Origin of the sequence: Bradyrhizobium sp. CCBAU 53338, from assembly GCF_015291665.1 — a bacterium.
In the GTDB taxonomy this organism is placed as follows: Bacteria; Pseudomonadota; Alphaproteobacteria; order Rhizobiales; family Xanthobacteraceae; genus Bradyrhizobium.
Genome location: NZ_CP030048.1, coordinates 5,493,840 through 5,551,510 on the forward strand (window position 1 = coordinate 5,493,840; position 57,671 = coordinate 5,551,510).

General features: G+C 63.9%; 47 protein-coding genes, 1 tRNA gene and 1 pseudogene (2 of these 49 cut by a window edge). 25 read left to right on the forward strand and 24 right to left on the reverse strand.

Annotated features, from left to right (window positions below):
* The 4 genes in view from cyoD to XH90_RS25760 are tightly spaced (each overlapping or abutting the next) and all read right to left on the reverse strand, a layout consistent with a single transcriptional unit that may run on beyond the window.
* On the reverse strand, positions 1–331 hold the 5' portion of the coding sequence (gene cyoD / locus XH90_RS25745) for a cytochrome o ubiquinol oxidase subunit IV (RefSeq protein WP_194477109.1). It extends 53 nt beyond the left edge of the window; 331 of the gene's 384 nt are visible here — the first part of the coding sequence; it begins with the start codon at positions 329–331; its stop codon lies off the left edge, out of view.
* On the reverse strand, positions 328–969 hold the full coding sequence (locus tag XH90_RS25750; protein ID WP_194477110.1) for a cytochrome (ubi)quinol oxidase subunit III: 642 nt from the start codon (positions 967–969) through the stop codon (positions 328–330). The genes cyoD and XH90_RS25750 overlap by 4 nt, the downstream gene beginning before the upstream one ends.
* Positions 969–2,969, reverse strand: coding sequence for a cytochrome o ubiquinol oxidase subunit I (cyoB, locus tag XH90_RS25755; RefSeq protein ID WP_194477111.1), 2,001 nt, complete (start codon positions 2,967–2,969; stop codon positions 969–971). The genes XH90_RS25750 and cyoB overlap by 1 nt, the downstream gene beginning before the upstream one ends.
* A complete protein-coding gene (locus XH90_RS25760) occupies positions 2,959–3,765 on the reverse strand; it encodes a cytochrome ubiquinol oxidase subunit II (RefSeq protein WP_246755581.1) in 807 nt (268 codons plus the stop codon). The genes cyoB and XH90_RS25760 overlap by 11 nt, the downstream gene beginning before the upstream one ends.
* 260 nt (positions 3,766–4,025) lie before the next feature.
* Between XH90_RS25760 and XH90_RS25765 the strand changes: the two are divergent.
* From XH90_RS25765 to XH90_RS25775, 3 genes and pseudogenes are all read left to right on the forward strand, one after another.
* Positions 4,026–4,839 (forward strand): annotated as a pseudogene (locus XH90_RS25765) (SDR family NAD(P)-dependent oxidoreductase).
* A 13-nt stretch (positions 4,840–4,852) separates the two neighbouring features.
* Positions 4,853–5,407, forward strand: a complete 555-nt coding sequence (locus XH90_RS25770) for a carboxymuconolactone decarboxylase family protein (protein WP_194477113.1) — start codon at positions 4,853–4,855, stop codon at positions 5,405–5,407.
* A gap of 1 nt (position 5,408) precedes the next feature.
* Complete coding sequence (locus XH90_RS25775; protein WP_194477114.1) at positions 5,409–6,209, forward strand: SDR family NAD(P)-dependent oxidoreductase; 801 nt, start codon at positions 5,409–5,411, stop codon at positions 6,207–6,209.
* A gap of 81 nt (positions 6,210–6,290) precedes the next feature.
* Here XH90_RS25775 and XH90_RS25780 read toward each other — a convergent pair whose 3' ends face one another.
* Entirely contained in the window at positions 6,291–7,592 is a 1,302-nt protein-coding gene (locus tag XH90_RS25780) for a sorbosone dehydrogenase family protein (RefSeq protein ID WP_194482808.1), read from the reverse strand.
* A gap of 206 nt (positions 7,593–7,798) precedes the next feature.
* On the opposite strand from XH90_RS25780, the gene XH90_RS25785 reads away from it, so the two are divergent.
* From XH90_RS25785 to XH90_RS25800, 4 genes are all read left to right on the forward strand, one after another.
* The gene (locus XH90_RS25785; RefSeq protein ID WP_194477115.1) at positions 7,799–8,992 is read left to right on the forward strand and encodes a urate hydroxylase PuuD; all 1,194 of its coding nucleotides are present in this window, start codon (positions 7,799–7,801) and stop codon (positions 8,990–8,992) included.
* A 152-nt stretch (positions 8,993–9,144) separates the two neighbouring features.
* On the forward strand, positions 9,145–10,002 hold the full coding sequence (locus tag XH90_RS25790) for a VOC family protein (protein WP_194477116.1): 858 nt from the start codon (positions 9,145–9,147) through the stop codon (positions 10,000–10,002).
* Positions 10,003–10,075: 73 nt separating this feature from the next.
* The gene (locus XH90_RS25795; protein WP_246755582.1) at positions 10,076–10,360 is read left to right on the forward strand and encodes a hypothetical protein; all 285 of its coding nucleotides are present in this window, start codon (positions 10,076–10,078) and stop codon (positions 10,358–10,360) included.
* A gap of 213 nt (positions 10,361–10,573) precedes the next feature.
* Positions 10,574–11,521 (forward strand): lytic transglycosylase domain-containing protein, encoded by a 948-nt coding sequence (locus XH90_RS25800; RefSeq protein WP_194477117.1) that lies wholly within the window; start codon positions 10,574–10,576, stop codon positions 11,519–11,521.
* Positions 11,522–11,525: 4 nt separating this feature from the next.
* Here XH90_RS25800 and XH90_RS25805 read toward each other — a convergent pair whose 3' ends face one another.
* From XH90_RS25805 to XH90_RS25815, 3 genes are read right to left on the reverse strand one after another with little or no spacing between them, the layout of a single operon-like run.
* Positions 11,526–11,909 carry a cupin domain-containing protein gene (locus XH90_RS25805; protein ID WP_194477118.1) on the reverse strand — a complete coding sequence of 128 codons (384 nt, stop codon included), beginning with the start codon at positions 11,907–11,909 and terminating at the stop codon, positions 11,526–11,528.
* Between the two features lie 11 nt (positions 11,910–11,920).
* Complete coding sequence (locus XH90_RS25810) at positions 11,921–12,625, reverse strand: SDR family oxidoreductase (protein WP_210348701.1); 705 nt, start codon at positions 12,623–12,625, stop codon at positions 11,921–11,923.
* 44 nt (positions 12,626–12,669) lie between these two features.
* Positions 12,670–14,469, reverse strand: a complete 1,800-nt coding sequence (locus XH90_RS25815; protein WP_194477120.1) for a thiamine pyrophosphate-binding protein — start codon at positions 14,467–14,469, stop codon at positions 12,670–12,672.
* Between the two features lie 228 nt (positions 14,470–14,697).
* Here XH90_RS25815 and XH90_RS25820 point away from each other — a divergent pair, with 228 nt between their 5' ends.
* The 7 genes from XH90_RS25820 (at position 14,698) to XH90_RS25850 (ending at position 22,047) form a co-directional block, all read left to right on the forward strand.
* Positions 14,698–15,609, forward strand: a complete 912-nt coding sequence (locus XH90_RS25820; RefSeq protein WP_194477121.1) for an IclR family transcriptional regulator — start codon at positions 14,698–14,700, stop codon at positions 15,607–15,609.
* Between the two features lie 143 nt (positions 15,610–15,752).
* Positions 15,753–16,997 carry an ABC transporter substrate-binding protein gene (locus tag XH90_RS25825; protein WP_194477122.1) on the forward strand — a complete coding sequence of 415 codons (1,245 nt, stop codon included), beginning with the start codon at positions 15,753–15,755 and terminating at the stop codon, positions 16,995–16,997.
* Between the two features lie 27 nt (positions 16,998–17,024).
* Complete coding sequence (locus XH90_RS25830; RefSeq protein WP_194477123.1) at positions 17,025–17,900, forward strand: branched-chain amino acid ABC transporter permease; 876 nt, start codon at positions 17,025–17,027, stop codon at positions 17,898–17,900.
* Complete coding sequence (locus tag XH90_RS25835) at positions 17,897–20,437, forward strand: branched-chain amino acid ABC transporter ATP-binding protein/permease (RefSeq protein ID WP_194477124.1); 2,541 nt, start codon at positions 17,897–17,899, stop codon at positions 20,435–20,437. Before XH90_RS25830 ends, XH90_RS25835 begins: the two co-directional genes overlap by 4 nt.
* Before the next feature lie 290 nt (positions 20,438–20,727).
* Positions 20,728–21,324, forward strand: a complete 597-nt coding sequence (locus XH90_RS25840) for a hypothetical protein (protein ID WP_194477125.1) — start codon at positions 20,728–20,730, stop codon at positions 21,322–21,324.
* Positions 21,321–21,665 (forward strand): HGGxSTG domain-containing protein, encoded by a 345-nt coding sequence (locus tag XH90_RS25845; RefSeq protein WP_246755584.1) that lies wholly within the window; start codon positions 21,321–21,323, stop codon positions 21,663–21,665. The genes XH90_RS25840 and XH90_RS25845 overlap by 4 nt, the downstream gene beginning before the upstream one ends.
* Before the next feature lie 25 nt (positions 21,666–21,690).
* Complete coding sequence (locus XH90_RS25850; RefSeq protein WP_194477126.1) at positions 21,691–22,047, forward strand: response regulator; 357 nt, start codon at positions 21,691–21,693, stop codon at positions 22,045–22,047.
* Positions 22,048–22,243: 196 nt separating this feature from the next.
* On the opposite strand, the gene XH90_RS25855 is transcribed toward XH90_RS25850, so the two are convergent.
* The 10 genes from XH90_RS25855 to XH90_RS25900 form a co-directional block, all read right to left on the reverse strand.
* Positions 22,244–23,224: an ABC transporter substrate-binding protein gene (locus XH90_RS25855; RefSeq protein WP_194477127.1), complete on the reverse strand. Its 981-nt coding sequence runs from the start codon at positions 23,222–23,224 to the stop codon at positions 22,244–22,246.
* A gap of 368 nt (positions 23,225–23,592) precedes the next feature.
* Positions 23,593–23,961, reverse strand: coding sequence for a hypothetical protein (locus XH90_RS25860; RefSeq protein ID WP_194477128.1), 369 nt, complete (start codon positions 23,959–23,961; stop codon positions 23,593–23,595).
* A gap of 844 nt (positions 23,962–24,805) precedes the next feature.
* Positions 24,806–25,810: an ABC transporter substrate-binding protein gene (locus tag XH90_RS25865; RefSeq protein ID WP_194477129.1), complete on the reverse strand. Its 1,005-nt coding sequence runs from the start codon at positions 25,808–25,810 to the stop codon at positions 24,806–24,808.
* 213 nt (positions 25,811–26,023) lie between these two features.
* Positions 26,024–27,352: an adenylate/guanylate cyclase domain-containing protein gene (locus XH90_RS25870; RefSeq protein ID WP_194477130.1), complete on the reverse strand. Its 1,329-nt coding sequence runs from the start codon at positions 27,350–27,352 to the stop codon at positions 26,024–26,026.
* A gap of 136 nt (positions 27,353–27,488) precedes the next feature.
* On the reverse strand, positions 27,489–28,475 hold the full coding sequence (locus XH90_RS25875) for an ABC transporter substrate-binding protein (RefSeq protein WP_194477131.1): 987 nt from the start codon (positions 28,473–28,475) through the stop codon (positions 27,489–27,491).
* A 651-nt stretch (positions 28,476–29,126) separates the two neighbouring features.
* Entirely contained in the window at positions 29,127–29,363 is a 237-nt protein-coding gene (locus tag XH90_RS25880) for a hypothetical protein (RefSeq protein WP_194477132.1), read from the reverse strand.
* Positions 29,364–29,583: 220 nt separating this feature from the next.
* Positions 29,584–30,567: a helix-turn-helix domain-containing protein gene (locus tag XH90_RS25885; RefSeq protein WP_246755586.1), complete on the reverse strand. Its 984-nt coding sequence runs from the start codon at positions 30,565–30,567 to the stop codon at positions 29,584–29,586.
* A gap of 241 nt (positions 30,568–30,808) precedes the next feature.
* Positions 30,809–31,987, reverse strand: a complete 1,179-nt coding sequence (locus XH90_RS25890; protein ID WP_194477133.1) for a Gfo/Idh/MocA family protein — start codon at positions 31,985–31,987, stop codon at positions 30,809–30,811.
* Positions 31,988–31,999: 12 nt separating this feature from the next.
* Positions 32,000–33,055: a sugar phosphate isomerase/epimerase gene (locus XH90_RS25895; RefSeq protein WP_194477134.1), complete on the reverse strand. Its 1,056-nt coding sequence runs from the start codon at positions 33,053–33,055 to the stop codon at positions 32,000–32,002.
* A 54-nt stretch (positions 33,056–33,109) separates the two neighbouring features.
* Positions 33,110–33,607 (reverse strand): GDSL-type esterase/lipase family protein, encoded by a 498-nt coding sequence (locus XH90_RS25900; RefSeq protein ID WP_309493927.1) that lies wholly within the window; start codon positions 33,605–33,607, stop codon positions 33,110–33,112.
* A gap of 245 nt (positions 33,608–33,852) precedes the next feature.
* Between XH90_RS25900 and XH90_RS25905 the strand changes: the two genes are divergently transcribed.
* From XH90_RS25905 to XH90_RS25940, 8 genes are all read left to right on the forward strand, one after another.
* Entirely contained in the window at positions 33,853–35,100 is a 1,248-nt protein-coding gene (locus tag XH90_RS25905; protein WP_194477135.1) for an MFS transporter, read from the forward strand.
* Positions 35,101–35,135: 35 nt separating this feature from the next.
* Positions 35,136–36,341: a M20/M25/M40 family metallo-hydrolase gene (locus tag XH90_RS25910; RefSeq protein WP_194477136.1), complete on the forward strand. Its 1,206-nt coding sequence runs from the start codon at positions 35,136–35,138 to the stop codon at positions 36,339–36,341.
* A gap of 75 nt (positions 36,342–36,416) precedes the next feature.
* Positions 36,417–37,505, forward strand: coding sequence for a mandelate racemase/muconate lactonizing enzyme family protein (locus tag XH90_RS25915; RefSeq protein WP_194477137.1), 1,089 nt, complete (start codon positions 36,417–36,419; stop codon positions 37,503–37,505).
* Between the two features lie 101 nt (positions 37,506–37,606).
* The gene (locus tag XH90_RS25920) at positions 37,607–38,755 is read left to right on the forward strand and encodes an amidohydrolase (protein WP_194477138.1); all 1,149 of its coding nucleotides are present in this window, start codon (positions 37,607–37,609) and stop codon (positions 38,753–38,755) included.
* Between the two features lie 69 nt (positions 38,756–38,824).
* Complete coding sequence (locus tag XH90_RS25925) at positions 38,825–39,958, forward strand: caspase family protein (RefSeq protein ID WP_194477139.1); 1,134 nt, start codon at positions 38,825–38,827, stop codon at positions 39,956–39,958.
* 229 nt (positions 39,959–40,187) lie between these two features.
* Positions 40,188–41,615 (forward strand): sodium:solute symporter family protein, encoded by a 1,428-nt coding sequence (locus XH90_RS25930; RefSeq protein WP_194477140.1) that lies wholly within the window; start codon positions 40,188–40,190, stop codon positions 41,613–41,615.
* Positions 41,612–42,796 carry an exo-alpha-sialidase gene (locus XH90_RS25935; protein ID WP_194477141.1) on the forward strand — a complete coding sequence of 395 codons (1,185 nt, stop codon included), beginning with the start codon at positions 41,612–41,614 and terminating at the stop codon, positions 42,794–42,796. The genes XH90_RS25930 and XH90_RS25935 overlap by 4 nt, the downstream gene beginning before the upstream one ends.
* Before the next feature lie 4 nt (positions 42,797–42,800).
* Complete coding sequence (locus tag XH90_RS25940) at positions 42,801–43,481, forward strand: SDR family NAD(P)-dependent oxidoreductase (RefSeq protein ID WP_194477142.1); 681 nt, start codon at positions 42,801–42,803, stop codon at positions 43,479–43,481.
* Between the two features lie 6 nt (positions 43,482–43,487).
* On the opposite strand, the gene XH90_RS25945 is transcribed toward XH90_RS25940, so the two are convergent.
* Both XH90_RS25945 and XH90_RS25950 read right to left on the reverse strand, forming a co-directional pair.
* Complete coding sequence (locus XH90_RS25945) at positions 43,488–46,595, reverse strand: DEAD/DEAH box helicase (RefSeq protein WP_194482812.1); 3,108 nt, start codon at positions 46,593–46,595, stop codon at positions 43,488–43,490.
* A gap of 398 nt (positions 46,596–46,993) precedes the next feature.
* Positions 46,994–48,181 (reverse strand): CaiB/BaiF CoA-transferase family protein, encoded by a 1,188-nt coding sequence (locus XH90_RS25950; RefSeq protein WP_194477143.1) that lies wholly within the window; start codon positions 48,179–48,181, stop codon positions 46,994–46,996.
* Between the two features lie 175 nt (positions 48,182–48,356).
* Between XH90_RS25950 and XH90_RS25955 the strand changes: the two genes are divergently transcribed.
* Positions 48,357–49,244 carry a VOC family protein gene (locus tag XH90_RS25955; RefSeq protein ID WP_194477144.1) on the forward strand — a complete coding sequence of 296 codons (888 nt, stop codon included), beginning with the start codon at positions 48,357–48,359 and terminating at the stop codon, positions 49,242–49,244.
* 145 nt (positions 49,245–49,389) lie between these two features.
* Here the strand turns inward: XH90_RS25955 and XH90_RS25960 are convergent, their stop codons facing one another.
* The 3 genes from XH90_RS25960 to XH90_RS25970 are packed head-to-tail and all read right to left on the reverse strand — an operon-like array spanning position 49,390 to position 55,698.
* The gene (locus tag XH90_RS25960; RefSeq protein ID WP_194477145.1) at positions 49,390–52,284 is read right to left on the reverse strand and encodes an NHLP bacteriocin export ABC transporter permease/ATPase subunit; all 2,895 of its coding nucleotides are present in this window, start codon (positions 52,282–52,284) and stop codon (positions 49,390–49,392) included.
* Entirely contained in the window at positions 52,281–54,440 is a 2,160-nt protein-coding gene (locus XH90_RS25965; RefSeq protein WP_194477146.1) for an NHLP family bacteriocin export ABC transporter peptidase/permease/ATPase subunit, read from the reverse strand. The genes XH90_RS25960 and XH90_RS25965 overlap by 4 nt, the downstream gene beginning before the upstream one ends.
* Positions 54,433–55,698, reverse strand: coding sequence for an NHLP bacteriocin system secretion protein (locus XH90_RS25970; protein ID WP_194477147.1), 1,266 nt, complete (start codon positions 55,696–55,698; stop codon positions 54,433–54,435). Before XH90_RS25970 ends, XH90_RS25965 begins: the two co-directional genes overlap by 8 nt.
* 143 nt (positions 55,699–55,841) lie before the next feature.
* Between XH90_RS25970 and XH90_RS25975 the strand changes: the two genes are divergently transcribed.
* A complete protein-coding gene (locus tag XH90_RS25975; protein WP_194477148.1) occupies positions 55,842–56,369 on the forward strand; it encodes a hypothetical protein in 528 nt (175 codons plus the stop codon).
* 324 nt (positions 56,370–56,693) lie between these two features.
* On the opposite strand, the gene XH90_RS25980 is transcribed toward XH90_RS25975, so the two are convergent.
* Positions 56,694–56,768: transfer RNA gene (locus tag XH90_RS25980), tRNA-Gln, on the reverse strand.
* Between the two features lie 246 nt (positions 56,769–57,014).
* On the opposite strand from XH90_RS25980, the gene XH90_RS25985 reads away from it, so the two are divergent.
* Positions 57,015–57,671, forward strand: partial view of an acyl-CoA dehydrogenase gene (locus XH90_RS25985; RefSeq protein WP_194477149.1) — the start only. Its footprint extends 1,122 nt past the window's final position; the window shows 657 of its 1,779 coding nt (coding positions 1–657); the start codon lies at positions 57,015–57,017; the stop codon falls past the right edge of the window.

The following is a 57,671-nucleotide window of genomic DNA, read 5'->3' on the forward strand; positions in this document are numbered from 1 at the left end:
GCGCCATGATCCAGACGGTGCCGCCGACGACCAGGAAGACGACCAGCAAACCAAAGGCCAGTGCCAGTACGTTGTTGGTGTTGTCAGGTCCCGTGGTGATGTGCAGGAAGAACACCAGATGCACGCCCATCTGCGCGATCGCCAGCACGATCAGCGCGACGGGAATCGACGGCTGCCAGACCAGATTGGTGCCTGCGATGAAGAACGAGGTCGCAGTGAGCAGCAGCGCCAGGCCAAGGCCAACGACATAGCCGAGGACACGCTCGCCGACGCTGTGTTGCTCTTCTTCGCCCGGCGCGAGATCATGTTCGATGTGCGTCTGATCGGTCATGCGCCACCTCCAAGCAGATAGACGACGGAAAACACCCCGACCCAGATGATGTCGAGCGCGTGCCAGAACAGTGCAAAGCACATCATCCGGCGTAGGACGTCGGCGCGAAAGCCCTTTGCGAAGACCTGGGCCATCATGGTGAGCAGCCAGAGCACGCCGGCTGACACGTGCAAGCCGTGGCATCCGACCAGCGAGAAAAACGCGGTCAGGAACGCGCTGCGCGACGGACCATAGCCGCGGGCGACGAGGTCGGCGAATTCCTTGAACTCGATGGCGAGGAAGATCAGCCCGAGCGCGCACGTTACGCCCATGCCGAGGTAGAACCAGAACCGGTTGCGGACGTCGGCCGCGATACTGGCCATGCCGCAGGTGAAGCTCGACAGCAGCAGGCAGACCGTCTCGATCGCGACGTTACGCTGCTCAAAAATCTCCGAGCCCTTGGGGCCGTCCGCGGTCTGGCCGGCCAGCACCGCATAGGCCGCAAAGAAGCAGGAGAACATCACGATGTCGGAGAGCAGGAACACCCAAAAGCCGTAGGCGGTGACGATCCGCTTCGGCGCGGGCCCGGGATGCTCGACGACAAGGCCAATGTGATGGGGATCGGCATGCGCGTGGCCGACGGTCGCGGTCATCGCCATCAGATTGCCCCCGCCATGCTGACGAGGCTGCGCCGCTCCTCGAGGTTGACACGGTCGATCGCGGCGACCTCAGCGGCCGGGATGACGTACTCGTCATGGTCGCGCCAGGCGAACACGACGAAGGTCGCGAACGCGCCGATGCCGCCCAAAATCACCATCCACCAGATGTGCCAGATCAGTGCGAAGCCCATGATGGTCGCGAAGAACGCGCAGACGAATCCTGTCGGCGAGTTTCTGGGCATCTCGATATCTTGATACTCGGGCGTCTCGTGCTCGAGCGATTGCTGCCGGGCATGGATCTTCATGTCCCAATAAGCATCTTCGCCGCGCACATCAGGATGGAAGGCGAAATTGAACACCGGCGGTGGCGACGAGGTCGCCCATTCCAGTGAGCGTCCATCCCAGGGATCGCCGGTCCGGTCGCGCAGCGCCTCGCGATTGCGGATGCTGACCACGAGCTGCATGATCTGGCAGATGACGCCGACTGACAGCACCGCCATGCCAATCGCCGCCACGATCATCCAGGGTCGCCACTCCGCGACGTCATAGTGCTGCATGCGCCGCGTCATCCCGAGCATGCCGGCGACATAGAGCGGGACGAAAGTGATGTAGAAGCCTGAGAAGGTGAACCAGAAGGCCAGCTTGCCCCACCGCTCGTCGAGACGGAAGCCGAACGCCTTCGGAAACCAGTACTCGAAACCGGCGAAGGCGCCGAACAGCACGCCGCCGATGATGACGTTGTGGAAGTGCGCGACCAGGAACATGCTGTTGTGGAGCATGAAATCCGCGGGCGGCACCGCGACCAGCACGCCGGTCAAGCCTCCGATGATGAAGGTGACCATGAAGCCGACGGCCCACAGCATCGGCGGCGCGAAGCGGATGCGGCCGCCATACATCGTGAACAGCCAGTTGTAGATCTTCACCCCCGTCGGCACCGCGATGATCATGCTGGCGATGCCGAAGATGGCGTTGACATCAGGACCAGCCCCCATCGTGAAGAAGTGGTGCAACCAGACCATGAAGGAGATGACGCAGATCGCCATGGTGGCGAGCACCATGGAGCGGTAGCCGAACAGCGCCTTGCCGGAGAAGGTCGAGACGACCTCTGAGAAGATGCCGAAGGCGGGCAGCACCAGGATGTAGACCTCGGGATGCCCCCAGGCCCAGATCAGATTCATGAACATCATGACGTTGCCGCCAGCCTCGTTGGTGAAGAAATGAAAGCCGAGGTAGCGGTCGAGCAGCAGCATCGCGAGAGTGGCGGTAAGGATTGGGAAGGCTGCGACGATCAGCAGGTTGGAAGCCAGCGTGGTCCAGCAGAACATCGGCATGCGCAGATAGTTCATGCCCTTGGTCCGCAGCTTCAGCACCGTGGTCACAAGATTGATCCCCGCGACCAGCGTGCCGACGCCAGAGATCTGGAGCGACCAGGCGTAATAGTCGACGCCGACGCCGGGCGAATAGGACAGCTCCGACAGCGGCGGAAAGGCGAGCCAGCCAGTACGGGCGAACTCGCCGACCACGAGCGAGAGATTGACCAGCAGCGCGCCGGTCGCCGTGAGCCAGAAGCCGACCGAGTTCAGCGTCGGGAATGCGACGTCGCGCACGCCGAGCTGCAACGGCACGACGAGGTTCATCAGCCCGATCACGAACGGCATCGCCACGAAGAAGATCATGATCGTGCCGTGCGCAGAGAAGATCTGGTTATAATGCTCCGGCGGCAGATAGCCCTGCGACTGGTACGCAATCGCCTGCTGGATCCGCATCATGATGGCGTCGCTGCCGCCACGCAGCAGCATCACCGACGCCAGCAGGATGTACATGACACCGATCCGCTTGTGATCGACGCTCGTGATCCATTCGTGCCAGAGGTAAGGCAGATGGCCCTTCACGACGACCCAGATCAGCACCGCCAAAACCGCAACCAGTACGATCGCACCCGCGATAAGCGGAATGGGTTGATCGAAAGGAATGGCCGACCAGTCGAGCTTACCGAGCATCAACGCCCCCACTGTGAGGACGGCCGGCATCGGAGACGAGCTCCGGTCCCGGCCCCGGCGGAATGTGCTGGGTGGCAATCAGGTCGAACAGGCGCGGGTCGTCCAGCCGATAGGTCGGCCTGCCCTTCTCGACGCCCTGCTGCATCAGCTTCTTGTAGCTGTCCTCGTTCAGCACGGCGTCAGTCTTCGCCGTGGTCGCGACCCAATCCGGAAATGACAGCGGCGAGATCACATTGACGTCGAACATCATGTCCGGAAAGCCATCGCCGGAGAAATGCGCCGACAAGCCCTTGAGCTTGCCCTCATTGTCGGCGCGCAGGTTCAGCCTCGTCACCATTCCGTTCATGGTGTAGATCATGCTGCCGAGCTGCGGGATGAAGAACGTGTTCATCACGCTCGACGACGTCAGCTGGAAATTCAGCTCGGCACCCGCCGGCACCGTCAGCGTATTGACGGTGGCGATGCGCTGGTCCGGATAGATGAAGAGCCACTTCCAGTCGAGCGAGACGGCCTGGATACGCACCGGGCTGCCTGTGCCCGGCACCGGCGCCGCGGGATCGAGCTGGTGCGAGCCGATCCAGGCGACGCCGCCAAGCAGGATGACGGTGAGCGCAGGGATCGCCCACACCACCATCTCGACGCGGCCGGAATAGACGAAGTCAGGCTGATAGCGTGCTTTGGTGTTCGACGCCCGAAACCAGAATGCAAAAGCCAAAATCGCGAAGATGGTCGGCACCACGATCGCGAGCATGATGAAGACGGAATCGACCAAAATGGTGCTGTTGGCCGCAGCCACGGGCCCTTGTGGATCAAGCAGATTCATCGGCAAGCCACTGGCGGTTGGGAGTCCCCGGGACGGAGCCTAACGCGGGAAAGGCTCCGCAGAAAACGCGATCGCGTGAAGTCGGTTCCTCCAGGCGCGCGCCGGTGCGTTCGCAATCTCGTCCGGCGGCATGCAATTCCGTGCGATGTCAATGACATCGGCGCGGGACCGCCGGCCTTCTCACCTCGACACGGCATTGCTAACTTGCACGAAAATATCCGGGATGGAACGACATGCAGGGTCCTGAGGACGATGCCGGCCTCGCCGGCAAGGTGGCGTTGATCAGCGGCGGCGGCGCCGCAGGCGACGGCATCGGCAACGGCCGCGCTGCAGCAATTCTGCTCGCCCGCTCCGGCACGAAAGTGCTGGTCGCCGATCGCGATCTCAAGCTCGCCGAGCGTACTGTCGAGATGATCGCGGCCGAAGGCGGTACGGCCGCGGCCCACGGCGGCGACGTCACCAGCGAAGCCGACTGCAAGATGCTGGTCGAGGCCGCGCTCGACCGATGGGGCCGGCTCGATTTCCTCGACAACAATGTCGGCATCGGCAGTCGCGGCAGCGTCGTCGAGGAGACGCCCGAGCAATATCGCCGCGTCATGCAGGTCAATGTCGAGACCATGTTCCTGCTCTCCAAGCACGCGATCCCCGCGATGATCAGGACGGCCAGGGGCGGCGCGATCGTCAACATCTCCTCGATCTCGGCGCTGCGCCCGCGCGGGCTCACGACCTACACGACCTCGAAAGCCGCGATCATCGGGCTCACCCGCGCGATGGCGGTCGACCACGGCCGCGACAATATCCGTGTCAACTGCATCTGCCCGGGACCGATGTACACGCCGATGGTCTATGCCCGCGGCATGAGCGAGCAGGCCCGCGCCCAGCGCGCCAAGGCGCGCCGTGCTAAAGACCGAAGGCACCGGCTGGGACGTAGGCCACGCCGTCAAGTTTCTGCTGAGCAATTTTGCACGCTACATCACAGGCCAGGTGCTGGTGGTCGACGGCGGCGTAACGCTACAAGCTCCCGAACGCGAGTCACAAGAGCACTAGGGGAAACACATCCATGGCCCGCCTGCCCTACCTCGAGGCCGATCAGGTCGCGCCCGAATATCGCGACATGCTCAAGCGCAACACCAATCTGCACAAGCTGCTGGTCAACTCGCCGGAGATGGCGCGCGCCTTCAACGGCATCGGCAGCTACATCCGCTTCAAGAGCAAGCTCGATCCGCGCCTGCGCGAGCTCGCCATCCTCCAGGTCGGCTGGATGGAGAAATCGGAGTATGAATTCACCCATCACGTCAAGATCGGCAAGGAGTTCGGGGTCACCGACGAGGACATCGCGGGCCTGATGGCAGAGACCGAGGGCAAGCCGTCGAAGCTGGAGCCGCTCGCCAGGGCGATCCTGAAAGGCGCCCGCGAGATGGTGCGGGAGCTAGCGATGTCGGGTGCGACCTTCGCCGAGATCAAGCACCATTTGTCCGATGAGCACATGACCGACCTCGTCCTCACCATCGCCTTCTATTGCGGCGTGGTACGCGTGCTCGCGACCATGAAAATCGACAACGAGCCCACTTACAAAGAGGTACTCCAGCAGTACCCGATCCCGGGAGTGAACTGACATGCGCTTGAAGGACAAGATTGCGATCGTGGTCGGCGCCGGCCAGAGCCCCGGCGAAGGCATGGGCAACGGCCGCGCCACCGCGCTCATCTTTGCGCGCGAAGGTGCCAAGGTGCTGTGCGTCGACCATCATCTGGAGTCGGCGCAGGAGACCGTCGATCTGATCGCGGCGCAGCAAGGCATCGCCGCGGCCTTCAAGGCCGACGTGACCAAGTCCGCCGACATCAAGGCGATGGTTGCCGACGCCAAATCGCGCTGGGGCCGCATCGACGTGCTGCACAACAATGTCGGCGTGAGTCTCGCCGGAGGCGATGCCGAGCTTCTGGCGATCACCGAAGAGGCCTTCGACCGCGTCGTCGCGATCAACCTGAAAAGCTGCATTCTCGCAGCTAAGGAGGTGATCCCGATCATGCGTGCGCAGAAGAGCGGCGCCATCATCAACATCTCCTCGATGGCCGCGATCACGACTTATCCTTACGTCGCCTACAAGGCGACGAAGTCGGCGATGATCGCCTTCACCGAGCAGTTGGCCTACCAGAACGCCGAATACGGCATCCGCGCCAACGTCATCCTACCCGGCCTGATGAATACGCCGATGGCCGTCGACACCCGCGCCCGCGAATGGCACAAGACCCGCGCCGAGGTCGAAGCCGAACGCGACAGCAAGGTGCCGCTGCGCAAGAAGATGGGCACCGGATGGGACGTCGCGAATGCCGCGCTGTTCCTGGCGTCGGATGAAGCGAATTTCATTACGGGCGTGACCCTGCCGGTGGATGGCGGAGCGAGCGTGCGGCGGGGGTAAAGCGAGCCGAACCCGATGCCTCTTCCCTTCTCCCCCTGCAGGGCCCTGCAAGGGGCGAGGGTGCACCGCCACGGCCGCTCGCTAGTGCGTCACCCGCCAGATCGTGCCGCCAGTATCCTCTGAAATCAGCAGTGCGCCATCCTTCGCCACTGCAATGCCGACCGGCCGTCCCCATACCTGGCCGTCGTTCACGACAAAGCCCGTGACAAAATCCTCGTACTCGCCAGTCGGCTTGCCGTCCCTCATCCTGATGCGGATCACCTTGTAGCCGGTGCGCTTCGAGCGGTTCCAGGAGCCGTGCTCGGCGGCGAAGGCATCGCCCTTGTATTCGGATGGAAACTGCGTGCCCTGGTAGAACGTCATGCCGAGGGAGGCGGAATGCGGCTGCACCAGGACGTCAGGCACCGTCACCTTGTCCTTGAGGTCCGGCCGCGCGCCGGCATGACGCGGGTCTTCGTTGTTGCCGATGTAGAACCACGGCCAGCCGTAGAAGGCGCCCTCCTTCACGCTGGTGACGTAGTCGGGCACGAGATCATCGCCGAGCCCGTCGCGCTCGTTGGTCGAGCACCACGGAAGCCCGGTTTGCGGCTGGATCGCGAGGCCGACGCAGTTGCGGATGCCGGTCGCATAGAGCCTGCGGTCCTTGCCCTCGGGGGTGAAGGAGAGTACCGCGGCGCGCTCTGCCTCATAGCCCCAGGACGCGCCGACCGCTTGCGTGCGCGACCAGGCCTCGAGCCCGCCAGGTGGACTCCCCATGCCCTCGGCGACATTGCTGGCGGAGCCGACCGACACCAGCATGCGCTTGCCGTCGGGCGTGAACACAATGTCGCGCGTGGAATGGCCCGACCCTTGCGCGAGGTTCGTCACCACGACGTCAGCCCTGCCCGACGCCTTCAGGTCGCCCGCGTGATAGGGAAAGCGGACGACATTGCCGGTGTTGGCGACATAGACCCATTGCGGATTGTCGCCGTTCGGGAAGAAGGCGATGCCGAACGGGCGGGTGAGCCCGCTGGCAAAGACCTCATTGATCGCAACCTTGCCGCTCTCCCCGAGACGCAGCACGCGGATGCGTCCGGGTCCCGTCTCGGCAACGAAAATGTCGCCGTTCGGCGCGACGCGCAGCACCCGCGCATCGGAGAGGCCGTCGGCCAAAAGCTCGATCTTGAATCCATCGGGCACGAGCGGCATCGCGCTGCCGCGCGTCGTCACGCGCGTGGGATTGGAGACCGAGGGCGAGGCGCCGGGCTTGGCCATATCCTGCGGGCGGATCAGCCTGACTGTGCCGGGCTTGTCGACCTGCCAGCTGCCATAGGCGTCCTTGCCCTGCAACACGGGCTCGCCTTGCGCGCCGCCGCACGCGAGCAGCATCCACACAGGCAGCATGATTTGCGAAACACGAGATATCACGTCGCCTTCCTCCCCGACTTCATCTGCCAAATCCCACGTCAGCTCATGCCCGCACGATGTGCATTTGCTAAGACCCATCGTACTGGAAAACGGCACGGATCGGTGCAACACATTGTGAGGGCGCGACCGGCGGCTGCGGTCATCAAAGCTGCGGCATCGGCGTCGCGATTGATGGGGTGATCATGTGGGGATCGATCATATCGGAATGGGCGAGCCTGCTGCTGCGCTGGCTGCACGTGGTAGCCGCGATCGCCTGGATCGGCAGCTCGTTCTATTTCATCGCCCTCGACCTCAGCCTCAAGCCCAGGAGCGATCTGCCTGATGGTGTGCAGGGTGAGGCCTGGCAGGTTCATGGCGGCGGCTTCTACCGGATCATGAAATATCTGGTGGCCCCTGGCCAAATGCCGGACGAACTCACCTGGTTCAAATGGGAGGCCTATACCACCTGGCTGTCCGGCTTCGCGCTGATGGTGGTGGTGTATTATCTCGACGCCGATCTGTTCCTGGTCGACAAGTCGACCCTCGACCTCACGCCATTCCAGGCCGGACTGTTCAGCTTGTGCAGCCTCGCGCTGGCCTGGTTGCTCTATGAGGCCGCCTGTCGCACCGGGCTCGCGCAGCGAGAGCTGCCGTTTGCGATCGGCGGTTATCTATTCCTGGTCGCGCTGACTTACGCGTTCACCCACGTGCTGAGCGGACGCGGGGCTTTCAACCAAATCGGCGCGCTGATCGGCACCATCATGGTCGCCAACGTCTTCGCGGTGATCATTCCGAACCAGAAGAAGATCGTCGCGGCGTTGATCGCCGGACAGGCGCCCGACCCGAAGCTGGGCAAGACCAGCAAGGAGCGCTCGGTCCACAACAATTATCTGACGCTGCCCGTCGTCGTGCTGATGATCAGCAACCACTATCCCCTGCTCTACGCCACGCGCTTCAACTGGATCATCGTCGCGATCGTGCTGGCGCTGGGGCCGGTGATCCGTCACTTCTTCAACGAAGGTCATGCCGGGCGCAAATCACCGTGGTGGGTGTGGGGCGTCGCAGCCGTGGGCGCGATCGCGATCCTCTTCCTGTCCGCGGCCGGGCCTCGCGAGGTCAAGGCGGGCTCGCTGTCAGCGCAGCCCACGGTCGCCAATGTCGAGGAGATCGTGATGTCCCGCTGCAGCATGTGCCATGCGGCCGAGCCGGTCTGGGCCGGCATCGTCACTGCACCGAAGGGGATCTTGCTCGATGCGCCCGAGCACATCCATCGGAACATCCGCCTGATCGGCCGCGTCGCTGCGTGGTCGACCGCGATGCCGCCGGGTAATATCACCGAAATGACCAGCGAAGAGCGCGCCATCCTCGCCGCCTATATCGGCGAGCAGGATCGCTGAGGCCATCACGTGTCGATACCGCATTTCGCGGAATGAAATTCCTGATCCCCCGCCGATTTGAAAATGACTTGTGCGCCCATCCGGCGTAGACAGGGCAAACGGCCGCCATGGTGGTCTCAAGTCAGTTTGTAATCCTTGCCGGGGAAATCACAGTGGCCCTCAAGAACATCATCGGAATCGACCACGCCGTGGTCATGGTGAAAGACCTCGACAGTGCCGCCGAAAATTACCGAAAGCTGGGCTTCACCCTGTCGCCGCGCGGCACCCACAGCGCGCATATGGGCACCGGCAACTACACCATCATGTTCGATCCTGACTATATGGAGCTGCTCGGAGTGCTGGTGCCGACCGAGCACAACGCGCCGGCGCGCGCCTTCGTCGAACGGCACGGCGAGGGCATCGAGCGCATCGCCTTCACGGCGATCGATTCCGCCGCCGGCGCCGAGGAAATCCGCGCGCGCGGCTTCACGCCGATCGGCCCGACCGACTTCGAGCGGCCTGTGACGCTGCCTGACGGCACGGTCTCGGCCGCCAAGTTTCGCACCTTCATGTGGCCGACGGCGGAGACGCCCGGCGGCGTGCGCATCTTTGCCTGCCAGCACAAGACCCGCGAGACGGTGTGGATCCCCGAACTGATGAGGCACGCCAACGCCGCGAAGCAGATCAGCGAGGTGCTGATCGCGACGCCCGAGCCGGCGAAGGACTCGGCGCATCTGGCCCAGTTGATCGATCGCGAGCCGAAGGCGGAGGCCGATGGCGCGGTGACGGTGACCTCGGGCGGCGACCGTGCCGATTTCGTCTATCTGACGCTGGACCAGCTCGGCAAGCGCTATCCCGGCGTACCGCTGGCCGGTCTCTCCGAGCGCGGCGGCGCGGCGCTGGTGCTCGTCAGCGGCGATCTCGCGGCGACCGAGAAGTCCCTCGGACCGGCAGGCGTCCGCAGCGGAGCGGCGATCGTCGTGCCTCCGGCCAAGGCCAACGGCACCCTGCTCGCCTTCATTGCCGGCTGATTTGAGCCAATTCTTTAACGCGCGTTTACCGGGCGGCTCTAGGATTCGTCGATAGTCCAAGCCGCCCGAGGCCATGCCTATGTTCAAAGAGGGATCGCCGATCGCTTACGATGCGCCGGCCGAGCTGAAGAAATGGCCGTCGCTGAAGGGCGAGCGCCAGAAGGACCGTGGTCCGCCCTATCTCGTCTACAACGGTACACTCGCCGACTGCGTCCGCGAGCTCATGGGCAAGCCCATCAAGGGCGGCATCTCGCTCTACGACATCATGACGCCGCCGCAAGCAGCCTTCGACCAGACCGTGCTGTCGCCCGGTGATGCCGCCGAGATCGCGATGCGCCAGGATTTTCCCAAGGCGTAAACGCCGAAGGCCTCCCGCAATACCGTTTGAGGTCCTGATTTCCCCTCGGTTCCCGTAGAACCGCGGGACAAGAGTCGCGTTCTTGGCGCGGGAACACCGTACTAACACCTGCCGTAGCGCGGAATCGCAGCTTCGCCGCAATTACGGTTAAGAAGTCCTTGTCACCGGCACACCGCTGGTCGTTCCCCCACAGTTCGAGGACTCTGAACCGAGATGCGATTTCTTGTCGCCGCTTGCGCTGCGTTCCTGATTCTGATGTGCGACGTCAGTTCGCCGCCAACCTGGCAAGCGTCAAGCTTCGACGACACAGCTCGCAAGGCTGATCGCGCGCCCTCCCTGGTCCCCCTTGTCGAACTGTTCCTGACAAGCGTGCAGGCCATCGAGCTTGCCAATGCGCGCGCGTCCTACGAACAGACGATCGAGCCGACGCCTTCGGTCGAAACGGCCGTGCAGACTCCGGCGTCTCCGACCGAGCAGTTTTGCCGTGCACTGAAGGAAGCGGCCGAGGAGAGCGGCATTCCCGTGCCGTTCTTCGCTCGCCTGCTCTGGCAAGAGAGCCGCTTCAGGTCCAACGAGGTCAGCCAAGCCGGCGCCCAGGGCGTTGCGCAATTCATGCCGGAGACGGCCGCCGAAGTCGGGCTCGATGATCCCTTCGATCCCATGAAGGCGCTGCCGGCATCGGCAAAGTTCCTGCGCAAGCTCCGCGACGATTTCGGTAATCTTGGCCTGGCCGCAGCCGCCTACAATGCTGGCCCCGGCCGCATCCAGAAATGGCTCGCCAAGGAGAGCGAGTTGCCGCGCGAGACGCGCGACTACGTCCGCATCATCACCGGTACCAAGGCCGAAGATTGGATCGAGCGCACGGAAGCTCTCGCGATCCGGATCGACCTGCCCCGCGAGGCGCCTTGCGAAGGCGTCGCCAGCCTGTCCAAGACCAAGGACGTCGCCTGGGTGCCGGCAAACCTGACGCCATCAACCGCGACCATCATTCGCAAGGCCGAGCAGCTGGCAGTGCGGCTCGCAGCAAACCGCGCCCGCAAGCGACTCGTCGCCCTGCTCCGCAAGAACGGCGCGGCCCATGGCAAGGCGCGCAGCATGATCTCAGCACGCGCGAAAGCAGCGAGGGTCCGCGCCGTCCGCCTCGCATCGAGCGAGCGCTAATCGGTCAGACCGGCTTCTCGTCGTCGGTGACTGGCGACGTCACCACCAAAAAAACGAGATCGGTCAACCCCGAGTTCGAGATCGCGTGTTCGACACCGGGCGGCAGAAAGATCACGTCGTGCTTGCGCACGACATGGTTCTTTCCCGCGATCTCCATCAACCCTTCGCCGTCGAGCACGTGATAGACTTGCTCCTGCACCTTGTGATGATGCCGCGCCACATAGGCCATCGGCTGGTACATCGAGATGCGGTAATCGATGTGGCGTGAGCGCGCGTTCTCCGGCATCACCAGCGGCTTCGACAGCGCGCCGCCGAAATGGTTGGGAAACTCGCGCCAGGGCACTTCCGCAATGTTGCGGATGAAGGCGCCATTGCTTTCCTCGGCCATGCTCCTGCTCCTTAATTCACCAGCGCGCCGCCGTCGACATAGACGATCGAGCCCGTTGCAAATCCGTTGCTCATGAAGCTTCCGATCTGCTGGGCGATGTCCTCGGCCATACCGACGCGCCCGACTGGCAGTGCGGCCGCCGTCTTGGCCAGCATCTCCTTCCGCGCTGCCTCCGGCATCGCAGCCCGGATCGGCGTATCGATCACGCCAGGCGACACCGCATTCACACGCACCGGCGCAAGCTCGAGCGCCAGCGCGCGGGCGAGCGACTCCAGCGCGCCATTGGCAGCACTAATGATCGCCGAATTCGGCCGTGGCCGGACGCTGAGGAAACCGGTGACCAGCGTCAGCGAGCCGCCGGGCCGAATCTCGGCCTCGCGCGCGACGCGCCATGCGCCCCAGAATTTCCCTTCCATCGTGGCCCGCACGTCTTCCATCGCGACCGTCCTGAACGGCCCGGTGCGAAGCTGCGCGGCCGTCAGCACGACGTGATCGACAGGGCCGGTGCGCTTGAACAGCCCGGCCACGCTCTGATCGTTGGTGACGTCGGTTGGAATCGCCATCACTTTCAGCCGCTCAGCGATCGGATCTAGCTTCGATGCGCTGCGCGACGCGATGACGACATCAGCACCTTGGTTCTTCGCGAGTTCCGCCGTAGCGAGGCCGATGCCTGAGGAGCCGCCAATCACGACGACCTTCTTGCCTGCGAGCGTCATTCCCATCTCCCTATTTTTCTTATCTGGTGATTTGCAGGCCGCGATCAGCCCGGCTGGAACCGCGTGCCGATGCCGGCCTTGCTCTGGCCAAGACCCGGCAATTCCCAGACGCCGGCACCGGCCGGGTTGACGTCGGCGGCGATGTCGACGTCGATCAGATAGGGCCTATTGGCCGCAATGCCCTTGCGTATCGCTTCTCCGATATCGCCGGCGCGATCGACCCGCACGCCCTCCACACCGCATGAGCGCGCCATCGCCGCGAAATCCGGATTGTAGCGCTCGCCCGTTTCCGGATGCTTGAAGTCGGTGGCAAGCTCGCGCCCGCCGAGATAGCCGCGCTGCAGTCCGCGGATCGAGGCATAGGCGTAATTGTTCCAGACGACCCAGACCACCGGCAGATTGTATTCGACCGCCGTCCCGAGCACGTTGGCATGCATGAAGAAGGCGCCGTCGCCGCAGACCGACACGCAGGGGCGATCTGGCGCCGCAAACTTCGCGCCCATCACGCCGGCAACGCCAAAGCCCATCGGGCCAAAGCCCATCGACCCAATCAGCGAGTCCGGTCGCTTCGGCTTGCAGAAGCCGAGCAGCCAATTGTGATGCACGCCGATGTCGGAGACGAGGATCGCGTCCTCCGGCAACGCCTTGTCGATCTCGGCGGCCGCGCGCTGCGGGTTGATCGGCACGGTATCGTCGGAAAAGCCGGGCGCGACGAACTTGTCCCACTCCTTGCGATAGCCGTCGATCTGCGCCAGCCATTTCTGGCGGGCATCAGCCTTCTTGGAGAGATTGTCGCGGCGATCGAGCTCGGCATGAACCTGCCGCAGGAAGGTACGGACGTCGGCCATCAATCCGAGCGCGACAGGGTAGTTGCGGCCGATCTCTTCAGGGTCGATGTCGACGTGGATCAATCGCGTCGGCGGGATCGTGAAGGAATAGCCGGGAATCCACGAGCTCGATGTGCGGTCGTCGAAGCGGACGCCGAGCGCGAGCAGCACGTCGGCCTGGCGTGCGGCGTGATTGGCCTGGTAATGCCCGGCGCGCGCGACGAGGCCGAGCGCCAGCGGATGATTGACATCGAGCGCGCCGAGGCCGCTCGCGGATGCCGCCACGGGGATCTGAAGCCGCTCGGCGAGCTTGCGCAGCTCCTCCGCCGCTCCGCCATAGCGCACACCCTGCCCGACCAGTATCACCGGCCGCTCGGCCGCGAGCAGCATGTCGACAGCCCTCTCGACACCATCAGGATCGGCGCCGCAGCGGCTGGAGATGTTGGCACTCCACTCGATCGCTTTTGGCGCCTCTTCGGCTGCTGATTCCATGAACACATCGAAGGGAACGTCGATCACGACAGGCCCCGGCCTCCCCGTAATCATGGTCTTCCAGGCCTGCCGCACCGCGAGCGGCACCATCTCGCCACGGGTCGGCTGGAACACCTTCTTGCACATCGTGCGCACTGTGGAAGGGAAGTCGGCCTGATAGTGCCGGTACATCTCCTGGAACGCGCCGCGATTGAACTGGCTGGTCGGCACATTGCCGGTGATCGCCATGAACGGCACGGAATCGAGAAAGGCGTTCGCAAGCGAGATCGGCAGATTCGCCGAGCCCGGCCCGCAGGAGGTGAAGGTCGCGGTCGGCCGGCCGGAGACGCGGTAATAGACGTCGGCCATGAAGCCGGCGACGCTCTCGTGATGCACGGAGATCGTCTTGATGTCGGACGAACGCTCGTACAGCGCGTCGATGAACTGGATGTTGCCGTGGCCGCAGAGCCCGAACACCTGCGGCACTTTCTCCTGGATCAGATAATCGACAATGACCTGGGCGCCATTGAGCATGTTTCGCGACATCAACCGGTCTCCCTCTCGGCCCGTCGACGTCTTCTGTACCGATGCGGAGAACGCGGCCGGTCATCACAGGGCCGCGCGCAGCCTATTTCTCATAATGCTGTACGTCAATTTATATTGTGATAGGCTTCGCGGCGAAGGAACGTCGAGCTCCGCGCCGACGGCCGCGCCCGTTGCGTGCTACTGTCGCTGACGCAGAGCCGAAACGATTCACCCGAGGGAGCCCAGTCCTTGAGATCGCGTACCAAGCCAACGACCGGCGAGAAGCCTGCAAGCCCGCGCAAGGCCGCGATTGCCAAACTGGTCCCCGCTCCCAAGCCTGATGGCGACGACGAGGCCGACGACAAGCAGCGCGGCGGCGGGGTCCAGTCGCTCGGACGTGCCTTCTCGATCCTCGAAGAGGTGGCGCGCCATCGTGAAGGCATTGGCCTCGCCGAGCTGAGCAAGCTGGTCGGCCTGCATAACTCCACCACGTTTCATCTCGCCAAGACGCTGGTCTCGCTCGGCTACCTCCGCCAGGAGAAGGATAACAAGCGCTACCGCATCGGTCGCCCCTTGTTTGCGCTCGCCGCAAGCGCGCTCGACGAGATCGAGATGGTCAATGTCGCGACGCCCGTGCTGGAGGAGCTATCGCGCCAGACCGGCGAAAGCGGGCATTTTGCCGTGCGAATGGGCGACGCGGTGGTCGTCATCGCGCGCACGAGCGGCCCCGGCGCGTTCCAGCTCACCGATCGTGTCGGCGTGGTGCGGCCCGCCCATTGCACGGCGCTCGGCAAGATCATTCTGGCGTCTCTCCGCCCCGAGCAGCTCAAGCGTTTCATCGATCGCGTCGAACTGAAACCGTCGACGCCAAAATCCATCAGCGATGTCGGCGCACTGATGCGCGAGATTGCCGAGGTGCAACGCACCGGCGTCGCCTTCGACGACGGCGAGTTCAATCCGGAAGTGCGCTGCGTCGCTGTGCCCGTGACCGATTTCACCGGGCAGGTGATCGGTGCGCTCGGCATTTCCGGGCCGATCTGGCGCCTGTCCAACCAGGCGCTGCATGCCGGCGCACAAATCGTGCAGGCCGCCGCCGACCGCCTGTCGGTCGAATTCGGCGCCAAGGACCGGGCGCACAAGGCACTTACAACGAAAGTCTAGGTCGCAACCCGGGCGGTGATTTTGCCGGTTGACACCGGCGATGACGCTCGCGATTATCATCCAGCATTAAAACAAGCTCTCTCACAATACCGGATACCCGGTTTTGAAGGGAGGCACGCGATGCACCCCGGGAGGAGACAGAGATGATCCGCTACCCACGACGGACGTTGTTGCGCGCGGGCGCAGCTTTTGCCGGCGCTGCCGCGCTCGGCTTTCCCGCCATCTTGAGGGCGCAGGCCGATAAGATCCGGATCGGACACCTGACGCCGCTCACCGGCTTTCTCGGCGTGATCGGCGGCTACGCCCAACTCGGCGTGAAGCTCGCAGCGGAAGAGATCAACGCCTCCGGCGGCATTCTTGGCAAGCAGATCGACCTTCTCTCGGAAGATTCGATCAACCCCGCGACCGCCGCGACCAAGGCGCAGCGCATGCTGGAGCAGGACGGCGCGGTGGTGCTGCTCGGTGAAATCTCGTCGGCCTCCGCGCTTACCATCATGCAGGTGGCCGAGCGCAACAAGAAGGTGTTCTTCTCGACCGGCGCCCGCTCGGACGCGCTGCGCGGCAAGAGCTGCAACAAATATTCGTTCCACTGCGACATTCCCAACACCGTGATGGTGAACGCGGTCGGCACCGCGCTATCGCAGCAGGGCATGGTGAAGGGCAAGAAGTTCTTCACGCTGACGGCGGACTACATCTTCGGCCATGACCTGCTGAAGGCCGCAAAGGTGTTCTTCGGCGCGCATGATGCCAACCTGATCGGCGACGAGCTGATCGCGACCGACGTGACCGACTTCAGCCCGTATCTGCTGAAGGTCCGGCAGGCAAAGCCGGACGTGGTCTGCTGCAACCTCGCCGGCAACCAGGTGACCAATCTCGTCAAGCAATATGCCGAGTTCGGCTTCCCCTATCCGCTGGTCGGCTTCAACCTCAACACCGGCGATGCCTGGGCCGCAGGCGCGGGCAATCTCAGCGGCACCTGGCCGACGGTCTGGTATCACACGCTGCAAAACCCGACATCGCAGGCCTTCGTCGCGGCCTTCACCAAGAAATACGGCAAGCCGCCGGAGAACCATGCCTGGATCGACTACATCACCCTGAAGCTGCTGGCGGAGGCGATCAACACCACCAAGTCGACCGACAGCGGCGAGTTGATCGCCTATTTCGAGAAGCAGGCGCAGTTCGACATCGGCAAGGCGCGCAAGGCGTACTTCCGCGCCTGGGATCATCAGCTGGTGCAGGAAGCCTATCCGTTCACGGTCAAACCGAAAGACCAGATGAAGGACCAGTGGGACATGCTGGTGCTGGGCGAGCCGGTGCCGGCGGCGAAGGATCCGCTGGAGACGATCTACCCGACCAAGGAACAGAACCCTTGCGAGATGAAAGCCTGACGCGCTCGCGCGCGGCAAGGACGCAACATGCAGTTCGAGTTCTTGCTGGAACAGGTGGTCAACGGCCTCGTGCTCGGCGGCTATTACCTGCTCATCGCGCTCGGGCTGTCGCTGATCTTCTCCGTCGGCGGCATCGTCAATCTCGCGCATGGCGCATTCTATGCGCTCGGCGCCTATGTCTGCGTCGAACTGACCAGCCGCCTCGGCTTCGGCGCCTCCGTGGTGATCTCGCCGCTGGCTGTGGCACTGCTCGGCATCCTGTTCGAGCGCTTCATCCTGCGCCGCTTCTACACGGCTGATCCGATTCTCAGCCTGCTCGTGACCTTCGGTCTTGCGATGGTCGCGGAGCAGGCGATCCGCATGATCTGGGGCGCCGCCCCCGTCTCGACCGAGATCCCGCAGAGCTTTCGCGGCTCGGTCATCGTCGGCGACTTCCTGTTCTCGCGCTATCGCCTGCTGATCCTCGGCGTGGTCGCGGCGATCCTGCTTGGCGTCTGGTGGCTGCTGCAAAAGACCTCGTTCGGACGCGTGGTGCGCGCCGGCATCCAGCGGCCGGACATGGTGGCGGCACTCGGCATTCGCCTGCAGCCCTACATGACCGCGATCGTGATGCTCGGCGTCGGCCTCGCCGCGCTCGGCGGCGCCTTCTTCGCGCCGATCACGACGGTGCATCCGGCGATGGGCTCGGACATCATGACCATCGCCTTCGTCGTGGTCGTGATCGGCGGGCTCGGCAGTTTCTGGGGCGTCGTCATCGCCGCCCTTCTCGTCGGCGTCGTGCGCGGCATCGCCATCCATTTCGAGCCGGCGGCAGGTGAAGCCTCGATCTACCTCCTGATGTTCCTGGTGCTGCTGGTGCGCCCGCGCGGCCTGCTCGGCGAACGCATCGAGAAGTTCGAATGAGGAATGCCTCGACCATCGAGCGGCTGAGGCCGCTGCTGATCGCGATCGTTGCGATGATCGCACTGCCGTTCCTGTTGCGGGCGCTGGGGCTGTCGCTCAACACCGGCACGTGGATACTCGGCCTTGCCATCGCGGCGATGGGGCTCAACCTCTGCATCGGCTACACCGGCCTGGTCTCGTTCGGCCACAGCACCTGGTTCGGTATCGGTGCCTATGCAGCCGGTTTGATCCAGTTGCATTTCTTCCCGGGTCAGATCTGGCTGCCACTCCTGGGATCGATGGCCGTTGTCGCGATCGCCTCGATCATCACGGGCCTGCTGATCCTGCGCCGGCGCGGCGTCTATTTCTCGCTGCTGACGCTGGCGCTGGCAGCCCTCGTCTATACCACAGCCTTTCGCTGGACGAGCCTCACCGGCGGCGAGGACGGGCTTGGCGGGCTGAAGCGCGGCGGCATCGGCGCCGTCAACTTCGACAGCGCGCTCAACTATTACATCGTGGTCGCGATCGTCGGCCTCGCCGTACTCTACGTGCTGATGCGCCTGGTGCGCTCCCCGTTCGGGCACGTGCTGGTCGCGATCCGCGAGAACCAGCTGCGCGCGAGCTTTCAGGGCTATCCGGTCGAGCGCTACAAGCTCGCGGTGTTCGTGATCTCCGCCGTCGTCACGGGACTCGCCGGCGCGCTGATCGCGTTCCTGAACTATCTCGTCTCGGCCGAAGCCGTCTCGGTGCCGTTCGCCGGCGAGCTACTGGCGATGGTGGTGATCGGCGGCATGCGCAGCCTGCTCGGGCCCGCGCTCGGCGCGGTGTTCTTCATCCTGTTCCGGGAGCTGTTCTCGATCTGGACGTCGGACTGGCTGTTCTGGTTCGGCCTCATTTTCGTGGCCTTCGTGATGTATTCGCCCGGCGGCCTCGTCGGGATCGGTTCGCTGATCATGCGGCGCCTCCGTCCACCGCCGGAAGAGACGGCGGCGATGAGCCGGCGCAAGATCTATGACGGCCTGCCGCTGCCCGACTTCCTGCGGCCGGAGGCGTTGACGGGCACCGTGCTCGAGGTCAGCGGGGTCTCGCGAAAGTTCGGCGGCATCCGCGCAGTCGAGAACGCCAGCCTCGAGGTCGCCGCCGGCGAAATCCACGCGCTGATCGGCCCGAACGGCGCCGGCAAGACCACGCTGTTCAATCTGGTCTCCGGCCTCTACGCGCCCGACCGGGGCACGATCCGCCTGCATGGGCGCGACATCGCCGGCGTGCCGGCGAACCTGATCTGCCACCAGGGGCTGGCGCGCTCGTTCCAGATCACCAACCTGTTTCGCGGGCTCTCGATCTACGAGAATTTGCGCCTGTCGCTGCAGGCGCGGCGCGCCATGCGCTTCAACATCTGGAACGACATCGACGCGTACGAGGACATCCACGCCGAGACCGCCGCACTGACGAAGTTTCTCGGGCTCGAGGGCATCGAGGAGATCGAGGGCGGCGAGCTCTCCTATGGCGGGCAGCGGCTGGTCGATCTCGGCATCGCGCTCGGCTCCAAGCCCCAGGTGCTGCTGCTCGACGAGCCGCTCGCGGGCCTCGCCGCGGCCGAGCGCGAGCGCGTGTCCAACCTCGTCAGGAACATCGCCGCGAACATTCCCGTGCTGATCGTCGAGCACGACATCGACCGCGTGCTGGGATTCTCGCAAGTGGTCACCGTGATGAACCAGGGCGAGGTGCTGATGTCCGACTGCCCCAAGGCGGTGCGAGCCGACCTGCGGGTGCAGGAGATCTATACCGGCAAGGGGATTCCTCCTGTCGAGCATCGGCGCAGCGACGAGACAGCCGGCACGCGCGAGACCGTGCTGCGGCTCGACGGCGTCAACACGTTCTACGGCAAGAGCCACATCCTCAACGACGCCGCGCTCGACGTGCGCGAGGGCGAGATCGTCGCGCTGCTCGGACGCAACGGTGCCGGCAAGTCGACGCTGCTGAAAACCATCGCCGGTCTCGTGCCGGCGGCGTCGGGCAGCATCGCCTATCGCGGCGATGACATTGCAAGCCTCCCCGCCCCCGACATCGCCCGCCGCGGCATCGGCTATGTGCCGCAGGGGCGCGGGCTGTTCGCCGGCATGACCGTGCGCGAGAACCTCGCGCTCGGGCGCCTCGCGCGCAAGACCGACGGCGGCGACGGCGTGGTCTGGCACGAGGAGCAGATCCTGCAATACTTCCCCCGGCTGAAGGAGCGCATGAACATCGCGGCGGACTATCTGTCCGGCGGCGAGCAGCAGATGGTCGCGGTCGCCCGCGCGATGTCGGGCAATGTACGCCTGCTGCTGCTCGACGAGCCGTTCGAGGGTCTCGCGCCGGCCGTGACGCTCGAGCTGTTCAGGGTGTTCGACCAGCTCCGCAGCCACATGTCGATCGTGATCGTCGAGCACAATCTCGATCTCGTGCTGGCGCTGGCCGACCGCGTCTTCGCGCTGGAGCGCGGCGCCGTGTTCCACCAGGGACCCGCGGCTCCGCTGCTCAACGACCTCGGCTATCGCAAGCAGATCCTGTGGCTGTGAGCGGGCCCGGACAAAACGCCAAAACAACCCCATGCACCGTAGCCGGCCCCGTGACGTCATCTGCTGAATCTCCGAAATCCCGTTTGACTCGTCGGGCAAAACAGGAGCATGATGGCATCATCGCGATATCGGCCATTCTCCGCGCTACGCCCGGTGACGGGAGCGCCGCAGGCCTTGCTGCGCGAAAACGCCTCATCGACGTCCGAAACTCACAACCGCCGTACAGCAGGGGTGCGACCGGCTTTGCCGGCCGCGAGCCCTTGCGCCTGCACGGCCAAAGGACACACCGCATGACGACATCCCTGACCCGTACCAAGACCATCCCCGTCACGATCAACGATCGTGCCGCGGCGATCGCAAGCCCGAAGGTAAGGCTTCGCCGCAACCGCATCGTGATCGACCACGCCGACCCAGGCGCCGGCGAACAGCTCCTGGCCGAGGCGCTCGGCGCCGCCGACCGCGACGCGTTGCATGGCCTCCTGAGCCAGCTCGTGAAAGCCAGCGCGGTTGCGCGAAAGCCCGACCAAAGCAACCTCTCCTTCATGGTCTCGATGCTGAAAAGCATTGCGCCGAAGGATTCGCTCGAGGCCATGCTGGCGGCGCAGATGGTGGGCATTCAGGTCGCGGCGATGCGCTGCGCCTGCCGCCTCGCCTGCACGGACGACGTGCCGCAGCAGGAGAGCCTGACGCGCGCCCTCACCCGGCTGTCGCGCACCTTCGCGAGCATGATGGAGGCCCTGAACCGGCATCGCAGCAACGGCGCGTGCGCGATCACGGTGCAGAATCTGTCGGTGCAGGATGGCGGCAAGGCCGTCGTCGGCCATTTCACGCAACATGCGAGCCTGATCGCCGCGCAGCCGGGCCTGGCGGATGCCGTTCCCGCATGAGCCACGTCCGCAACACCGGCGCGATGCAGGCGAGCCCGCGCTGCGGCGCGCAATCACGTCGCGGTGAACCGTGCCGCGCGCCCGCGCTGCGCGGCAAGGCGCGCTGCCGCATGCACGGAGGGGCCGCAGGCTCCGGGGCGCCGTTTGGGAACAGCAATGCCGTCACGCACGGCTACTTCACGAGCGAGGCGATCGAGGAGCGGAGGTTCGTTCGCGCCGTACTGATCGAAGCGGAGAGTCTTCTGCGCCGACTGCCCGCAGGCTCGGAAACAATCGGCAACCCAAGCGAGAGCGAAATCGAGCGCACCACGCTGGGAACATATTCCGCCCTTCGCGCTTAACAAATGATAGGAATGAGGTGCAATCATGGGCCAGTCAAAGCCGATCCGGCCGACCGCAATCGTCGTCGAAGATGACGACATTCAGCGAGAGATGCTCGCGCTGCTGCTCGAAGAGAGCAATTTTGACGTGCTCCAGTGCGAGGACGCAGAGACCGCCGCCCTGGCGCTGAAAGTCCGCCACCCCTCCCTGATGGTCACCGACATCAATCTGGTCGGGAAGATGGACGGCGTGGATCTGGCGCACTTCGCCAAGCAGCACAATGCCGACATGCGGATCATCGTGATCTCCGGCCGGCCGCTGCCCCGGCCGCTGCCGCCCGGCGCGAAGTTCTTCACCAAGCCGGTCTACCCGACGATGCTGCTCGCGGAAGCAGGACAATAGAAGCAATTTGCCGGCGTCGGACGCAGGCGTCACCCTCGAACCCGTAGCGCCGCCGGCCATCAGCATCGCTGCGCGACGGGAGGAGCGCGTGAACGAATGCGATGCCGGATAGCAGCTCAGCCCCAATGGGCGGACATCTCCAGCGTTCGTCGCGCGGTCTCACACGGGCCGGAGGAAAGCTCCGGAGACGGCACTTTCACTCGATTACCCGTGTTGCCCGTGCCAGCATGATTGGTGGGACTTGAAGGCCGAGCACCTGCGCCGTCTTGAGATTGAACACCAGATCGAATGCCGTCGGCTCCTGAACCGGAATGTTTTCGGGCTTTTCACCTTCGAGAATTTTCTTCACCAGCGGAGCCGCGTCTCGGGCGACTGTCGTCCAATTTGCTCCATAGGACATCAAAAGCCCGGCTTCAGGATAAGGATCAGCCTGACCGATCACCGGCAGCTTTGCTGCAACGGCTAGTTCCGCTATTCGCCGCAATACGAAGACGTGCCACCCACTGGCGCCGAGTATCGCCGCGCCAAACCGACTCGCCTTCGAAAACGCATCTTCAAGACCTTCCGGGCCGCTGCATTCGAACGACCCGAATGACAGTCCGAGCTGTTTTGCGGCTTTGCCCGTATCCTCGAGCTCTGGCTGGGTGGCAAAATGAAATGCAGGACTCGGGTCCCAGATCATTGCAACGCTCGACAGCGAGGGAATGGTATCCTTGAGCAGTTCCACGCGCTTCGCGGCAAGATACGCCGTGACATGCGCGATTCCCGTGACATTTCCTCCTGGACGATTGAGGCTCGACACAAGGCCGGATCCCACCGGATTTGGGTTGTATACAAAGACAATGGGAATGCTGCTCGTTGCCCGCTGAAGCGCCAGGGCCGGCGGAATGGTGATTCCCATCAAAACGTCGCACTTCAACTCAACCAATTGCCTTGCCAACAAATCGAGGTTCTCCGAATTTTTGTCGAAGAACCGATCCTCGAAGATTATGCTGTCCTCGCCATATCCAATGGCCTTGAAGCCATCTCGCAGCGGCTTGAAGTATGGATGGGTCTCGGCATTTGCTCCCTGCCAGAGGACACCAACCCTGGGAATTTTTTTCGACTGCTGCGCTCGCACGACCGCGGGCCACGTCACGGCACCCCCGATCAGTCCGACGAATTCGCGCCGCTTCATTCGTCCTCCCGCCGTGTAACGCCCATGGCGATCATATGACCACACACAACGGTCGCAGGGCTAGAGGCCAAAAGAGCGCCTTGGGTCCACAAGCCGACCACGCCTTCCGCAGCCTTGCTTCGGAGGTGATGGCAACGCCGAGGAATGATGATCGACGATGAGCCAACGGCCACCGTCCTTGACGTAAGTGAGGCTGTAGCGCGCGACCGATGCAGAGCTGGCCGCTGTTCATCTGAAATTGGTAAATTCCAAGAACTTCAGACGGGAAGGAGGCGGCCCGTCTAGACGACCTCGTTTCCGCTCAGGGGTCACTAGCGAACTTCGCCGCTCCCCGCCGTAAGTCGGCTACGAGCCATGTGTGGACGGCTCTACGGGGGACGTCCGCTGACGTGACGTAAAAGCAGAACGATCACGCACATCGCTGCTACCGAAATGGCGAAAGATAGCGACACTACTGGAAATCCGCGCGACGAAGTTCCGCTTACAAACAGGTATTGCAGTGTGATTGCTATCAACTTCCAAACAAAGAACCAAAGTATCCCGATGCCAGCAGCAGCGATCAACGTGAAGCCCGCGCCACCGGCCTTGTGAGCGGTTGGGTTTTCTTCGATCGGCTCTAATGTTTGCGCGCCGATCGAGCGTTCGGCAGTTATCGGTGCTCGCAGCAGCAAGAACGCCAATGCGGTGAAGAAAACTATAATCCCGACCGCAAGGGGGAATATGAGCCCCAAACGCAATTGCCATCCTCCCTCGCGATCAGATGCCCAGCCCGAACTTACTTTTGGTTGTGCATGTCCGGCGCGTCAATCAATCGCGCCACAGATGCTCAATTTTCCATAAACACGGATTAGTCTGCTTCGGATCAAAAGCAGGCGCCGCTCGCGACCTCGACATGTCTGCCACGGGCCAAGCAGCCGACATATCCTCGGTCGTAGGATGCGGCAGCGATCGGCCACACGCGGGCATCCCTCGATCACACCGTTGGTACGCCATAACGGCTTATAGCAGTTTTGCTGGACTGCCGCCGCAGACGCCGGGAGGATCGGCAGCGCGGCCCGCCTAGAAGCTGGCCCGGACCTACCACGGCCCGGGCCGCTGTGGCGCGATCAGTGTAAGACAGTAGGCCAATCGACCCAGCTGTGGCTTCCGTCCGGGGTGCACGAAATTTCCATCCCGATGTTAGGTAGCCAGATTCTCATAATATCATTTGGCCGCCCGCCGGAAACTGAATCCAATTCGCTATCGCAAAGCGTATCGATTTCTCGCTCAGCAGCGTTCGTCTTCATTGCAATCTCCTGTTTTACGAAGGGATACTTCTCCTCGTAGTTGCGGGATACGGCAACTACTAGCGACGATCAGTGATTCAGATCACACGCCTACTTGCATCGGTCGTTCCGTTTACAGGCGCGCCCCTAGAGGACGTCGATTAGCCCAAATTGATGCGGCTGAAGCTGGCGCTTCAGAGCGGCAGATCACGGATGATCTTGCGCCAGTGACGCGGATCAAAAGAAAACCTTGCCTGCCCGAGCGCATGTCGGCGTTGGGTCAACAGCGCCGTTCTGCCGAAAGTAGCTTTGCGAGCTATTCAATCATCTCGTCAGCGAGCGCCATTAGCCTTGCTGGGATTTCGAGACCGAGCGCTTTCGCCGTCCTTGCGTTGATACTTAAAACCAACTTTGTGGGCGCTTGCACCGGCATTTCGGCTGGCTTCTCTCCTGTAAGGATACGATTGACGTACCCCGCCACTTCTCTGAGGAATTCGTCCGTGTACCCCGCATCGGGACCGTAAGATATGAGCCCACCGGCGACGACAAAATCGCGCCAAGGGTAGATTGCCGGAAGGCGCTGCCTTGCTATCAATTGGACGAGTTCATTTCGACGCGCATACGTGACGGCATCCGGGAGAAAAACCAAACCGCGGCGTGACGTGTTTCCGAGGTCGACGATGGTGCGTTCGATGTCCGCGCTGTTTGCATGGGGAGTGACGATCCTCTTGATAGCGAAAGATGGTGCGGCACTTTCGATGGCCCGCAAGAAACCCATGGAGTTGTTGCCCGGCTCAGGATTGAAGATGACGCCCAAGCCTTCAATCGAGGGCGCCAGCTCCTTCAAGGAAGACAACCACTTGCTGCCCATCGACGGTTCGAACGGCGTGGCGCCGGTGACACTGCCTCCTGGGTGCGACAGGCTTTCAACATATCCCATTCCTACTGGATCGCTGACGTTTACAAATACAACCGGAATAGTCGTAGCTTCGTGATGCAAAGCCGCCATTGACGTATTCGTCACGGCAACAATGACAGACGGTCGCATCTCTATTAGTTCTTTGGCGCAAGCCCGCGTTGCATCGGTGTCTCCACCTGAAAAACGATACTGGATTACTGCTTTAGCGCCGGACGCCGGACTGCGCTGGTCTTCAAGCCGCTGGGGAAACGCAGCCGTGAACAATTTGGCGAAAGGGCTTTCGGCACTGTCGGCGAACAAGACGCCAATCAGGGGAGGACCCGCCGACTGGCCTGCCCGGATCGATAGCGGCCAGCCTGCCACGGAAACCGCAATCATCGTGATGAGATCGCGCCGTTTCATTTTCTCTACTCAAATGCTCCCAATGGGTGACAGCATGTTGAACAAAGGCCGACATTAAAGGGCGAACATTAAATGAGTTCGACGATGGACGATACCGTACGAAAGTTCGATGACCGCTCTGGGTCCATCAGCGGACTTCAGCCGTTCCCCGCCTTGGGTCAGCCACGGGCCACAAGGAGACATGAGCTGAATGTGTCGTCTACGCCGTCTGAGCTATTGAACGGCCGCGAACAAATCCCAATGCCCCGGCAGTCCCTTCAGATCAAACGAGCCTCGGTTTGTGAACGTTAATCCGGCACCAGCAACCAAATCGGTAACGACGCGCGACACAAATACTTCGTTCTCGCCCGACTGCCCCATAATCCGGGCAGCGACATGAACCGCAATTCCACCTACGTCGTCGCCACGCATCTCGACCTCACCCGTGTGCAGCCCCGCGCGTATAGGCAAACCAATCTGCTGGGCGGCTTCACCGAGCGCCAAAGCGCAACGAACACCGCGTCCGGGGCCATCGAACATGGCTAAAATCCCATCGCCTGTGTTCTTGACTATCTTTCCCCGATGCTTCTCGACGACTTGAGCGGCCAAGCGATCATGAGTGTCCAAAAGAGCGCGCCAACGACGATCCCCGAGCTCTATCGCTCGTGTCGTTGAGTTGACTATGTCGGTAAACAATACGGTCGCCAGGACGCGGCCAACGTCATCCGAAATGTCAGGTCGGTGCCCTGTGACAAACTCCTCGATGTCGTCCATCACCTCTTCGCATCCCGGAGTAAGTAGAAGACCGTGCGGAAGATTGTCATATTCGACGTACTTTGCTCCAACAATCGCATGCGCCAGCTTCCGTCCCTCAGCGACGGGAACAACAGCATCCATCTTGCTGTGAAGTAGAAGAGTTGGCACCCGCACACTTTGCAAAATAGGTTCGACATCTATGCGTCGATTCATCACCATCACTGCTTTGAACGCACCTGGGCTACAGCTCATCCGCTCGAATTTTCCTAGGGCCGCGAGCTGCTCCTTTGTACCCTCCGTTATCCCGACGACGCGTTTCATCATTTGCCCCGAGCCCCAGCCAGCAACGATCTGGTCCGCAATTGCCTCAAACTGAGCTTCAGGGACGGAGTAACCGGCTCGAATGAACCCGCCCGCTAGAACCAAGTGGGAAACACGGTCTGGATAAGTCGCGGAAAAAAGAAGGCTCATGGCACTGCCCTCTGAGAAACCCAACAGAGCCGTTTTGCGGGACCCCACCGCATCCAGCACCGCACGAATGTCGTCTACGCGCTCTTCAAGTGACGGCACCCCCGGTACTCGGTCCGACAGGCCCACGCCACGCTTGTCGAAAGTTATGATCCGAGCGAAGCGAGCTAGCCGGAGCACGTTGTCGATTACGCCCGGCAGCTCGAGAATGAGCTCAATATGCGAGATCGCGCCAGGGATGATCATAAGATCGATCGGTCCGTCGCCAATGACGTGGTACGCAATGTTTATGTCGCCGCTGCGCGCGTATTGAGTTTGCGGCATAATAAAATGGGCCATATCTGGCTCCAACGTCCCGGGACGTTCTACGCTTAGAATGAAGTCTCAAGAACAAATTTTAGAGTTTCACCACCAACGCCTATCATATTAGCCGAGCTGCGTCTTCGTGCTCATGCAGCGCCGCAAAATCCACGCACTATTCGATCACCTCGTCGGCGCTTGCGAGCAAGGTTGGTGGGATAGTAATCCCAATCTCTCGCGCCGCTTTGGTGCTGATCGAGAACTTGAAGGAGGTAGGTTGACGAAATGGCATTTCTGCAGGATTTCCACCATCGAGTATCTGAGCCGCCTGATCGGCGACTTGGCGGAACGCATCAAACAAGTCACGGTAATAGGCCATAAGGCCCCCTGCGACCACGAGATCGCGAAACGGATACATGGCCGGGATTTGCGCGTTCGTTGCGATACCGACCAACACCTTACTGTTCGGCAGGTGTTGAGGTTCGTCCGAAACCAGCAAGAGTTCGGCACCCACCTTCACGACCGAGTCGTAGGCGGCCTTGTAGGCTCGCTCATTTAGACTGTTACCGAGGTCGACGTGCAGAAAGGAAAGCTTTAGTTCTTCCGCCGCTTGTTTCGCCATCGCTGCTTGAGGTTGCTGCATCGCCTGGGATGACGAGAGGTAGGCGAGCCGGGTTGCATCGGGTCGAGTTTCCCGCAAGAGCGACAGCCGCTTACCACTAAGCTCAGCACCCGCATCGACCGTTATGCCTGTGACGTTTCCGCCCGGTCGCGCTAGACTGGACACGAGCCCCAATGCCACTGGATCGCCGATGACGGTAACGATTGGAATCGTCTGAGTTGCAGCTTTCAGGGCTAAGGTCATCGGAGGCGCGCCTGTCACGATAACCTCCGGGTGATTGCCAACTACCGTTGCTGCCAAATCAGCGAAACGATCCATGCTGCCCATGGCCGCATAACGGTCCACGATCAGATTGCGCCCTTCCACGTAACCGTGACGAACCAACCCGTCTAGAAATTCGGCCTCAACGGGATTGATCTTGGTACCGTCCCAGCCAGGAAGAACGATTCCTATCCGCCTCTGCCGAGCGGACTGTTGCGCGTGCGCGGAGCAGGCAAGTGCGCTCGCCGAAGCTAGTGCAAGAAAATCCCGTCTCCTCATTCGATTGAACCATCAGAGTTGGAGCGGACAGGCGCGTCGTCACCATAGGTATTGAAGCCGACAAAGCGCGCGGAGACAAGGCTCCCAGGCCGGAGTTGGGTCAATCGCGACGGTATGGCCCGGGTTAAGTTGGGCCCGCTCTACCCCTGACAGCCGACATATCCTCGGTCGTAGGATGCGGCAGCGATGGGCCAAAGGCGGACGCTGCGCCCGCCCAAGATCCTTCGTGTTTGAAAATAGTTGGCCCCGGAGTGCCTAGGAGTCCGGGGCCATAGCCTAAACGGCAGGGTTGGGTTGGCGTGCCGCTCGACTATTGTTCGAGCCTAGCCAAATTGTCCCCCATCACGTTGATCTGCAGCAAATCGAGCCACTAAGAAAGTACGTGGACCTTGGCTCTGTTGAGTTGCTGAATTTCGACAGACTTCGGTATTTCACCGGAGGTGTGAAACGTACGACCCGAAACTACGGTGCGGCGCACGTGAGCGAGCGTAGGTATGACGGGCCGTCGCAACAAACAAAATCCACCTGTTTTGATCTGCCAAGAGTGCCGTCGCGCAATGGATTATCTCGCGACACTGCCAAAGATTGCAAATCTGCCGGCAGTGCACGCTTACAGGTGCTTGCCATGTTGCAGAGTGGATACCATCGATCTCAAATAAGACCGCCAGCTTTTGTGCGCGCCTGGTCCAAAAGGCCCAATATTGCGGAGCGCTGAGCGATCAAGGCGTCCTTCCGCTCTCCATCAGCACACCGTTCGATGACTGCGGTGGTCTTTCGCATATATTCCTCGAGCCGCTCCAAAAGTTCCGGAATGTGCTCGCTGGCGACCTCTCCGAAGAAACGCGCAAGCTGGCTCGGGACATTCGGCAGCACGACAACTTTTGGCATGGCGATCTCGCAGTTATTGGCGAGCAGCTTGATACCGTCGATGTCTTACTTAAGCCGGCAATTCTTCTATCGAAAATCAGAAGCGCGCAGAAATTGGGCTCCGCTGAAACATCGTTAGGAGCAACAGGGTCACCAAGTATGGTTTTGATCAGAGGTAGCCGTCTGTTCGGTGCAACGGACTTTTGTCGTCGGATCGCGGTTGGGCTATGCCCTCCTCTGCTTACCCGGAGCTTCGTGCGCGAGTCAGAGTTTCGGACGGAAGTTCTCCGAAATGGATTTTGTAGGCGCGCGAAAAGTCGCCCATGTGCCAGAACCCGTTTGCCAGTGCGATATCTTTGACCGTCGCCATCGGAGCGCCTGCTTTGAGTTTGCGGCGAACAGCCCAAAGTCGCTTTCCAGCGAGGTATCGATGCGGACTCATTCCATGAACTGCATGAACGGCCGCCTGAAGCGTCCGCTGGCTGACGCTAAGTTCTCTTGCTATCTGGTCGCAGTGGAGCAAACTCATTGAGTTAGATTGAGTTAGCTCGTCCAAGTCACGGACCAATTTTTGATACCTATCGAAGCTGCGCCCGCGTTCGCGATGCGTCGCTTCGGATAGCAAGATGTAATCGAGTGCGGCGACGAGAGTTTCGTGCATCGGCTCTCGCACGTTGTCCAAGTGCTTTGCCTTTGCGGCGAAGTGAAACATCTCCAAGATGATGGCGCCCAACTTCTCTACGCGGTCCAGCGTCGTGGTGGCGGGCACGATTCCTGTGTCGAAGTCGGCCCAACCCCGGTTCCTCATGTCAGAATTAAAGCGGAGCATGAGGTAAGTATTCGGCTGCTCTTCAACCGCTATCGTAGGCGTTTTGCCTCGCATGACGGCTACAGTTGAATTATCGAACACACGACCGTTGATCGTTGCATTGAAGGACAAGGGGACAACCATTCCTAACCCATATTCAGCGCCCATGTTGGTCTCCAGGCGGCGCGCGAAAGACCGTTGAAGGACGAGGAGACTGTTTGGGAAAGGTAGAATGGCGCGAACGGCCGATGAGTTCTTCGGGTCCAGTGGCACGCTGACGCCACCGCCGACCACCTCATTGGGACGATATTCTTCGGCAGTCGCAAATCGCTCGATGCCGAGCACAGGCGATGGCGAAAGGCTACGGACAGCCATGGCAAGATGATCCGGTTCATCAAACGTGAAACGATAGCCCAACGTTGGTTAGAACGTTCTTAAGGATTATTCGGAGTCGCCCAATTTGCGGGAAGGCCGATGGTCGCTCCGCGAAGAAGTAAGGTCTGCGTCAGGATTGCCGTGGCGGATAATGCGCTTTGTTCCAGCGCTCGCATTGTTTAGCTCCCTAGGTCTGCCCCGGGTCAAAAGCCGGCCTCGGCTCCCGCGCGCGGGAACGTCTGCTTAGGAATGAGCGCAGACTCGGATTGCCTGCAGTTGGCGTTCATCGATCGACGCGAACCCAGGCGCCATTCGCCGCGGATGATCGCACCGCCGCGTCGATGAACTTCATGCCGGCGAGCCCATCATGCACCGTCGGGTAGATCACCGCCGGATCGGGCTTGACGCCTGATGTGGCGGCGCGAATGGCGCGCGCGGCTTCGGCATAGATCGTCGCGAATCCTTCGAGGTAACCTTCGGGGTGACCGGACGGCACGCGGGTGACGCGGCCGGCCTCCGGCAACGCGCCGGCGCCGCCGCGGGTCAGCAATCGTTTCGGCTGGCCGTAGGGCGTGAACCAGAGATAGTTCGGATCGGACTGCGCCCATTCGAGGCCGCCCTTGGTGCCGTGGACGCGCAGCTTCAATCCATTCTCGTTGCCGACAGCGACCTGGCTGGCCCACAGCATGCCCTTGGCGCCACCCTTCCACCTCAGAAGGATCTGGACGTCGTCGTCGAGCAGCCGGCCCGGCACGAAGGTCGAGAGCTGGGCGAGCAGCTCGTCGAGCTCGAGCCCGCTGACGAAGCAGGCGAGATGATAGGCATGCGTTCCGATGTCGCCGATGCAGCCGCCGGCGCCGGAGCGGGCCGGATCGGTCCGCCACGCCGCCTGTTTCTGGCCCGTGGCCTCCAGCCACTCCGTCAGCCAGTCCTGCAGATACTCGGCCTGGACCAGCCTGATCTCGCCGAGATCGCCTGATGCCACCATGGCGCGGGCCTGGCGGATCATCGGATAGCCCGCATAATTGTGCGTGACGACGAAGACCTTGCCGGTCTTCTTCACCAGCGCCGCCAATTCCTCGGCCTCCGTGACACCAGTCGTCAGCGGCTTGTCGCAGATCACATGGATGCCGGCTGCGAGGAAAGCCTTTGCCACCGGACCATGCATGTGATTGGGGGTGACGATCGAGACCGCCTCGATGCCATCAGGCCGGGCGGCTTCCGCTCGTGCCATCTCCTCATAGCCGCCATAGGCGCGGTCCGCCGCGATCCCGAGCTCCCTTGCCGAAGCCATGGCGCGCGCAGGGTCCGAGGCGAGCGCACCCGCCACGAGCTCGAACTGGTCATCGATCCTGAAAGCGATGCGATGCACCGCGCCGATGAAAGCCCCCTGCCCGCCGCCGACCATGCCGAGCCGGATGCGGCGGTGGCCGCCGGTCTCGTTGCCTGCCTCGATTGCCATCTGTTGCCTCGCTCAGGTGATGCCGAGCATCGTGCGGACCATCTCGACGTCGGTGCCGGCGCCGGCGAAATCGTCGAAGGCCTTTTCGGTGACCCGGATGATGTGGTTCCTGATGAACTCGGCGCCCTCGCGCGCACCGTCCTCGGGATGCTTCAGCGCGCATTCCCATTCGAGCACCGCCCAGCTGCCGTAGTCATACTGCGTCAGCTTCGAGAACACCGCGCCGAAATCGATCTGTCCGTCCCCCGGCGAGCGGAAGCGGCCGGCCCTGTTCACCCAGCCCTGGAATCCGCCATAGACGCCCTGCCGGCCGGTCGGGTTGAACTCGGCGTCCTTGACGTGAAACGCCTTGATGCGCTCGTGGTAGATGTCGATGTAGTCGAGATAGTCGAGCTGCTGCAGCACGAAGTGCGAGGGGTCGTAGAGCAGGTTCGCGCGCCGATGGTTGTTCACCCTGTCGAGGAACATCTCGTAGGAGACGCCGTCGTGAAGATCTTCGCCGGGGTGGATCTCATAGGCGAGATCGACGCCGTGCGCGTCGGCCTCGTCGAGGATCGGCCGCCATCGCCTCGCAAGCTCGTCGAAGGCCTCATCGACCAGACCAGGCGGACGTTGCGGCCACGGATAGATGTAGGGCCAGGCGAGTGCGCCCGAGAAGGTCGCGTGCGCCGTGAGGCCGAGGCGCTTCGAGGCGCGGATCGCCGACTTGACCTGGTCGACGGCCCATTCGGTACGTGCCTTCGGATTGCCCCGCACTTCGGGCGCGGCGAAGCCGTCGAACACGGAATCATAGGCCGGATGAACGGCGACGAGCTGGCCCTGGAGATGGGTCGAAAGCTCCGTGATCGCGAGACCGTGACTGGCGGCGACGCCCTTCACCTCGTCAGCGTAGCCTTGCGACTCCGCCGCCTTCTTCAGATCGAACAGCCGCGCATCCCAGCTCGGGATCTGCACGCCGATGTAGCCGAGCGAGGCGGCCCATCTGCAGATCGCATCGAAGGAATTGAACGGCGCCGCGTCGGCTGCGAACTGAGCGAGGAAGATTGCAGGTCCCTTGATCATCTTCATCGCATGACTCCTTCCGACCTGGTTGCGCGTGGCGGCCCAACAGACGGTACGACGCTATTTGCCCAGGGCGGCGGCGACTTCGCCGACCAGCTGCTCTGCCAGCATGTGATAGCCCTCCGGCGTGAGATGCTGCCCATCGGGTTGATGCGGCAGGCCGCGCAGCATCCCGTTCGGAAGCATGACGACCTTGATGCCCATCGCGCCCAGCCGGCTCTGGATGGCAGGCGTGTTGTCGGCGGCGAGCTTCCTCCGGTCGTTTCCGCCGGGTTGAAGGATCACGACGCTCGTTCCCTTCGGAACCACGCGATCGAGGCGCGCCAGCATGCCTCCCGTGGTGTCACCGTTGATGCCGGCATTGACGACGCGGACGCTCAGACCCCTTGCGCGGAGAAGCGCTTCGAGCTGTGCGGGATAGGCCTGGCTGCGCGACACACCCTTGCCAAAAGTGTTGCTGGCGCCAAGGGCCACGACGGTTGCCGCGTGAGCCGCGCCAGGCGCGGAGAACATCGCAAATGCACCAAGAAGAATGATCCGGCCAAGCTTTGCGGTCACTTTTGCGCTCCCCGACAGGCTTGATGGTCCCGCCCCATGCTTATCACCGATTACGCGATCGCGGACCAGAGGCGCTTTCACCTCTCCATCCACCGGCCCAAATCTGTCTGAGCTTGCTACGGGCCAATGCCGCCACGGCTGGCGGGCCATGCGATAAGCCGCCCCCTCGCAGCATTGGCATGCCCTCGCCAATCATGTAACCCGGCCAAAACGCTTGCGAATACCCTTGCCGGGACGGGACGCTGATGAGTGCGGTTGCCGATGACGAAGCGGGACATGGCACCCGCGCGCTGATCCTTGCGCTGGTGGCCTTGGCCTGCGGGCACATGCTGTCGACCCTGCTGCGCACCATCCCGGCGCTCAGCCTGGATCTGATGGCGGCGGATTTCCATGTGCAGCCGCAGGCGCTGGCGAGCCTCACCTCGGTTTATCATTTCGCCTTTGCGGCCTCGCAGATCCCGGTCGGCGCGGCGATGGACCGCTTCGGCGTGCGGCCGGTGTCGCTCAGCCTGCTCGCGGGAACCATCGTCGGCGCCATCGCGTCGGGCTTTGCGACGGGGCCCTCGAGCTTTGCCTTCGGCCAGTTGCTGCTGGGCATCGCGACATCGGGCATGCTGATGTGTCCGATGACGCTGGCCGCCAAGCAATTGTCGGCGGCGCGCTTCGGGCTGTGGTCGGGCGCGATCCTGTCGATCGGCAATATCGGCATGCTGCTGTCGTCGAGCCCGCTCGCCTTCGTGGTCGATCAATATGGCTGGCGCGCCGGATTCTGGATCGCGGCGCTCGGGGGCGTCGTGGTGGCGCTCGCCGTGTTCGCGCTGGTGCCGAACCAGCCGGCCGAGCACAAGGACGATTCCTCGCCGCTGTCGCAGATGATCGAAGTGCTCAGGCTCGGCTTATCTCGCCCGCTTCGTGGGTTGATCGCGCTGGCGATGGTGTCGCTGGCGACCTCGCTGGTGCTGCGCGGCTTGTGGGGCGGGCCATGGCTGATGGAGATCAAGGGCCTGTCGCGGGTCGAGGCCGGCAATCAGCTCGGCGCCTACACGCTGGCGATGATCGCGGGGCCCCTGTGCATCGGGATGATCGACCGCAGGATCGGCCGCCGCCGCGAGCTCGTCGCCGGCACGCACACGCTGGCGGCGCTGCTGGTGGTGCTGATGGCGCTCGGCGCGCCGCATTATGCGGTTGCATGGCTGTTCGGCGTGCCGGTCATGCCGCCGCAATATGATCTCGTGCTGTTCGTGCTGATCGGCCTAGCAACCTCCGCGCAACCACTGCTGTTCGGCATGTGCCGGCAACTGGTGGACGCGCAAGTGGCGGGCAAGGCATTGGCCGCAGTGAACCTCGCCTTCTTCCTCGGCACCGCACTGATGCAGTCGATGTCAGGTGCGGTCGCGGCCTTCGCGGGGCTGCCGGCGGTGCTGCTGTTCATGGCGGCGATGCTGCTCGTGGGGGTGATGATCTTTTTGACTTACACCTCGTCGCATTCGTAGGATGCGTGGTTCGAGCATCAAAGGGAATCCAGTTCATGCCTGTCGACACCAAAGCCGCCACCGACCGCCTCATGCGCTTCCTCGCCGTGGAAGGCGTCACCGGACAGGAGGCGGCGATCGGGCGTGAGCTCACCGCCGCGCTGAAGGAGAGCGGCGTGCCTGAAAAGGCGATCCGCCTCGACGACGCCAATAGCCGCATTCCCGTGCCGACCGAAACCGGCAACCTCATCGTCGACCTGCCCGGCCGCGGCGCGCTGCACAACCAGCCGCGCATCATGTTCATGACGCACATGGACACCGTGCCGCTCTGCGCCGGCGCCAAGCCGAAGAAATCCGGCCGCAAGATCGTCAACGAGGCCAGGACCGCGCTCGGCGGCGACAACCGATGCGGCTGCGGCGTGCTGGTGACGCTGGCGGCCGAGCTGGAAAAGCAGAAGCTCGACCATCCGCCGATCACGCTGCTGTTCTGCGTGCGCGAGGAGAGCGGGCTGTACGGCGCGCGTCACGTCAAGCTGGACGAGCTGGGATCCCCGGTGATGGCCTTCAACTACGACGGCGGCTCGGCCTCCAACGTCGTGATCGGCGCGGTCGGCGCCGACCGCTGGACCGTCGAGATCTTCGGCCGCGCCTCGCATGCCGGCGTTGCGCCGGAGCGCGGCATCTCCTCGACCATGATCATGGCGCTGGCGCTCGCCGACGTGAAGGCCGGCGGCTGGTTCGGCAAGGTGGTGAAGGGCAAGGGCACGAGCGCGCGGATGGGCACCAGCAATGTCGGCCCCGTCACCGGCGGCGAAGGCCGTCCCGCGGGCGATGCCACCAACGTCGTCACCGACTACGTGCATGTGCGCGGCGAATGCCGCAGCCATGACGGAAAGTTCTTCAAGGAGATCACGAAAGCCTACAAGGCCGCGTTCGAGAAGGCGGCCAAGAAGGTCACCAATGCGCAAGGCAAGTCCGGCAAGGTCAAGTTCAAGGCCGAGACCGACTATTATCCGTTCCGCATGAAGGAGAACCTGCCCGTCGTGAAACGTGCGATCGAGGCGGTGTCCGCCGTCGGCGGCACGCCGAACGTCCGCGCCGCCAATGGCGGCCTCGATGCCAACTGGATGGTCCGCCACGGCGTCCCGACCGTGACCTTCGGCGCGGGGCAGAACGAGGCGCACACGATCGACGAGTGGATCAACCTGGACGAATACGACCGCGCCTGCGCACTGGCGCTGCAGCTCGCGACGATGCGCTGAGGTGCCCTGCGCTGCCCGCGCTTGCCGGGCAGCGCACATCGGCCTAGCCTGCAAAGAAAAACGCAGGGAGGCCACATGCCACGCATCGCTGACATCGAGACCGGATTCTACCGGATCCCCCTCCCCGTCACGCTGTCCGATTCCACCCATGGCGAGATCGCGGCGTTCGAGCTGATCACCTGCCGCATCCGCGATGCCGATGGCGCCGAAGGCGTCGGCTACACCTACACGGTCGGGCGCAACGGCGGCGCCGTCGCCGATATATTGAAGCGCGAGATCCCGCCGCTGGTCGAGGGCCGCGAGGCCGACGACACCGAAGCGATCTGGCATCACGTGTGGTGGGGCCTGCATTATGGCGGCCGCGGCGGGCCGGCGGTGCTGGCACTCTCCGCGCTCGACATCGCGTTGTGGGATTTGAAGGCGCGGCGCGCCAAGCTGCCGCTGTTCCGCCTGCTCGGCGGCTTCGACGCGCGCGTGCCCTGTTACGCCGGCGGCATCGACCTCGATCTCTCGGTCGAAGCGCTGCTCAAGCAGACCGTCGGCAATCTCGCCAAGGGTTTTCGCGCCATCAAGATGAAGGTCGGCCGGCCCGATCTCAAATCCGACGTCGCGCGCGTCGCGGCGATGCGACAGCATCTCGGCGACGGCTTTCCCCTGATGGCGGATGCCAACATGAAATGGACGGTGGAAGAAGCGATCCGCGCCGCCCGCGCCTTCGTGCCGTACGATCTCACCTGGCTGGAAGAGCCTGTCATCCCCGACGATGTCGCGGGCCATGCCCGCATCATGCAGGCCGGCGGCGTGCCGATCGCGGCCGGCGAAAATCTGCGCTCGCTGTGGGAGTTCAAGAACTACATCGTTTCAGGCGCGGTGTCCTACCCCGAGCCCGACGTCACCAATTGCGGCGGCGTTTCCGCCTTCATGAAGATCGCGCGGCTGGCGGAGGCCTTCAACCTGCCCGTCACCAGCCACGGCGCCCACGACATCACCGTTCATCTGCTCGCGGCCTGCCCGAACCGGTCGTATCTCGAGGCGCACGGCTTTGGCCTCGACAAATACATCGAGCATCCGCTGGTGCTCGAGGACGGCAGGGCAGTGGCTCCGAACCGTCCAGGCCACGGCATCAGCTTCGACTGGAAGGGGCTGGCGAAGCTTTCGCCGTAGGAACGCATTGCTGCACGAGAGGCATTCCAAGGGGCTTGATGCGGGGCGCGGATAATCGGCTAGAGTGGTGACAGCCGTCATCATCAAAAAGAGCTGCGCCTTTGACCCCCGAACTGCACGAGAAACTGACTGCGTGGCGCCAGCATCTGCATGCCCACCCCGAGCTGTCCCTGCAGGAGAAGGCCACCGCCGCCTTCGTGCAGGAGCGGCTGACCGAGCTCGGGATTCCCTTCGAAGCCGGCATCGGCGGGCACGGGGTGGTCGCGACGCTGACGCGCGGATCTGCCGAGGGGCGCATCGGCCTGCGCGCCGACATGGACGCGCTGCCGATCACGGAGGATACGGGCCTCGCCTACGCCTCGAAAACTCGAGGCGTGATGCACGCCTGCGGACATGACGGGCATACGGTTTCGCTGCTCGGCGCCGCCGCGCTGCTGGCGGCGGACACGAGCTGGAGCGGCACCGTCGATTTCATCTTCCAGCCGGCCGAGGAAGGTTTTGGCGGCTCGCGCGCGATGGTCGCGGCCGGGCTGTTCGAGCGCTTCCCGATGGACCGGGTGTTCGGATTCCACAACTGGCCGGGCCTCGAGGCCGGCACCATCGCGGTCCATGATGGGGCGGTCATGGCCTCCGGCGGACGCGTCACCATCACCATCGAGGGCCATGCGGGCCACGCCGGCATGCCGCATCTGACCCGCGATCCCGTGATGGCGGCCGGCCACCTGATCGTGGCGATGCAAGGAATCGTGTCGCGCAGCGTCGATCCGCTCGACACCGCGGTGCTCTCGCTGTCGACGATCGAGGGCGGCACCGCGCCCAACCAGATCGCCGGCAAGGTCACAATCCGCGGCACGCTGCGGCATCACCGCAACGAGGTGAAGGACATCATCCTCGCGCGGATCGGCGAGATCTGCGCCGGCATCGCCACGAGCTTCGACGTCAAGGTCACTCCCGACATCGTCATGGGCGTCGGCGTGACCATCAACTCGCCGGAGGAAGCCGGCCTCGCGCGCATGGCCGCGGACAAGGTGCGGGCAAAAGTGCGGCGCGACCTCGCGCCCAGCATGGCCGGCGAGGATTTCGCCTTCTATCTCCAGAAGCGCCCCGGGGCGTTCGTGTGGATCGGCAACGGACCCCTGCGCGATGGCGCCGAGCTGCACGGCCCGCGCTACGATTTCAACGACGCGATCCTGCCGGTGGCATCGGGCTGGATGGCCGAAGTCGCCAAGACGGCGCTGTCGGCGAACTAGAGGCGGCCCCGTGGCTCCGCCGGATCGGTTGCGCTAGAATAGACGCTGGTTCAAGGCAGCGAGATCCGGATGAACCGGCGCGAATTCGTTTCGGGGTTGACGGCGGCAATTGCGTTCGCGGGTGTGGCCTCGACGGCTGAAGCCGCGGAAGGCAAGCGGGTCGCACTCGTCATCGGCAACGGCGCCTACGGGAACGTGCCCGCGCTGCTCAATCCGCCGAACGATGCGAGCGATATCGCCGCGGCGCTGAAACGGCTTGGCTTCACGGTCTCCCTGGCGACCAATGCAAACTTCGATGAGATGCGCCGCAGCCTGATCGCCTTGGGGCGCGACGCCGCCGGCGCCGACATGGCGGCGGTGTATTTCGCCGGCCACGGCATGGAGATCAACGGCGAGAACTGGCTGATCCCTGTTGACGCGGACCTGAAGCGGGACACCGACGCGGCGAACGAAGCCATCAATTTGCAAAGCGTGATGCAGCAGGTATCCAACACCACGAGCCTCGGCCTCGTCATCCTGGACGCCTGCCGCAACAATCCCTTTGCCGCCAAGATGAACAGGTCGATCGCCACGCGCGCGGCCCCCGTGAGCGGGCTCGGCCGCATCGAGCCTGTCGGCAACGTTCTCGTCGCCTATGCCGCACGCGACGGCACGACCGCGCTCGACGGCGACGCGCGCAACAGCCCGTTTGCAGCAGCACTCCTGCGCAACATCGAAGCACCCGGTGTCGAGGTCACCTTCATGTTCCGCAATGTCCGCGACGACGTGATGGAGGCGACGCGCAACGAGCAGCAGCCCTTCGTCTACGGTTCGCTGTCGCGCAAGGCGATCTACCTCGCGGGCCGGCCGGCGGCTGGTGGTGAGCAAGCACTTCCGGCTGCTGTCTCCCCTGCTCCGCCGCGGACGCCGACGATCGATCCCGCGCTGGTCGGCACCTGGGAGATCATGGTGCCGAGCGGCCGCGGCCAGTCGCGCTGGATCTGGCAGATCATGGGCGACGGCACCTACAAATTCCACGCCGAGCCGCAGCGCTCGGCGCATCCGCACGAAGGCACGATCACTGCCGCGAACGGCCGCTGGACCCTGCACGCCATCAGGGGCCTGGCAGGCTATAGCGACGCCGGCGTCTACGAAATCCACGATGCACTGGCTGTGATCACCGGCAAGCTCGGCACCGGCGCCTGGAAGCGCAGCGCCGAGTAGATGCGCTTGCACGCGATGATGCCGTCTCGATAGCGTCCGCGTCATAGCTCCACCTTGCTCTCAGGAACCCGGATTTCCCCGCTGCCTCAACGCCGCGCGCCTTGACGCACCGCGCCCGGACGGGTTTAATGGATTTCAACAACAATTGTTCGCATTCCGAACACTTTGCCGCCGGGTAAAAGCGGGCTCACAACGCCGCATCCCTGCGCCACCAGAGGAAACGTCAGAGATGCAAGCCCTGCTCAACGGCGAAAGCACGCTCATCGTCACGATGATCATCGCCTATATCGCCTTCACCTCCTGGCTCACGCTGAAGCTGCGCAGCCGCACCAGCGATCAGTTCATGACCGCGTCGCGCGCGATGCCGGCCGTGGTCGTCGGCGTGCTGATGATGAGCGAATTCGTCGGCGCCAAATCGACCGTCGGCACGGCGCAGGAAGCGTTCCAGTCAGGCATGGCCGCCGGCTGGGCCGTGCTCGGCGCCTCGATCGGCTTCCTGCTGTTCGGCATGCTGATGGTGAAGAAGCTCTACAATTCCGGCGAGTACACCATCTCGGCGGCGATCGCGCAGAAATACGGCAAGTCGACCATGCTCACCGTGTCGGTGATCATGATCTACGCGCTGCTGCTGGTGAATGTCGGCAATTACGTCAGTGGCGCGGCTGCGATCGCCACCGCGCTGCATGTCAGCCTGCCGGTTGCAATGTGCATCATCGCGGTGGTCTCGACCTTCTACTACGTGTTCGGCGGATTGAAGGGCGTCGCCTGGGTGACGATCCTGCACAGCGCCTTCAAGGTCGTCGGCATCATCATCATCTTCGCGGTCGCGATGTCGCTGACCGGCGGCATCGCGCCGATCCAGGCCAAGCTGCCGGCCTATTATTTCAGCTGGGACGGCAAGATCGGCTTTGCGACCATCTTCGCCTGGACCTTCGGCACGGTCGGCGCGATCTTCTCGACGCAGTTCATCGTGCAGGCGATCGCCTCGACGCCGAGCGCCGACGAGGCCCGCAAGGCGACCTACTACGCCGCAGCGTTCTGCCTTCCGCTCGGCTTCCTGCTCGCGCTGATCGGCGTTGCCGCGAAGTATCTCTACCCCGACATGAACAGCCTCTACGCGCTGCCGGTGTTCCTGGAGAAGATGCCGCCGCTGGCCTCCGCCTTCGTGACGACCTCGCTGGTCGCCTCGATCTTCGTCAGCGTCTGCACCGTCGCGCTCGCGATCGCTTCGCTCGTGGTGCGCGACTTCTACGTGCCCTACTGGAAGCCGTCGCCGGAGCGCGAGCTGAAGATGACGCGCGTGTTCTCGATCGTGATCGCGATCGTGCCGCTGGTGTTCGTGTTCTTCATTCCGGAGATCCTGAAACTGTCGTTCTTCACCCGCGCACTGCGCCTGTCGATCACGATGGTGGCGATGCTCGGCTTCTACCTGCCGCTGTTCGCCAGCAACCGCGGCGCCACCGCCGGCCTGATCGGCGCCGCCGTCTCGACCACGGTCTGGTACGTGCTCGGCAATCCCTTCGGCATCGACAACATGTACATCGCCGCGGTGACACCGTTGCTGGTGATGGCGATCGAGCGCCTGGTGATGGGCCAGGCGCCTGCCGCGCCGCAGGCCGCGCAACCAAATGCATTCGCTGAAAGGACTTCGACGTGACCGCCGAACTCGAGATCACGGCCGACGGCGCCGTTCGCGTGGCGGCCGGCGACCCTGATAGGTTCAACGCCTTCATCCCCTCAACGTGCGTGCAGAACCACGCCGCCAACCTGATGCCGCTCGCCAATGGCGATCTCGCCTGCGTCTGGTTCGGCGGCACGCAGGAGGGCATGTCCGACATTTCGGTGTATTTCTCGCGGCTTTCCCGCGGCGCGGCGGAGTGGTCGCGCGCGGAGAAGCTCTCCGACGATTCCGGTCGCTCCGAGCAGAACCCGGTGCTGTTCCCCGCCCCCGATGGCACATTGTGGCTGATGTGGACGGCGCAGCTCGCCGGCAACCAGGACACCGCCATCATCCGCCGCCGTCTCTCGCGCGACAACGGCAAGAGCTGGGGTCCGATCGAGACGCTGTTCCCCGAGCATCGCGGCCGCGGCACCTTCATCCGCCAGCCGATCGTCGTGCTCGACAACGGCGACTGGCTGCTGCCTGTGTTCTATTGCCACAGCACGCCGGGCCGGAAATGGAATGGCGACGAGGACACCAGCGCGGTGAAGATCTCCTCCGATGCCGGCAAGACCTGGCGGGATGTTGACGTCCCCGGCAGCCGCGGCTGCGTGCATATGAGCATCGCGCGCCTCGACGACGGTTCGCTGGTTGCGATGTATCGCAGCCGCTGGGCCGACAACATCTATCAGAGCCGCTCGACCGATCACGGCCGCAGCTGGTCGGCGCCTGAAGCGACGTCGCTGCCCAACAACAATTCCTCGATCCAGCTGACGCGGCTTGACAACGGTCACCTCGCATTGGTCTTCAACGATTCCAGCGCCAGGGACGCGACCGGGCGCCGCCTCTCGCTCTATGACGAGATCGAGGACGACCTTCCGCCCGTGCTCGCCGGCGACGGCAGCAACGCAGACGGACGCACCGCGTTCTGGGGCGCGCCGCGGGCGCCGGTGACGCTGGCGATCTCGGCCGACGACGGAAAGAGCTGGCGCAAGCGCAACGTGGAAGTTGGCGACGGTTATTGCATGACCAACAATTCGCGCGACCAGACCAATCGCGAGCTGTCCTACCCCTCGGTCAAGCAGACCGCCGACGGCGCGATTCACATGGCCTTTACCTTCCATCGCCGCGCCATCAAATATGTCCGCGTGACCGAGGCGTGGGTGAAGCAGGGCTGAATTGATGGACAAGCGGCCGCACGCGCTCGTCACGGGCGCCAGCTCGGGGATTGGTGCTGCGATCATCGAGCGCCTGCTGCGCGACGGCTGGCGCGTCACCGGGATCAGTCGGCGTGCTGGGACGTTCGATCATCCGGCGTTCACGCATTTGGCACTCGATCTCAACGATGTCGACACCATCGCGAGCGCTGTTGCTGACATCGCGCCGACCGCGCTGGTTCACGCCGCAGGCCTGCTCAAGGTGGGTCCGCTCGGATCATTGGACCACGACGACGGCGCTGCGATGTGGCGGCTGCATGTCGATGTTGCCGGGCGTCTCGCCGACGCGCTGGCGCCGCGCCTGCCGAAAGGCGGCCGCATCGTCTTCATCGGTAGCCGTACCGCTTCGGGCGCAGCCGGTCGCGGTCAATATGCCGCGACGAAGGCGGCGCTGGTGGCGCTGGCGCGGTCCTGGGCGAGCGAGCTCGCACCGCGCGGAATCACCGTCAACGTGGTGGCGCCCGCCGCGACCGAAACGCCGATGCTGAAGGATCCGACGCGCGCCAACGTCGCACCAAAACTGCCGCCGATCGGCCGCTTCATTCAGCCGGAGGAAGTCGCAGCCGCCGTGGCGTTCCTGCTCTCAGGCGAAGCCGCTGCCATCACGGGCCAGCAGCTCGTGATCTGCGGCGGGAGCTCGCTCTGAGCTGGCTCACGACTCGTCGAGAAGCTCGAGCAATTCCTCGACCCGCTCGAACGGAGCATCTCGCATCGGGCTGTGATAGACGACCCGGTCGCCGTCGCGTTGCAGGGACTTCCCCTTGGACTTCCGCAATCGCCCCGGCAGGAACGTCGCGGCCACCGCGCTCTGGCCGACGTCGAGCCGGATGATACCTCTGCGCTTGCAATCCAGCCGCAGCCGCGCCGCCGCAAAGAAATCGCGCCCGCCCTGCGGCAAGGGTCCGAAGCGGCGCGAGGTCTCCTCCTCGAGATCGTCGAGATCGTCCTCATCGGCGCAGCGCGCGGCGCGGGCATAGAGCTCGAGCCGCACCGGCGCCGATTGCACGTAGCTCGCGGGCAGCATGTCCGCGACCGGCAGATTGAGGTCGGGCACCCACACCACGGACATGCCGTCATCGACCTTCTCCGAGGCCATCTTCAGGAGATGGCTGTAGAGGATCGGCCCGAAGACATGAACGTGACCGGATTGCTGCTCCGTGAACAGATCGCCAGCGCCGCGCAGATCGAGATCGCGCTCGCTGATGGCAAAGCCCGCGCCCGGCCGGCTGAACTCTTCCAGCACGGCAAGCCGCTTCTCGGACTGGCTCGAGGCCGACTCGGTCAGGAGATACGCGAAGGCGCGGATGCCGCCGCGCCCCACACGCCCGCGCAGCTGATGCAGCTGGGCCAGGCCGAAATTTTCCGGCCAACACACCACGATGGTGTTGGCGCGCGGGATATCGAGGCCGCTCTCGACGATGTTGGTGGCAAGCAGCACGTCGGCCTTGCCCTCGACGAAGGTCATCATGCGCTCGTCGATCTCGTCCGCCGGCAATTTGCCGTGCAGGCAGACGATCTTGAGATCGGGCGCGACTGCCTGCACCCGCGCCAGCATCGGCTCGAGATCCTGGATGCGCGGGCAGATCAGAAAGCTCTGCCCGTGCCGCCGCTGTTCGCGCAGCAGGGCCGAGGCGATCGCGGCGTCCGAGAGCGGCGCGATCTTGGTTGCGACCGGCAACCGATGAACCGGCGGAGATGCGATGACGCTGAGATCCCGGAAGCCGGCAAGGCCGGCGGCCAACGTGCGCGGGATCGGCGTGGCGCTCATCCAGAGCGTATGGGCATTCTTCGCAAGACCGGACAGCTTCGCCTTCTCGGCGGCGCCGAAATGCTGCTCCTCGTCGATGATGACGAGGCCGAGATCGTCGAACTTCACGTCCTTCGAGGTCAGCGCCTGGGTGCCGACCACGATCTGGATCCGGCCGCTGCGCAAGCCTTCCTTGGTCTCCCGCACCTCCGCGCCAGAGGTGGCGCGCGACAGGCTGCCGACCTCGATGCCGAGTGGCGCAAAACGTTTGCGGAAGGTTGCGACGTGCTGCCGGGCGAGCACGGTCGTCGGCACCGCAATCGCGACCTGCTTGCCCGAGAGCACCACGGCCGCGGCCGCGCGCAGCGCCACCTCGGTCTTGCCGAACCCGACGTCGCCGCAGATCACCCGGTCCATGGGATGGCCGGAGGCGAGATCGTCCAGCACGTCGTGGATCGCCTTGGCCTGGTCGATGGTCGTGAAATAGGGAAAGCGCGCGACGAATTTTTCGTAAGGCGCTCCCGGCGGGACCAGCTTGGCCGCCTTGCGCCGCTTGCGCTGGCTGATGTGCTTGGCGAGCACCTTGCCGGCGGCCTGGATCTCCTGCTCGGCCTCGCCGCGGCGGGCCCACCATGTGCTGCCATCCGCCTTGTCGAGCGCGAGCTTGCCGCGCTCGGTCGAGTAGGGCCACATCTGCGCCAGATCGGGCGGCGGCACCAGGACCGCGTTGTCGCCGGCGAAGGACAGCCGGACCATCTCGCGCATCGCACCGCCGCCGGTGTTGACGGTCTGCAAGCCATCGAGCACGCCGATGCCGCGCTGGAGATGCACGACCACCGTCCCCTGCTCCGGCACGTCGGCATGATCGAAGGCCGCGCTCCAGCTTCGCGCCATCGGCTGCGGATGATGCGCGCGGCTGCCGAGCACGTCGGTCGCGGTCAGGACGACGGCGGGCTTCTTGCCCGGGATGACGAAGCCGCCATCGAGATCGGCGAGCAGTGCCACGTCACGTTGGCGCGCGGCCTCAGCCTCCGCCCAATCCGCGACGCGCTCCGTGCGCACGCCGCTCAGCCGCTCCATCGCGCGCAGGTCTTCCTCCTGCGCCGCGACGAAGATGAAACGCGAGCCGTCGTGCCTGACGTCCTCGACGAAGGCGCGAAGAGCCTTCCTTGCGGACGACAGTTTTGAGAATTCCGGTGTCGCCTGGAACGGAGCGGTCCGCTGCAGCACCTTCATGCCGCGGGTCGCCTGCTTCCAGTCGCTGCGTCCGAGATACTCGCGCTCCCGGTCGGCACGGCCCGCGGCCTCCTCGATCGTGCTCAACCAGGCGTCGGCATGTACGGCAACGCCGGCATCCGCGATACACTTGGCCTTGCCGCAATAGTCGAACAGCGTCGCGCGCCTGGCCCGCGCGCCGGTGATCGCAAGCCGCTCCGACATGGGATCGACGAGAAGCTCTTTCGTTTCGAAGATGATGTCGTGCTCTTGCGGATCGAACGCCACGATCCGCTTGATCGCGCGCCCGGAATGCTCCACCCGGAACGGTCCCAAGGCACCGGCGGGAAAGATTTCAAAGGTCTGGCCGTGAAACAGCGCGCCGCCCGGATAATCCGGCTCGTCGTCGAGGTCATAGCCCAGCTCTTCGAGGCGAACGCGAAGCTCGCTCTCGGAGTAGGTGCCGCCGACCTTCAAGGACGTGTTCAGGCGCAACAGGCTCGCCGGCGGCGGCAGGCGCTCCATCACGGCTTCAGCCGTCGAGACCAGAAAGATCGGCTGCCTCGATTTGGCGAGGCGCCGCAGCACCGAGGCTCGACGGCCGGCGATCTCGCGCGATGGTTCCAACTGGTCGAACGGCAGCGTGTTCAGCCGCGGAAACACCAGCACTTCACACGACGGATCGAACGCGTGAATGACGCTGCCGAGCCGCTCCGCCCTGTTCTCGCTTTCCGCGAGGAACACGAGACCGCTGCGGCCGGACTCTTTCCATTGCGCCAAGAGATGCAGCGCCATCATGCCGAGCGGCGACGACGAGGAGATCGAGGCGCGCTGCGCGCCCTTGCTTGGCTTCGGCGAAGCCTTGCCTGGCGAGCGTCTGCTGGTCGGGCTCTTTGCGAGCGCGCGCTTCTTGGGCGAACTCTTGACCGCCGCTTTCTTGGCCGGTCGCAATGTCTTGGAATGACGCACGTGAATCCGTTTCTCGTCGTGAACAGTCATCAATGCCATGCGCCGCCGAACTCATGCCTGGTCGGTCGCGGATGGTCATGCAGATAGGACGGGGCGCGCGGGGGCGCGCCTCCCCAGAACCTCATGCGACGCAGAGGTCGCCGGCCAACGCAGAAAAGCGCGAGGATGAGCCGCCAGTCGTCTAGCAGACGAGCCGGCCCATTTCCACTCTTGTCTCGATGCAGCGGCTAAATGATGCCGCCCTGCCGCAGCGCTGCAATCGCAGCCTTGTCGTAGCCGAGTTCCGCGAGCACCGAATCAGTATGCTCGCCAAGCGTCGGTGGACGCGCCGCGATCTCGCCGGGCGTTTCCGACAATCGCACTGCCGCGCGGGCCACCGGCGCCTGCTTCGGCAGGCCGGGATAGTCGACGTCCTGAAGAAAGCCTGCGGCGCGAATGTGCGGATGGTCGAGCGCCTGCTGCGGGCTCAAGACCGGCCCGGTTGGAATCATCGCCTTGCCGAGGGTATCCACAGCCTCCTGCGTGGTGCGCATCGCGCACCAGCGCGCCATCCGCTCGCTGATAACAGGGCCGTTGTTGCCGCGGCTGATGTCGTCGGCAAAGCGCGGATCGTTCAGCCAAAACTCCTCCTCGCCCATCAGCCTGGCCCAGCGCTTGAACAGCGGGTGGCCCGTGACCTGGCACAGCACCCAGCCATCCCTGGTGCGGTAGATATCCGCAGGCGCTGCGGTCTGGCCGAGATTGCCTGTCGGAACACGGTTCACATTGATGACCGCCTGCTCGATCAGCGTCGCATTGGTGAAGGACAAAGCAGTCGCGAGCAGTGCGCCCTCGACGATCTGCCCGCGCCCGGATTTGCCGCGCTCGATCAGCGCCGCGAGCGTGCCGAACGCGCAATGGAGCGCAGTGCCGAAATCGACCCAGTTCACGGCCGCGCGGTAAGGCGGATCGCCGGCGCCGGTCATGTAGACCGATCCCGACATCACCTGCCCGACGCCGTCGAAGCCGACGCGGTCGGACCACGGTCCCGGCCCGCCGAATGCGGTGGCCGTCGTCAGGATGATATCGGGCTTGATCGCCTTCAACTGCTCGTAGTCGAGCTTCATCGCGCGCAAGGTCTGCGGCGGCAGATTGGCGACGACGACGTCCGCGGTCGCGATCAGCCGGCGCATCACCTCCTGCCCCTGCTCCGTCATCGGATCGAGCGTGATGCACTTCTTGTTGCGGTTGACCTGGAGGAACAGCGCGCCCTCGCCGCTTTCGCCGACAGGTGCGACGAAGCGGTCCTCGCTGCCGTCGCGCTTTTCGACCCTGATGACCTCGGCACCGAACTCGGCCAGCAACGTCGCGCAATACGGCCCCGCGATATAGCGCCCGAAATCGAGGACGCGCACGCCTTCCAGAACTCCCCCCATCGACCTCATTCCTTGTCTCTTTCAGGTCAGATTACAGCGAATGCCTGCCGCGGCAAGGCCGCAGCGCACATGGTGCCCTGCACGCAAGATGTGATCCGCCAAATGTTTCGGCCGGCGGAAATTCTGCTCTAGTATGGCGCCAGCAGTCAGTCCCTCCAGCGAGAAGCGCACAGCCATGCCGCAACAATTCGACAGGTCCGCAGAAGATCTCGGCAACGCCATCCATTTCGAGCACGTCAACATCACGGTTCCGGACCAGCGCCTCGCCACGCTGTTCTACGTCACCGGCCTCGGGCTGACCCGCGATCCCTATCTGATGGTGTCCGATACCAACATGTGGATCAATGCCGGACGGAGCCAGTTTCATCTTCCAAGCGGCAAGGCGCAGGTGCTGCGCGGCCATACCGGGCTCGTCATCGAGGGACGCGAGGCGCTGCTGGCGCGGCTGGCTTCGGTCAAAGGCAAGCTCGAAGATACGGCGTTCAAATACGCCGAGCACAATGATTACGTCGAAGCGACCTGCCCGTGGGGCAACCGCATCCGCATCCATGAGCCGGATGCCGCGCGCTTCGGGCGCATCACGCTCGGCATTCCCTATGTCGAGTTCGACGTGCCGGCCGGTTCGGCAGAGGCGATCTGCGCCTTCTATCCTGACATCATGGGCATGCCCGCGAGTCTCCGCAACGGCGACGGCAAGGTTGCGGCGGTGAAGACCGGTCGCGACCAGCATCTGCTATTCCGCGAGACCGACCGGCCGCAGCCCGGCTACGACGGCCACCATGTGCAGATGTACATCACCGACTTCTCCGGCCCCTACCGCAAGCTGCTGGCGCGCAACCTGATCTCGCGCGAAGACAATCAGTACCAGTACCGCTTCTGCGACATCGTCGATCTCGACAGCGGCAAGCCTCTCTTCACCGTGGAGCACGAGGTGCGCAGCGCGACGCATCCGATGTTCATGCGGCCGATGGTCAATCGCAATCCCGTCGTCAACAATCGCAACTACGCCTACGGCCACGATCAGGCGTCGTGGGCGATGGGCCCGGATCAATACGAGGGATAGGAGCCCGGCGACAAGATTGGCGGCGGCAATCCGATGAAGCTGCCCGCCAACGGCGGCCTCTCGGCGGCCGGGTTAGCTGCTCCACCACGAAACTCCCGGACACGTCCGGAAGCTTCGTTTTGGGATGACCAGACCGGCGCGCCGCTCAGAGCATCTGGCGCCGCGCGAACGAGGCGAACATGCCGGATGCGGCATTCAGCTCGGCGAACGTTCCGGCCTCGACGATCTTGCCGTCGACCAGCACGATGATCCGGTCCGCCCGCTGCACGGTGCTGAGCCGGTGCGCGATCACGACGCGGGTGACGTTGAGATTCTCCAGAGCGTCGCTGACGATGGCCTGGGACTGGTTGTCCAGCGAGCTCGTGGCTTCGTCGAACAGCAGGATGCGCGGCCGCCGCGCGATCGCCCGCGCGATCATGATGCGCTGGCGCTGGCCGCCGGACAGCGTGCTGACGCCCTCGGACACCTGGGTGAGCATGCCCATCGGCATCGCCTTGATGTCGTCTGCGATGCCGGCGAGACGCGCGGCCTCCCAGGCCTGGTCGAGCGGCAGCCGGACGCCGCCGCAGATATTGTCGTAGAGGTTTCCGTTGGCGAGCTTGGCGTTTTGAAGGACCACGCCGAGCTGGCGCCGCAGCGCGCTCGCATCCAGCGTCTCGATCGACTTGCCGTCGTAGAACACCGCGCCGGATTCCGCCCGCTCGAAGCCGAGCAGCAGCCGGAACAAGGACGATTTCCCGCTGCCTGACGGGCCCACCACCGCGACATATTCGCCCGGCGTGATCTTCAAGGTGACGTTGTCGAGCACAAGGGGGCCGTTGGCGAGATAACGGAACGACACGCGCGCGAGCTCGACCGATCCGGACAGTTCGCCCGGCGACTTCCGGTCGTCGGGAACTTCCGTCGGGCTCGCAATCAGCGGCCGCAGCCGAAGCAGCGGCGGGATGGCAATCAGCGCCTCGCTGACGCCGGCCGCCCAGGAGCCGACCGATCCCATCGACTGGCCGAAGGCGGAAAAGAACGCGAAGAACGTGCCGATGTCGGTGAGCAGGCCGCTGCTCGAATAGGACGCATAGGCATAGATGATCAGCGTTGCGATGGTCGGAAACGCGGTCTCGAACGCGCCGAGGCCGTTGCCCGCCACCTGCGACGACACGAAGTACTGCTTCTGTGTCGCGAACTGCTTCGACCAGATCGCGAGCGCGCGCGACGTCGCCGCAGAGACGCGCAGCTTGCCGACGCCGGTGAGGAGCTGGAGGACGAAGCCGCTGACCTTGCCCTGCTGGTTGAAATGCCTGCTCTCGAAATGCAGCCGCACCAGATTGGTGCCGATGATGGCCGCGGCCCGGACGAATGTCAGCGCGATCGCCAGCAGCGCCAGCTTGAGGCTGTAGTAGAGCATCAGGCCGAGGCTGAACAGACAGAACAGGCCGGCGATCATGCCGCGCAAGGCGTGCCCCGTCAGCGCTCGTCGCGCGGCATCGATGCCCATGGCGCGGTCGACCAGTTCGCCCGCGGTGTACTCGCGGAAGATGGCGGTCGGCAGCCGCAGCAGGCGGTCGATCATCGCCGCCTGGAGACGCCAGTCGATCGTGGCTTCCATCCGCAGCATGACAAAACCCTGCATGACCTGGACGCCGGCCACCGAGAGCCCCGCCAGAATCAGCGCGAGCGCGCAGAAGGCGAGTTGGTCCAGCTCCGACCGCGGGATGATCGAGCTGATCAGCAGATTGGTGATGAACGGCGTCACCAGCGACAGCAGCCCGATCATCACGACCGACACCGCTATGCGCGGTCCGCTGCCGCGGATGTGACGCAGGGAGAATTGCAGAAGGTCCTTGAATTTCAGGGCGCGCGACGGCAGTGGCGGATAGAACGTGGCCGCTTCCGGGGCGATCTGCGCCGCGATGGCCCGATCGACCGGCCGCCGCGCCTTGGTCAGCGGGTCGACCACGATGTATCCGCGGCCCGGCTCGTAGACGAGCGCGACCGGGACGCGCGCCTCGCCGTACCAACCGACCATCGGGCCTGCATCCAGTCGCCACCAACCGTGCCGGAGCAGGACTTCGCGCAGCCTCAGGCGTGCCGCCTGCGCGATCTGGGCGAGGCCGGAAAAATCCTGCGCGCTGCCATCGCCGCGACCGGAGACCGAGATCGGCGCGCGCATCGCGTTGCCGACGATCTGGCAGGCGCCGACCAGGCGGTCGGACCAGGAGGCATCGACCGCATCATGATCGAAGCGCCGCACGATGATGCCGGACAGGCGGTCGAAGGCCTCCACCGCCTGCGTCGCGGCAAGCCCGGTCCGGCTTGCCAGCCGCGCGCTCTCGTTTTGCGCCTCGCGGGCCAGAATGCCCCGGATGCATTCGACGAAGTTCTGGTGGAACAGATCGACCGCCGGCCAGATCAGGTCGCCCGCCGGGGCGTGGCCGGCAACGCTCGCGGTGCATCCGTCTGTACCCGTCTCGATCCACAGACCCGATGTCAGCGGCAACGGAGGACTTCCGGCCGTGTAAGCCGTGCCTCGCCCGATCAGACGGAGTGCACCGTGCTGCACGGTGAGCCAGAGCAAGCCGCGCATCGGTCCGCGACGCGGCTCGCCCGCGGCCAGCGTCACCTCGCCCTCGGGCAATTCAGCCACTTGCCACTGCGGCGCCGGTCCCGCGACGAAGCGTGCAAGTCGGTCGATCCAGCGCAGCACCCGTTCCGACGCCGGACCGCTCCTGGGCACGACGGCGACAAGCGTGTCCTGCGCGCCGACCGCGATGAAGCGCAGGCCGTCTGGAGACGAGGCCGGGAAGGCCGGAAGATCAGGAATGACGTCGCCGCGCTCGACGCGGAACAGATGATACCGGCTGCCGGATTTTCCCCCATTCACATCGATGGCGAAGATGTCGGCGTGACCCGCGACGATTTCGAGCAGATGACCGCGGTGATCGAGCAGGATGGGCCGACGACCGTCGAGCGCGATTTCGCCAGGCGATTCCAGCGCCGCGACGAGGTCCGCACCGGACATGATATGGTCGATCCGGCCGCTCATTCCTGCGACACCAGGCGGGCATATTCGCCGTTCGTGGCAAGAAGGGTCTCGTGCGTGCCGCGCTCGGCGACCTTGCCCTGCCGCAACACGACGATCTCGTCGCAATCCCTGATCGTGCTCAGGCGATGCGCGATGATGATGCAGGTGCAGCCACAACGCCGGAGATTGTCGTCGATGGCCTTCTCGGTGACGGGGTCGAGCGCCGCGGTCGCCTCGTCGAGCACGACGATGGACGGACGGCCGACCAGTGCGCGGGCGATCTCGATGCGCTGGCGCTGGCCGCCGCTGAAATTGGTGCCGCCCTCGCTGACATAGGAATCGTAATTGCCGGCGCGGATGGCGATATCGTCCTGGATCTCGCCGTCCTTGAGCGCGCGGGTGAGGTCGATGTCCGGAGTGGTCCGGTCCCAGAGCGTGAGATTGTCGCGGACCGTTCCCTCGAACAGAAAAATGTCCTGGTCGACATAGGCGATCGAGTTGGCACGAATGTCGGGCGGGATATCCTGGAGCAGCGTTCCGTCGATCAGGATCTCTCCTGCCCAGGGCTTGTAGAGCCCGCAGACGAGGCGGCCGAGCGTGGATTTTCCACTGCCGGAAGCGCCAACCAGCGCGACGCGCGATCCCGGAGCCACGGTGATCGACAGATCGGAAATCAGCGGCGGCTCGAGCAGAGAATAGCCGAACTGCACGTCCCGAAATTCGATGCGTCCGTCCAGCCTCGCAGGGAAGGTCTTGTCCGATGCGCGCGGGGGATCGCCGAGCGGATAGTTGTAGACGTCCTCGAGGCGGTCGAGCGCGCCCTTGATCAGCTGAAAGCTGCCGGCCTGATTGACCAGCGTTGCCACCGGCTCGGAGAAGCTCGCCATCAGCGACTGGAAGGCGACGAGGCTGCCGAGCGTGAGCGAGCCTTCGATCACCCTGAGGCCGCCGAGGATCAGGATCGCAGTCATGGTCATGCCGGCGATCAGGGTCGGGATCATGTCGAGCACGATCGACGACGAGGCAAGATCGCGCTCGGCGTTCAACACCTTGGCCTGGACGCCCGACCACTGGCCGAAGGCCTCGTCCTCGAGCCCGCTCGCCTTGATCGTCTCGATCGACCTGACGATGCTGACGACGGCGCCGAGGAGCTTGCCGCGCTCGAGCGAGAGCCCGCGGCTGAGATCCTCCCGACGCCGCATCGACAGCCGCAAGGTGAGGACGTTGAGCAGCGACAAAGCGATACACACCGCGGCCAGCCGGGGATCGTAGACGATCATCGCGAAGGCGAAGAATGCCACCGAGGTGAGGCTGAGCGCGTTGGCCGCAATGCCGCCCGCCAGCAGGCGCGCAATCTGGTCATTGGCCCCGACCCGCGCCGCGATGTCGCCGGCGTGGCGCTGGGTGAAGAACTCGATCGGCAAGGCCATCACCCGCCAGAGAAAGCGGCTGATCATCACCACCGAGAGTTTTGTCTGCAGACGCAGCAGCAGGGATTGCTGCAACAGCGTCAGGATGGTGCGGATCAGCGCGGTCGCCGCCATGCCGAGCAGCAGCGGGCGCAGCCATCCGTTCAGGTGCTGAATCAGGATGTCGTCGATGAATATCTTGGAGAAGCTCGCGGCCACGAGACCGGGAACGACCATGACGAAGCTGAGCAGGATCAGCAGGCCGACCGCGGCTTTCGATCCGCGCAACTCCCGCAGCAGCAGCCGCAGTCCGGCCGGCTTGGCGCCGCTCGGCGCGAATCCGGGCCCCGGCTCCATGGTGAGGACGACGCCGGTAAAGCTCCGGTCGAGCTCGTCGATGCCGACCTGCCGCCGTCCAAACGCGGGATCGTTGATGGAGGCGGACTTGCCCTTGATCCCTTCAAGGACGACGAAATGGTTGAAGTTCCAGTGGATGATGCACGGCGTCGGCGCCGAACCGAGCGCCGCAAGGTCCAGCCGAAATCCCTTCGCCGACAGTCCGAAGCGCTTTGCCGCCCGGACCACGTTGCTCGCCTTGCTGCCGTCGCGCGAGACGCCGCATTCGACGCGAAGCCGTTCGAGCGGCACCCACGCCCCGTAATGCGCCAGCACCATGGCAAGGCAGGCGGCGCCGCACTCGGCCGCTTCCATTTGCAGAATGGTCGGCGTGCGCCTGACATGTCCGGTGGATGAAGCGGGACTATCCATCGATCCCCGTCCACTTCCGCAACAGGGGAACGACGAGATCGATCGGGCGCCGGCTTCGCGTGGTGATCTCGGCCTGCGCGAGCGTGCCGCTGGTGAGATGGACTTGCGGTCCCTTGCCCACGGCCCAGCGATATCCGCTCGCGGTCGATGAATCCTTGTCCAGCGACACCGACACCGCATAAGGCGCGCCGTCATGGGAGAACACCTTGACGAGCTGATCGTTGTGCAGAACGGCGGTCATGCCCTGCGGCGTCACCGGAAATTCCGAGATGCTCGAGACCACACCGATCATGGTGCCGAATTCCTCGCGCTTCACGGTGCTGGGCGCAACGCGCACCTGGTAGCCCGGCTTGACGCTCTTGCCTTGCTCGGCGGGAATGTAGATCACGGCTTCCAGCCGCGCGCCCTCGTCCTCGATGAGAACGACCGGCGTGCCCACGGCGAGAACCGAGCCCGAGGATGTCTTGATCTCCAGCACGCGTCCGGCAATGGGGCTGAGGACCTGCGAATTGCGTCCCAGCGTCCCGGCCAGCGCCTGCATCTCGCGGCGCGCGTTGTTCGCGGCGAACTCGGCCTGCTGCAATTCGCGCTCGCGCTGGGTTTCGAGATCGGTCTTCTGCGCGTGAAGCTTGAGGATCTCGTTTTGCGAATCCGTCCGGCGCTGCTGCGCCTCGGTCAGTTCGAGACGGCGGTCCTCGAGCGTCTTCCGCGTCGTCAGGCCCTTCGCCATCAGCTGCTCGAGATTCTTCACGTCGACATCGAGGGACTGCACGCGCTGGCCGGTTGCCTCGATGACCTTGTTGAAGGCCGCTTCGAGCTTGTCGAAGTTGGAGGCCTTGACGGAAAGCTCCGCTGCGACTTTCGCCGCCATGTCGTCATGCTCGCGCTGGCGCTCCTTGTAGGTTTCGACGGCGTTGCTGTATTTCTGCTCGATCTCGGTCTGCGAGATCTGGGCGATCACCTGCCCGCGCTCGACATGGTCGCCGACGGAGACACTGAGCGAGGCGAGCCGTCCTTCGGCGGCGGAGACCGCGTCGACGACGCGACCACTGCCGACCAGAATCCCCTGCCCCGACACGCGCGACGGGATCCGGCCGTAAACGCCCCAGACCAGCGCGGCAACCAGCGCGATCGTCACGATCGCCGCCAGGATCCAGTCCGCGGGCTTGGTGATCGCCACGAGATGATCGAGCTCCTCCGGCGAGGCCGCACGCTGCAGCGCGCTGGCGCGGAAGATTTTGTCAGTGCCCTCAGTCACACTGTACTCCGTCGCAAGACATTTCGGTGTGATCGTCCGCGCGGACGACGCCGAGAATGGGATTGAGCGAAATTGTGAGCGGAGCTAAGCTCGCAACGAAATCGAATTGAACCTGTCGAGGCCGGGAGCATCGGACACATCAGATGAATTGGCAAGCGGATCGCATCACGCCGGTTGCAGCGGCCCGCGCCTTGGCCGCTCGCCTGGCATGGCCGGTCCTCGGATTGCTGGTCGCGACGAATGCGTGCTTCGCCGGCGTGCTGAGCCAGGCCGATCTGAAGAGGGTCGAAGATCTCAGACCGATGTTCGCGGGGCTGATGGGCGATCTCGTACAGACCTCGAAGAGACCCGACATCTCCGCCGCCGACGCAGATTGCGTCAAGTCCACGATCCAGAATCTCGTCGAGATTTCTCAAGAGCTGTCCAGTTTCGAATATCTGATCACGATCGAGAAGGAGCTGACCAACGTCAGCGAGAATGACCCGACCCGCGACGTGGTGAAGTTTGCCGTCGAGCAGTCGACGAATATCCTGACCAGCCAGCGCAAGAAGATCGCGCAGTTGCCCGATCAGTGCGCAAGGTCGCCTCTCGCCTTGGCCAAGGCCCAGCAGGCGCTGCAAGTCGTCGATGCGACGACTGGAATCTTGAGTTCCATTCGCTCTCGACTTTGAGTGAGTCGATCGGAAGGTGGATCGAAAGAGATCATCCGATCGGATGGCCTCTTCGCACGGATCGTCTCGCGGCGGGCGGCCCGGCCGAGTTCGGGATCATCGCGGGTCGTCGGGCAGAATTGCAGATCGTTCGTTCTCGGATGTGCCAGGCTTGGTCACTGCCTTCTCCTCTTTGTCTTAGGAGGGACCGCCCCTCTCGATCAGTGACCGCAGATATAGGACTCTGGGGGGCGTGGAGGCTGTGAGGCCAGTCACACAGATCGTCGCACTCGTCCGGGATGCAACCACGGGAAGCGCGGCGGTTTCTGAATATGCGGGGAGTCCTGGCTGGGGCGGGAGGGATCGAACCTCCGAATGGCGGAATCAAAATCCGCTGCCTTACCGCTTGGCTACGCCCCATCAGGCGACAAAGAGAACGACGGACGACCTGGCACCCGCAGATTCCCTTCGGTCGCAGCCGGTCTATAGGGTGCGGCGCGGCATTTCAACCGCCTGGAGCGGCAAAATACCACCATGCGGACCGCAGTCGCGCCACACCTTATTATAGGCGGGGCAAAGGCCCGATGCGGTCCCGTATCGCGCCCATTGAGGCCCCAGCCAATTCATGGGAATACGACGGCCAAACCTGTCCACGGGGAGTGAGCCATGACCTACCGCGCGCCGATTTCCGACATGCTGCTGTCGCTCAACCACGGCGCCGGCCTGAAGGCGGCCGTGGACGCCGGCCATTACGGCGATTTCGACGGCGATATCGTCGCGGCCGTGCTGGAAGAGGCTGGCAAGTTCGCAACCGACGTGCTGGCGCCGCTCAACAAGATCGGCGACGAGCACGGCATCAAGCTTGACGACGGCAAGGTCACGACCGCGCCGGGCTGGCCGGATGCCTACAAGCGCTGGACCGAGGGCGGCTGGAACGCAGTCTCGGGCCCGGAGGATTTCGGCGGCCAGGGCTTGCCGATCGCGATCAACGCCGCCTGCACCGAGATCTGGAGCGCCTCCAATGTCGCCTTCGGTCTCTGCCCGCTGCTGACGGCCTCGGCGATCGAGGCGCTCGATGCGCATGGCAGCGACACGCTGAAAAAGATCTATCTCGAGAAGCTCGTCTCCGGCGAATGGACCGGCACGATGCAACTGACCGAGTCGCAGGCCGGCTCCGACGTCGGCGCACTGCGCACCCGTGCCGAGAAGCAGGCCGACGGCACCTATCGCATCAAGGGGACGAAGATCTTCATCACCTATGGCGAGCACGACATGACCGACAACATCGTGCATTTCGTGCTGGCACGCCTGCCCGACGCGCCC

Coding starts and splice junctions, on each gene's coding strand:
- XH90_RS25750 (WP_194477110.1), bottom strand. CDS start 969: ATGGCGATGACCGCGACCGTCGGCCACGCGCATGCCGATCCCCATCAC.
- cyoB (WP_194477111.1), bottom strand. CDS start 2,969: ATGCTCGGTAAGCTCGACTGGTCGGCCATTCCTTTCGATCAACCCATT.
- XH90_RS25770 (WP_194477113.1), top strand. CDS start 4,853: ATGGCCCGCCTGCCCTACCTCGAGGCCGATCAGGTCGCGCCCGAATAT.
- XH90_RS25775 (WP_194477114.1), top strand. CDS start 5,409: ATGCGCTTGAAGGACAAGATTGCGATCGTGGTCGGCGCCGGCCAGAGC.
- XH90_RS25780 (WP_194482808.1), bottom strand. CDS start 7,592: ATGCTGCCTGTGTGGATGCTGCTCGCGTGCGGCGGCGCGCAAGGCGAG.
- XH90_RS25785 (WP_194477115.1), top strand. CDS start 7,799: ATGTGGGGATCGATCATATCGGAATGGGCGAGCCTGCTGCTGCGCTGG.
- XH90_RS25795 (WP_246755582.1), top strand. CDS start 10,076: ATGCCTATGTTCAAAGAGGGATCGCCGATCGCTTACGATGCGCCGGCC.
- XH90_RS25800 (WP_194477117.1), top strand. CDS start 10,574: ATGCGATTTCTTGTCGCCGCTTGCGCTGCGTTCCTGATTCTGATGTGC.
- XH90_RS25805 (WP_194477118.1), bottom strand. CDS start 11,909: ATGGCCGAGGAAAGCAATGGCGCCTTCATCCGCAACATTGCGGAAGTG.
- XH90_RS25810 (WP_210348701.1), bottom strand. CDS start 12,625: ATGACGCTCGCAGGCAAGAAGGTCGTCGTGATTGGCGGCTCCTCAGGC.
- XH90_RS25815 (WP_194477120.1), bottom strand. CDS start 14,469: ATGTCGCGAAACATGCTCAATGGCGCCCAGGTCATTGTCGATTATCTG.
- XH90_RS25825 (WP_194477122.1), top strand. CDS start 15,753: ATGATCCGCTACCCACGACGGACGTTGTTGCGCGCGGGCGCAGCTTTT.
- XH90_RS25830 (WP_194477123.1), top strand. CDS start 17,025: ATGCAGTTCGAGTTCTTGCTGGAACAGGTGGTCAACGGCCTCGTGCTC.
- XH90_RS25835 (WP_194477124.1), top strand. CDS start 17,897: ATGAGGAATGCCTCGACCATCGAGCGGCTGAGGCCGCTGCTGATCGCG.
- XH90_RS25840 (WP_194477125.1), top strand. CDS start 20,728: ATGACGACATCCCTGACCCGTACCAAGACCATCCCCGTCACGATCAAC.
- XH90_RS25845 (WP_246755584.1), top strand. CDS start 21,321: ATGAGCCACGTCCGCAACACCGGCGCGATGCAGGCGAGCCCGCGCTGC.
- XH90_RS25850 (WP_194477126.1), top strand. CDS start 21,691: ATGGGCCAGTCAAAGCCGATCCGGCCGACCGCAATCGTCGTCGAAGAT.
- XH90_RS25855 (WP_194477127.1), bottom strand. CDS start 23,224: ATGAAGCGGCGCGAATTCGTCGGACTGATCGGGGGTGCCGTGACGTGG.
- XH90_RS25865 (WP_194477129.1), bottom strand. CDS start 25,810: ATGAAACGGCGCGATCTCATCACGATGATTGCGGTTTCCGTGGCAGGC.
- XH90_RS25870 (WP_194477130.1), bottom strand. CDS start 27,352: ATGGCCCATTTTATTATGCCGCAAACTCAATACGCGCGCAGCGGCGAC.
- XH90_RS25875 (WP_194477131.1), bottom strand. CDS start 28,475: ATGAGGAGACGGGATTTTCTTGCACTAGCTTCGGCGAGCGCACTTGCC.
- XH90_RS25880 (WP_194477132.1), bottom strand. CDS start 29,363: ATGCCAAAAGTTGTCGTGCTGCCGAATGTCCCGAGCCAGCTTGCGCGT.
- XH90_RS25890 (WP_194477133.1), bottom strand. CDS start 31,987: ATGGCAATCGAGGCAGGCAACGAGACCGGCGGCCACCGCCGCATCCGG.
- XH90_RS25895 (WP_194477134.1), bottom strand. CDS start 33,055: ATGAAGATGATCAAGGGACCTGCAATCTTCCTCGCTCAGTTCGCAGCC.
- XH90_RS25905 (WP_194477135.1), top strand. CDS start 33,853: ATGAGTGCGGTTGCCGATGACGAAGCGGGACATGGCACCCGCGCGCTG.
- XH90_RS25910 (WP_194477136.1), top strand. CDS start 35,136: ATGCCTGTCGACACCAAAGCCGCCACCGACCGCCTCATGCGCTTCCTC.
- XH90_RS25915 (WP_194477137.1), top strand. CDS start 36,417: ATGCCACGCATCGCTGACATCGAGACCGGATTCTACCGGATCCCCCTC.
- XH90_RS25925 (WP_194477139.1), top strand. CDS start 38,825: ATGAACCGGCGCGAATTCGTTTCGGGGTTGACGGCGGCAATTGCGTTC.
- XH90_RS25930 (WP_194477140.1), top strand. CDS start 40,188: ATGCAAGCCCTGCTCAACGGCGAAAGCACGCTCATCGTCACGATGATC.
- XH90_RS25940 (WP_194477142.1), top strand. CDS start 42,801: ATGGACAAGCGGCCGCACGCGCTCGTCACGGGCGCCAGCTCGGGGATT.
- XH90_RS25945 (WP_194482812.1), bottom strand. CDS start 46,595: ATGATGGCGCTGCATCTCTTGGCGCAATGGAAAGAGTCCGGCCGCAGC.
- XH90_RS25950 (WP_194477143.1), bottom strand. CDS start 48,181: ATGGGGGGAGTTCTGGAAGGCGTGCGCGTCCTCGATTTCGGGCGCTAT.
- XH90_RS25955 (WP_194477144.1), top strand. CDS start 48,357: ATGCCGCAACAATTCGACAGGTCCGCAGAAGATCTCGGCAACGCCATC.
- XH90_RS25960 (WP_194477145.1), bottom strand. CDS start 52,284: ATGAGCGGCCGGATCGACCATATCATGTCCGGTGCGGACCTCGTCGCG.
- XH90_RS25965 (WP_194477146.1), bottom strand. CDS start 54,440: ATGGATAGTCCCGCTTCATCCACCGGACATGTCAGGCGCACGCCGACC.
- XH90_RS25975 (WP_194477148.1), top strand. CDS start 55,842: ATGAATTGGCAAGCGGATCGCATCACGCCGGTTGCAGCGGCCCGCGCC.